The organism is Paraciimarium castrense LEGE 11436, from assembly GCF_056633055.1.
Genome location: NZ_JBSJOW010000001.1, coordinates 652,772 through 706,909, shown reverse-complemented (window position 1 = coordinate 706,909; position 54,138 = coordinate 652,772). Strand labels below are relative to the sequence as shown.

55 protein-coding genes (2 of these 55 only partly in view) are annotated in these 54,138 nt (G+C 70.0%); 16 read left to right on the top strand and 39 right to left on the bottom strand.

Going from position 1 to position 54,138, the window contains the following annotated elements:
• Positions 1 to 690, top strand: partial view of a tRNA 2-selenouridine(34) synthase MnmH gene (mnmH, locus tag ACWJIO_RS03755; protein ID WP_480311461.1) — the 3' portion only. It extends 393 nt beyond the left edge of the window; only the last 690 of its 1,083 coding nucleotides appear in the window; the start codon falls outside the window, past its left edge; the stop codon is at positions 688 to 690.
• Here the strand turns inward: mnmH and ACWJIO_RS03750 are convergent.
• The 4 genes from ACWJIO_RS03750 to ACWJIO_RS03735 are packed head-to-tail and all read right to left on the bottom strand — an operon-like array spanning position 617 to position 5,212.
• Entirely contained in the window at positions 617 to 2,188 is a 1,572-nt protein-coding gene (locus ACWJIO_RS03750; RefSeq protein WP_480311460.1) for a PhnE/PtxC family ABC transporter permease, read from the bottom strand. The two genes, mnmH and ACWJIO_RS03750, sit on opposite strands and share 74 nt — an antisense overlap.
• On the bottom strand, positions 2,185 to 2,967 hold the full coding sequence (locus ACWJIO_RS03745) for an ATP-binding cassette domain-containing protein (RefSeq protein WP_480311458.1): 783 nt from the start codon (positions 2,965 to 2,967) through the stop codon (positions 2,185 to 2,187). The genes ACWJIO_RS03750 and ACWJIO_RS03745 overlap by 4 nt, the downstream gene beginning before the upstream one ends.
• Positions 2,967 to 3,923 carry a putative selenate ABC transporter substrate-binding protein gene (locus ACWJIO_RS03740; RefSeq protein WP_480311457.1) on the bottom strand — a complete coding sequence of 319 codons (957 nt, stop codon included), beginning with the start codon at positions 3,921 to 3,923 and terminating at the stop codon, positions 2,967 to 2,969. The genes ACWJIO_RS03745 and ACWJIO_RS03740 overlap by 1 nt, the downstream gene beginning before the upstream one ends.
• Before the next feature lie 56 nt (positions 3,924 to 3,979).
• The gene (locus ACWJIO_RS03735) at positions 3,980 to 5,212 is read right to left on the bottom strand and encodes a pyridoxal phosphate-dependent aminotransferase (RefSeq protein WP_480311456.1); all 1,233 of its coding nucleotides are present in this window, start codon (positions 5,210 to 5,212) and stop codon (positions 3,980 to 3,982) included.
• Positions 5,213 to 5,415: 203 nt separating this feature from the next.
• Between ACWJIO_RS03735 and ACWJIO_RS03730 the strand changes: the two genes are divergently transcribed.
• The 4 genes from ACWJIO_RS03730 (at position 5,416) to ACWJIO_RS03715 (ending at position 9,076) form a co-directional block, all read left to right on the top strand.
• Entirely contained in the window at positions 5,416 to 6,072 is a 657-nt protein-coding gene (locus ACWJIO_RS03730) for a uracil-DNA glycosylase (protein WP_480311454.1), read from the top strand.
• A gap of 56 nt (positions 6,073 to 6,128) precedes the next feature.
• Entirely contained in the window at positions 6,129 to 7,379 is a 1,251-nt protein-coding gene (gene ispG, locus ACWJIO_RS03725) for a (E)-4-hydroxy-3-methylbut-2-enyl-diphosphate synthase (protein WP_480311452.1), read from the top strand.
• Positions 7,380 to 7,486: 107 nt separating this feature from the next.
• A complete protein-coding gene (locus ACWJIO_RS03720) occupies positions 7,487 to 8,827 on the top strand; it encodes a S41 family peptidase (RefSeq protein WP_480311451.1) in 1,341 nt (446 codons plus the stop codon).
• Between the two features lie 12 nt (positions 8,828 to 8,839).
• A complete protein-coding gene (locus tag ACWJIO_RS03715) occupies positions 8,840 to 9,076 on the top strand; it encodes a DUF6737 family protein (protein ID WP_480311450.1) in 237 nt (78 codons plus the stop codon).
• Positions 9,077 to 9,203: 127 nt separating this feature from the next.
• Here ACWJIO_RS03715 and ACWJIO_RS03710 read toward each other — a convergent pair whose 3' ends face one another.
• Complete coding sequence (locus ACWJIO_RS03710) at positions 9,204 to 9,332, bottom strand: hypothetical protein (protein ID WP_480311449.1); 129 nt, start codon at positions 9,330 to 9,332, stop codon at positions 9,204 to 9,206.
• 129 nt (positions 9,333 to 9,461) lie between these two features.
• A complete protein-coding gene (mfd, locus tag ACWJIO_RS03705) occupies positions 9,462 to 13,031 on the bottom strand; it encodes a transcription-repair coupling factor (RefSeq protein ID WP_480311448.1) in 3,570 nt (1,189 codons plus the stop codon).
• 76 nt (positions 13,032 to 13,107) lie between these two features.
• Here mfd and ACWJIO_RS03700 point away from each other — a divergent pair, with 76 nt between their 5' ends.
• The gene (locus tag ACWJIO_RS03700; protein ID WP_480311446.1) at positions 13,108 to 14,085 is read left to right on the top strand and encodes a hypothetical protein; all 978 of its coding nucleotides are present in this window, start codon (positions 13,108 to 13,110) and stop codon (positions 14,083 to 14,085) included.
• Here the strand turns inward: ACWJIO_RS03700 and ACWJIO_RS03695 are convergent.
• Complete coding sequence (locus ACWJIO_RS03695) at positions 14,056 to 14,847, bottom strand: hypothetical protein (protein WP_480311444.1); 792 nt, start codon at positions 14,845 to 14,847, stop codon at positions 14,056 to 14,058. The genes ACWJIO_RS03700 and ACWJIO_RS03695 overlap by 30 nt on opposite strands.
• Before the next feature lie 54 nt (positions 14,848 to 14,901).
• Between ACWJIO_RS03695 and ACWJIO_RS03690 the strand changes: the two genes are divergently transcribed.
• From ACWJIO_RS03690 to ACWJIO_RS03675, 4 genes are all read left to right on the top strand, one after another.
• Positions 14,902 to 15,711, top strand: coding sequence for a TerC family protein (locus ACWJIO_RS03690; protein WP_480311534.1), 810 nt, complete (start codon positions 14,902 to 14,904; stop codon positions 15,709 to 15,711).
• A 3-nt stretch (positions 15,712 to 15,714) separates the two neighbouring features.
• The gene (locus ACWJIO_RS03685) at positions 15,715 to 16,065 is read left to right on the top strand and encodes a DUF6464 family protein (protein WP_480311443.1); all 351 of its coding nucleotides are present in this window, start codon (positions 15,715 to 15,717) and stop codon (positions 16,063 to 16,065) included.
• A gap of 319 nt (positions 16,066 to 16,384) precedes the next feature.
• Positions 16,385 to 17,671 (top strand): DEAD/DEAH box helicase, encoded by a 1,287-nt coding sequence (locus ACWJIO_RS03680; protein ID WP_480311442.1) that lies wholly within the window; start codon positions 16,385 to 16,387, stop codon positions 17,669 to 17,671.
• Between the two features lie 100 nt (positions 17,672 to 17,771).
• Complete coding sequence (locus ACWJIO_RS03675; RefSeq protein ID WP_480311441.1) at positions 17,772 to 17,951, top strand: hypothetical protein; 180 nt, start codon at positions 17,772 to 17,774, stop codon at positions 17,949 to 17,951.
• An 83-nt stretch (positions 17,952 to 18,034) separates the two neighbouring features.
• Here the strand turns inward: ACWJIO_RS03675 and ACWJIO_RS03670 are convergent, their stop codons facing one another.
• The 12 genes from ACWJIO_RS03670 to ACWJIO_RS03615 all read right to left on the bottom strand — a co-directional run bounded on the left by ACWJIO_RS03670 (position 18,035) and on the right by ACWJIO_RS03615 (position 29,187).
• The gene (locus ACWJIO_RS03670; RefSeq protein WP_480311440.1) at positions 18,035 to 18,346 is read right to left on the bottom strand and encodes a hypothetical protein; all 312 of its coding nucleotides are present in this window, start codon (positions 18,344 to 18,346) and stop codon (positions 18,035 to 18,037) included.
• A 121-nt stretch (positions 18,347 to 18,467) separates the two neighbouring features.
• On the bottom strand, positions 18,468 to 19,538 hold the full coding sequence (gene fmt / locus ACWJIO_RS03665) for a methionyl-tRNA formyltransferase (protein ID WP_480311438.1): 1,071 nt from the start codon (positions 19,536 to 19,538) through the stop codon (positions 18,468 to 18,470).
• A gap of 17 nt (positions 19,539 to 19,555) precedes the next feature.
• Entirely contained in the window at positions 19,556 to 20,917 is a 1,362-nt protein-coding gene (locus ACWJIO_RS03660; RefSeq protein WP_480311436.1) for a TldD/PmbA family protein, read from the bottom strand.
• A 2-nt stretch (positions 20,918 to 20,919) separates the two neighbouring features.
• Complete coding sequence (locus tag ACWJIO_RS03655; RefSeq protein ID WP_480311435.1) at positions 20,920 to 22,362, bottom strand: TldD/PmbA family protein; 1,443 nt, start codon at positions 22,360 to 22,362, stop codon at positions 20,920 to 20,922.
• Between the two features lie 81 nt (positions 22,363 to 22,443).
• Positions 22,444 to 23,547, bottom strand: coding sequence for a magnesium-protoporphyrin IX monomethyl ester (oxidative) cyclase (gene acsF, locus ACWJIO_RS03650; protein WP_480311433.1), 1,104 nt, complete (start codon positions 23,545 to 23,547; stop codon positions 22,444 to 22,446).
• Positions 23,548 to 23,642: 95 nt separating this feature from the next.
• On the bottom strand, positions 23,643 to 24,101 hold the full coding sequence (locus tag ACWJIO_RS03645; protein ID WP_480311532.1) for a DUF2996 domain-containing protein: 459 nt from the start codon (positions 24,099 to 24,101) through the stop codon (positions 23,643 to 23,645).
• A gap of 124 nt (positions 24,102 to 24,225) precedes the next feature.
• Positions 24,226 to 24,810: a hypothetical protein gene (locus ACWJIO_RS03640; protein ID WP_480311432.1), complete on the bottom strand. Its 585-nt coding sequence runs from the start codon at positions 24,808 to 24,810 to the stop codon at positions 24,226 to 24,228.
• A 3-nt stretch (positions 24,811 to 24,813) separates the two neighbouring features.
• On the bottom strand, positions 24,814 to 25,470 hold the full coding sequence (locus ACWJIO_RS03635; protein ID WP_480311431.1) for a flavin prenyltransferase UbiX: 657 nt from the start codon (positions 25,468 to 25,470) through the stop codon (positions 24,814 to 24,816).
• A 3-nt stretch (positions 25,471 to 25,473) separates the two neighbouring features.
• Entirely contained in the window at positions 25,474 to 27,852 is a 2,379-nt protein-coding gene (locus ACWJIO_RS03630; RefSeq protein WP_480311430.1) for an RNB domain-containing ribonuclease, read from the bottom strand.
• A gap of 190 nt (positions 27,853 to 28,042) precedes the next feature.
• Entirely contained in the window at positions 28,043 to 28,414 is a 372-nt protein-coding gene (locus tag ACWJIO_RS03625; protein ID WP_480311428.1) for a TMEM165/GDT1 family protein, read from the bottom strand.
• 6 nt (positions 28,415 to 28,420) lie between these two features.
• Complete coding sequence (locus ACWJIO_RS03620) at positions 28,421 to 28,783, bottom strand: TMEM165/GDT1 family protein (protein WP_480311427.1); 363 nt, start codon at positions 28,781 to 28,783, stop codon at positions 28,421 to 28,423.
• On the bottom strand, positions 28,780 to 29,187 hold the full coding sequence (locus ACWJIO_RS03615; protein ID WP_480311425.1) for a YkgJ family cysteine cluster protein: 408 nt from the start codon (positions 29,185 to 29,187) through the stop codon (positions 28,780 to 28,782). The genes ACWJIO_RS03620 and ACWJIO_RS03615 overlap by 4 nt, the downstream gene beginning before the upstream one ends.
• Before the next feature lie 138 nt (positions 29,188 to 29,325).
• Between ACWJIO_RS03615 and psb30 the strand changes: the two genes are divergently transcribed.
• Positions 29,326 to 29,433: a photosystem II reaction center protein Ycf12/Psb30 gene (gene psb30, locus ACWJIO_RS03610; protein ID WP_006041509.1), complete on the top strand. Its 108-nt coding sequence runs from the start codon at positions 29,326 to 29,328 to the stop codon at positions 29,431 to 29,433.
• Here psb30 and ACWJIO_RS03605 read toward each other — a convergent pair.
• Both ACWJIO_RS03605 and recJ read right to left on the bottom strand, forming a co-directional pair.
• Positions 29,412 to 30,749, bottom strand: coding sequence for a chloride channel protein (locus ACWJIO_RS03605; RefSeq protein ID WP_480311423.1), 1,338 nt, complete (start codon positions 30,747 to 30,749; stop codon positions 29,412 to 29,414). The genes psb30 and ACWJIO_RS03605 overlap by 22 nt on opposite strands.
• The gene (gene recJ, locus ACWJIO_RS03600; RefSeq protein ID WP_480311422.1) at positions 30,749 to 32,662 is read right to left on the bottom strand and encodes a single-stranded-DNA-specific exonuclease RecJ; all 1,914 of its coding nucleotides are present in this window, start codon (positions 32,660 to 32,662) and stop codon (positions 30,749 to 30,751) included. Before recJ ends, ACWJIO_RS03605 begins: the two co-directional genes overlap by 1 nt.
• A 52-nt stretch (positions 32,663 to 32,714) precedes the next feature.
• On the opposite strand from recJ, the gene ACWJIO_RS03595 reads away from it, so the two are divergent.
• From ACWJIO_RS03595 to ACWJIO_RS03585, 3 genes are read left to right on the top strand one after another with little or no spacing between them, the layout of a single operon-like run.
• Positions 32,715 to 33,452, top strand: a complete 738-nt coding sequence (locus tag ACWJIO_RS03595) for an HAD-IA family hydrolase (protein WP_480311421.1) — start codon at positions 32,715 to 32,717, stop codon at positions 33,450 to 33,452.
• A gap of 11 nt (positions 33,453 to 33,463) precedes the next feature.
• Positions 33,464 to 33,796, top strand: coding sequence for a DUF565 domain-containing protein (locus ACWJIO_RS03590; protein WP_480311419.1), 333 nt, complete (start codon positions 33,464 to 33,466; stop codon positions 33,794 to 33,796).
• Positions 33,796 to 34,773 carry a hypothetical protein gene (locus ACWJIO_RS03585; RefSeq protein WP_480311418.1) on the top strand — a complete coding sequence of 326 codons (978 nt, stop codon included), beginning with the start codon at positions 33,796 to 33,798 and terminating at the stop codon, positions 34,771 to 34,773. Before ACWJIO_RS03590 ends, ACWJIO_RS03585 begins: the two co-directional genes overlap by 1 nt.
• On the opposite strand, the gene rpmF is transcribed toward ACWJIO_RS03585, so the two are convergent.
• Positions 34,737 to 34,913 (bottom strand): 50S ribosomal protein L32, encoded by a 177-nt coding sequence (gene rpmF / locus ACWJIO_RS03580; RefSeq protein WP_186699359.1) that lies wholly within the window; start codon positions 34,911 to 34,913, stop codon positions 34,737 to 34,739. The two genes, ACWJIO_RS03585 and rpmF, sit on opposite strands and share 37 nt — an antisense overlap.
• 216 nt (positions 34,914 to 35,129) lie before the next feature.
• Between rpmF and ftsH the strand changes: the two genes are divergently transcribed.
• Positions 35,130 to 36,905: an ATP-dependent zinc metalloprotease FtsH gene (gene ftsH / locus ACWJIO_RS03575; RefSeq protein WP_480311416.1), complete on the top strand. Its 1,776-nt coding sequence runs from the start codon at positions 35,130 to 35,132 to the stop codon at positions 36,903 to 36,905.
• On the opposite strand, the gene ACWJIO_RS03570 is transcribed toward ftsH, so the two are convergent.
• From ACWJIO_RS03570 to thrC, 3 genes are all read right to left on the bottom strand, one after another.
• Complete coding sequence (locus ACWJIO_RS03570; RefSeq protein ID WP_480311415.1) at positions 36,849 to 37,832, bottom strand: cupin domain-containing protein; 984 nt, start codon at positions 37,830 to 37,832, stop codon at positions 36,849 to 36,851. The genes ftsH and ACWJIO_RS03570 overlap by 57 nt on opposite strands.
• 127 nt (positions 37,833 to 37,959) lie before the next feature.
• Positions 37,960 to 38,235 (bottom strand): MoaD/ThiS family protein, encoded by a 276-nt coding sequence (locus ACWJIO_RS03565; RefSeq protein ID WP_480311413.1) that lies wholly within the window; start codon positions 38,233 to 38,235, stop codon positions 37,960 to 37,962.
• Between the two features lie 100 nt (positions 38,236 to 38,335).
• A complete protein-coding gene (gene thrC, locus ACWJIO_RS03560) occupies positions 38,336 to 39,601 on the bottom strand; it encodes a threonine synthase (protein WP_480311531.1) in 1,266 nt (421 codons plus the stop codon).
• Between the two features lie 154 nt (positions 39,602 to 39,755).
• Here thrC and ACWJIO_RS03555 point away from each other — a divergent pair, with 154 nt between their 5' ends.
• Positions 39,756 to 42,584, top strand: a complete 2,829-nt coding sequence (locus ACWJIO_RS03555; RefSeq protein WP_480311412.1) for a UPF0182 family protein — start codon at positions 39,756 to 39,758, stop codon at positions 42,582 to 42,584.
• 24 nt (positions 42,585 to 42,608) lie between these two features.
• On the opposite strand, the gene ACWJIO_RS03550 is transcribed toward ACWJIO_RS03555, so the two are convergent.
• The 14 genes from ACWJIO_RS03550 to ruvX all read right to left on the bottom strand — a co-directional run.
• Positions 42,609 to 43,259 (bottom strand): alpha-ketoglutarate-dependent dioxygenase AlkB family protein, encoded by a 651-nt coding sequence (locus ACWJIO_RS03550; protein WP_480311410.1) that lies wholly within the window; start codon positions 43,257 to 43,259, stop codon positions 42,609 to 42,611.
• A 110-nt stretch (positions 43,260 to 43,369) separates the two neighbouring features.
• Positions 43,370 to 44,443 (bottom strand): class II fructose-bisphosphate aldolase, encoded by a 1,074-nt coding sequence (gene fba, locus ACWJIO_RS03545; RefSeq protein ID WP_480311409.1) that lies wholly within the window; start codon positions 44,441 to 44,443, stop codon positions 43,370 to 43,372.
• A 350-nt stretch (positions 44,444 to 44,793) separates the two neighbouring features.
• The gene (locus tag ACWJIO_RS03540; protein WP_480311408.1) at positions 44,794 to 45,885 is read right to left on the bottom strand and encodes a Gfo/Idh/MocA family protein; all 1,092 of its coding nucleotides are present in this window, start codon (positions 45,883 to 45,885) and stop codon (positions 44,794 to 44,796) included.
• A 19-nt stretch (positions 45,886 to 45,904) separates the two neighbouring features.
• Complete coding sequence (locus tag ACWJIO_RS03535) at positions 45,905 to 46,342, bottom strand: hypothetical protein (protein ID WP_480311407.1); 438 nt, start codon at positions 46,340 to 46,342, stop codon at positions 45,905 to 45,907.
• Entirely contained in the window at positions 46,339 to 47,226 is an 888-nt protein-coding gene (gene accD, locus ACWJIO_RS03530; protein ID WP_480311406.1) for an acetyl-CoA carboxylase, carboxyltransferase subunit beta, read from the bottom strand. Before accD ends, ACWJIO_RS03535 begins: the two co-directional genes overlap by 4 nt.
• A 53-nt stretch (positions 47,227 to 47,279) precedes the next feature.
• Entirely contained in the window at positions 47,280 to 48,155 is an 876-nt protein-coding gene (locus ACWJIO_RS03525) for a prepilin peptidase (RefSeq protein ID WP_480311404.1), read from the bottom strand.
• An 11-nt stretch (positions 48,156 to 48,166) separates the two neighbouring features.
• Positions 48,167 to 48,418: a hypothetical protein gene (locus tag ACWJIO_RS03520; RefSeq protein ID WP_480311403.1), complete on the bottom strand. Its 252-nt coding sequence runs from the start codon at positions 48,416 to 48,418 to the stop codon at positions 48,167 to 48,169.
• A 146-nt stretch (positions 48,419 to 48,564) separates the two neighbouring features.
• Positions 48,565 to 49,467, bottom strand: coding sequence for a phosphoribulokinase (locus ACWJIO_RS03515; protein WP_193815027.1), 903 nt, complete (start codon positions 49,465 to 49,467; stop codon positions 48,565 to 48,567).
• Positions 49,468 to 49,577: 110 nt separating this feature from the next.
• Positions 49,578 to 50,663, bottom strand: coding sequence for a 3-isopropylmalate dehydrogenase (gene leuB, locus ACWJIO_RS03510; protein WP_480311401.1), 1,086 nt, complete (start codon positions 50,661 to 50,663; stop codon positions 49,578 to 49,580).
• A gap of 53 nt (positions 50,664 to 50,716) precedes the next feature.
• Complete coding sequence (lpxD, locus tag ACWJIO_RS03505) at positions 50,717 to 51,808, bottom strand: UDP-3-O-(3-hydroxymyristoyl)glucosamine N-acyltransferase (protein WP_480311400.1); 1,092 nt, start codon at positions 51,806 to 51,808, stop codon at positions 50,717 to 50,719.
• Positions 51,809 to 51,819: 11 nt separating this feature from the next.
• Positions 51,820 to 52,947 (bottom strand): glutamate 5-kinase, encoded by a 1,128-nt coding sequence (gene proB / locus ACWJIO_RS03500; protein ID WP_480311398.1) that lies wholly within the window; start codon positions 52,945 to 52,947, stop codon positions 51,820 to 51,822.
• A complete protein-coding gene (locus ACWJIO_RS03495; protein ID WP_480311397.1) occupies positions 52,944 to 53,495 on the bottom strand; it encodes a YqeG family HAD IIIA-type phosphatase in 552 nt (183 codons plus the stop codon). Before ACWJIO_RS03495 ends, proB begins: the two co-directional genes overlap by 4 nt.
• Positions 53,495 to 54,037 (bottom strand): DUF3727 domain-containing protein, encoded by a 543-nt coding sequence (locus ACWJIO_RS03490; RefSeq protein ID WP_480311396.1) that lies wholly within the window; start codon positions 54,035 to 54,037, stop codon positions 53,495 to 53,497. Before ACWJIO_RS03490 ends, ACWJIO_RS03495 begins: the two co-directional genes overlap by 1 nt.
• 41 nt (positions 54,038 to 54,078) lie before the next feature.
• Positions 54,079 to 54,138, bottom strand: the 3' portion of a protein-coding gene (gene ruvX / locus ACWJIO_RS03485) for a Holliday junction resolvase RuvX (RefSeq protein WP_480311395.1). Its footprint extends 531 nt past the window's final position; only the last 60 of its 591 coding nucleotides appear in the window; its start codon lies beyond the right edge, outside the window; it ends in the stop codon at positions 54,079 to 54,081.

Sequence of the window (54,138 nt, the reverse complement as noted above, 5' to 3'; positions counted from 1 at the left end):
CGGCCCTGGACCCTGCGCCTGCTGGGCGGACGCACGGGCACGGGCAAGACCGACCTGCTGCTGGACCTGGCCCAGCGCGGCGTGGCGGTGGTGGACCTGGAAGGACTGGCCCACCATCGCGGCAGCAGCTTCGGCGGCCTGGGCCTGCCACCCCAGCCCAGCAGCGAGCACTACGAAAACCGGCTGGCCACGGCGCTGGCCGGCCTCGACGGGGCAGCGGAGATCTGGCTGGAGGCCGAGAGTGCCCAGGTGGGCCGCTGCCGCATCCCGATCGGTCTCTGGCGCCAGATGGAGCAGGCGCCGGTGCTGGAGGTGCTGCGGCCCCTGGAGGAGCGGGTGGAACAGCTGGTGCGGATCTACGGCGGCCAGGATCCTGAGGCGCTGGCGGAGGCCACCCGCCGCATCAGCCGCCGGCTGGGGCCCCAGCGCACGGCTGTGGCGCTGGCGGCGATCGCTGCCGGCGACTGGCCCCTGGCCTGCCGCCAGATGCTCGACTACTACGACCGCTGCTACGACCACGACCTGGGCCGCCATGGGGGGCGCGAGTCCGTGGCCCTGGAGGGGCTGCACGGGGCCCAGGCGGCCGAACTGCTGCTGGAGCGGGGACTGGTGCGGCTCAGCCGGCCGCTGGCCGGGGCGCCAGCAGGCGCTGCCGGGCCCGATCGCTGCCTTCCTCCCCCAGCAGGGTGAGCAGGGCGTAGACCAGCACCAGGGCCAGCAGCTGGTCGTAGGCGAAGGAACTGAGGGCCTCCATCAGCTGGCTGCCGAGGCCCGTGGCGCCCACCAGCCCCACCACCACCGATTCCCTCAGGATCACATCGGCGCGGTAGGCGCCGTAGGCGAGGTAGGGGCGGGCCAGGCCACTGAAGCGGCCGTAGAGCAGGGCCTGGCGCGGCCCCGCTCCGGCACAGCGCAGGGCCTGCTGGGCTGCGGCGGGGCTGGATTCGGCGCTCTCCAGCAGCAGGCGGCCTAGCACGCCCAGGTTGTGAAAGCCCAGGGCCAGCGCTCCGGTGACCACTCCGGGTTCCAGCACGAACAGCAGCAGCAGGGCCGTCAGCGGCGGGGGCCACAGGCGGCCGAGGGCCCAGAGCCCCCGCAGGGCCGCCTGGGCCCAGGGCCAGGGTTCCGCCAGCAGCAGCAGCAGGGGCGCCACGCCCACCGCCAGGGCGGCGGCCAGAAGGGTGAGGCTGAGGGTATTGGCCACCAGCCTGGCCCAGGGCAGGGCCGCCACGGCAGGCCAGTCGGCGGGCCCCATGGGGGGCCAGCTCTGCCACTGCAGCAGGCTGGCCGGGTCCAGCTGCAGGGCCCAGGCCAGCCCAAGCAGCAGCGGCAGCAGCAGCCCGATGGCCAGCAGCAGTTCGCGGCCCCGCCAACCCACGCCACTGCGGCCAAGGCTGAGGCGCTCCGGCATTGCCCAGCGACGGCGCAGCCATCCCAGCAGGGCTTCCAGGGCCAGCATGGCGGCCAGCAGCAGCCACAGCCCGGTCCAGAGCTCGTGGAAGGCGAGCGACTGCAGGGTGAGCCGCAGCTCCGTGCCAAGACCCCCCAGCCCGAACACCCCCAGCAGGGTGGCGCTGCGCAGGGCGCATTCCAGCCGATAACCGCCGTAGCTGATCAGCTGGGGCAGCAGCGGTGGCCCCAGGGCGGTGAGCAGGGCCGCCGGCGCCGCCGCCCCGCTGGAGCGCAGGGCCTCGAGGCCCGTGGTGGGCAGGTTGTCGATCTGATCGCTCACCACCCGGGCCACCAGGGCGCCGAAGGGCAGGGCGATCGCCGCGATCGCCACCACCGGCTGCAGTCCCAGCAGCTGCAGCAGGGCCAGGCCCCAGAGCAGCTCGTGGATCGAGCGGGGCAGGGCCAGCAACCGCCGGATCAGCCCGGCTGGGAGGGGCGTTCCCAGGCAGGTGAGCCACACGCGCCGGGAGCTGGCGATGCCCAGGCTGAGGCCGAGCACCATGCTGAGGGCCCAGCCCAGCAGGGCGATGGCGAGGGTCATCCCGAGCCCCTCCAGCACCGAGCGCAGCACCACGGGATCGAGTGAGGGCTGGAGGGCTCCCAGCAGGAACTGGCCGATCAGGCTCCAGCCCCCGCCATGGCTGATGCCCGGCAGCGCGATCAGCAGCGGCACCGCCGCGAGGGCGGGCAGCAGCAGCCACAGCGGTGGTGCCGGCCGCAGGGCCACACTCCTCATCGCTCCGTGGGCGCCGGGTCGCGCCGCGTTTCTGTGGGCGCTTCGGCGTAGAGGGCCTGCAGCCGGGAGCTGGTGAGCTCGCCCACCGGCAGGTCGAAGGCCAGCTGGCCATGACGCAGCCCCAGCACGCGGTCGAAGCCAGCCACCAGGTCCGGGCGGTGCAGGCTCAGCAACAGGGCGCGGGGCTGGCGGCCCTGCTCCAGCAGCAGGCGGAGCAGGTCTTCCGCCAGCCGCGGATCAAGGCTGGCCAGGGGCTCATCGGCCAGCAGCAGCACCGGCTCCTGGCGCAGCAGGCGGGCCAGGGCCACCCGCTGCCGCTGCCCGCCCGAGAGCCGGGCCACGGGCTGCTCCAGCAGGGCCGGATCGAGATCGAGGCGGGCCATCAGGGCGCTGCAGGCGGCGCTCTCCAGCGGCAGCAGCAGGTTGAGCAACGCCCGCGGCCAGCCCCAGACGGCCAGGCGGCCGGCATTGAGGTTCTGCTGCACGCTGAGCTCCTCGATCAGGCGCAGGTCCTGCCAGAGGGTGCCGATGCGGGCCTGCTGCAGGCGGCGGGCGCGTCTGGAGCGGGCCAGGGGCCGGCCCTGCCAGCGCACCTCACCGGCCCTGGGCTGCAGCAGGCCATTGGCCACGCTGAGCAGGGTGCTCTTGCCGGCGCCGCTCGGGCCCAGCAGGGCCACGCGCTCGCCAGGCCGCAGCCGCAGCGTCACCGCCTCCAGGCGGGGACGGCCGCGGCCAGGCACGGTCACGTCCTGCAGCTCCAGCACCGAGCACGGATCCATCAGCGGATCTTGCCCACCTGACGTCCCACGGCCTCGATCGCCTCGTACTGCGCGTTGGTGGCGGGTACGAACGTTTCGGCACCGAACAACTCGAGGATCTGGGCCTGGCGGGGATCCTTGGGGTTGAGGCCGGTGAAGGCCTGCTCCAGCCGTTCGGTGAAGCCCTCGCCGTAGTCCTTGTCGAGGCCGGGCTGCACCACCCAGGTGTAGTTGGCGTAGCCGGGGGTGCGCCACAGCTCCACCACCTTTGTGGTGTCCACCTTGCCCTCCTCGATCCGGCTGCGCCACACCTGCTCGTTCACCACGCCGGCGTCGTAGGTGCCGCTCTGCACCAGGGCGATCAGGGCGTCGTGGCTGCCGCTGAAGCCAGGGTTGCCGCCGGCGAAGTCGCCCAGCTGCACGCCCGCCTGGTTGAGGAAGTACTGGGGCATCAGCCGGCCGGAGGTGGAACTCTCCGAGCCGAAGGTGAAGCGCTTGCCCTTGAGTTGCTGCAGGTCGCTCTGGGCGCTGAAGGGCTTGAGGCCGCTGCTGGGGTTGGCGATGAACACGCTGTGGAAGGAGCGGTCAATGTCGCGCTGGGCCAGAGCCCGGGCGCCGGGTTTCTGCAGCCGGGCCTGGACGCCGGTGAGGCCGCCGAACCACACCAGATCCAGGTCGCCGGTGCGGAAGGCACTCACGGCGGCGGTGTAGTCGGTGACGGGCACGAACTGCACGGGAACCTTGAGCTGCTCGCTGAGCTCTTCGGCCACCAGGCTGTAGAGGCGGTTGAGTTTCTCGGGGTTCTGATCGGGGATGGCGCCGATGCGCAGCACCCGTTTCTCGTTGGGCCTGGCAGCCTCGCTGCTGCTGCCGTTCGGGGCTGTGGCGCCGTTGGGGCGGGGGGTGCAGGCCGTTGGCAGCAGGCCGATCAGGAGGAGGCCGGCAAGCGCAACGGCCCAGCGTTCTCGGGTGGTCAAGGGTCCAGGACAGGCAACGACCCGATGATCCTGCCCTCCCGTCTTCAGACCCGTCGTCAGAGCGCCGCGAAGAAGCGCTCCAGGCGTTGCAGGCCATCCTCGATCGCCGCCGGGGAGGCGGCGCAGGAGAGGCGGATGCAGCGATCGTCGCCGAAGGCCACGCCGGGCACGACCGCCAGCCCCACCCTGTCGAGCAGGCGGTCGCAGAGGGTCATGGAGTCGAGCCCGCAGGCGCTCACATCCGGGAAGGCGTAGAAGGCGCCCTGGGGCTCGGGCAGGGTGACTCCGGGGAGGCGGCGCAGGCCCTCGCTGAGCAGGCTGCGCCGGCGGTTGAACTCAGCCGCCATGGCCTGCACACAGTCGCGCGGGCCTTGCAGGGCGGCCAGGGCGCCGAACTGGGCGAAGCTGCAGACGTTGCTGGTGGACTGGCTCTGCAGGGCCGAGGCGGCTTTGATCACCGGTTCGGCGCCGGCCAGCCAGCCGACCCGCCAGCCGGTCATGGCCCAGCCCTTGGCAAAGCCGTTGACGATGAAGATCCGATCGGCCAGGTCGGGGGCCACGGCGGCCAGGCTGTGGTGGACCAGGCCGGGAGCGAGCAGGTATTCGTAGATCTCATCGCAGACCACGGCCACGCGGGGATGGCGCCGCAGCACCGTGGCCAGCTGCTCCAGTTCGCCGCGGCTGATCACGATGCCGGTGGGATTACCGGGGCTGTTCAGCACCAGCAGCCTGGTGGCTGGGCTGATCGCCTGCTCCAGCTGCTGGGGGTCGAGCCGGAAACCAGCGGCGGCTTCACAGGGCAGCACGGTGACGCGGGCTCCGGCCAGGCGGGCCATCTCGGGGTAGCTGAGCCAGTAGGGGGCCGGCAGCAGCACCTCATCGCCGGGGTCGAGCAGCACCTGGAACAGGTTGAACAGGGCCTGCTTGCCGCCGTTGGTGACCAGCACCTGGCCACTGCCGGTGGGCACCCCGTTCTCCTGGCTGAGCTTGCTGGCGATGGCCTCGCGCAGGGAGAGCTCCCCCGCGGCGGGGCCGTAGCGGGTGTGGCCCGCTTCGAGGGCCTGGGCCGCCGCCTGGCGGATGAAGGCGGGGGTGTCGAAGTCCGGTTCGCCGGCACTGAGGCTGCAGATGTCCTGGCCGTCGGTCTTCAACTGCCTCGCCTTGGCGGCGATGGCGAGGGTGAGGGAGGGCTGCAGGGCCCTGGCCCGCTGGGAGAGCTGGAGGGCTTCCGTCCGGGGCTGAATCGGCGGCGCCGTGGAATCGAGGGAGGGGTGGAGCGGAGCGGCCATCGTCAGGGCCGTCGTCGGGGCCACAGAGGCCAACATCCCAGGGTTCGGCATCGGCGTTGGGCCGGCATTTGGTGAGCTCGGCTACATCAAGAGGCCATCCTGCAACACCCTTCCCCCGCCGAGAGGTTCGAGCTGGCACGAAACCGCCTGTTTTGTCCAGCACTGTCACAGGATGGCCACGCCCATTGCCTGTCTTGCTGCCCATGACCGGAGAGGCCCAGCAGCCGGATCTCTTCAGCCCGAGCTCCCCCAGCGCAGCTGAAGCCAGCCAGCTGGGGCTGGAGGAGGTGGCGGCGGCCTGCGGCGCCTGCCGCCGCTGCGGCCTGGCGGCGGGCCGTCAGCAGGTGGTGGTGAGCCGAGGCAATCCCGCCGCCCGTCTGATGGTGGTGGGCGAGGGTCCCGGCGCCCAGGAAGACGCCAGCGGTCAGCCGTTCGTGGGACGGGCCGGGCAGTTGCTCGATCAGATGCTCAGCAGCGTGGGCATCGATTCCAACCGCGACGCCTACATCGGCAACGTGGTGAAGTGCCGCCCTCCCGAGAACCGCAAACCGAGCGGGGCGGAGATGGCCGCCTGTCTGCCGTGGCTGGAGCGCCAGATCGCCCTGGTGGATCCCGGCGTGATCCTGCTGGCCGGCGCCACGGCCATGGAGGGGGTGCTGGGGGTGAAGGGAGGCATCACGCGACTGCGCGGCCAGTGGCGCCAGGGCCGCGATGGGGTGCTTCAGGGCCGCTGGCTGATGCCGATCTTTCACCCCTCCTATCTGCTGCGCAATCCCTCGCGGCAGCAGGGCAGCCCCAAGTGGCTCACCTGGCAGGACCTCCAGGACGTGCGCCGCCGCCTCGACCAGCTGGCGGGCTGACCCGCCGGTTGAGGCCTCTCCTGTGACAGGCTTTGGCCAACCTCCGGCCCTCCGCCATGACCGGTACTCTGGCTCGCCCCGACGCCGCCGCCCAGCCAGCGGGCCTCCCGGCCGACTGGGCCAGCAACCCCCGTTACGACACCCTGATCCGGCGCCGCAAGACCCGCAGCGTGCGGGTGGGCGATGTGTGGGTGGGCAGCGAGCACCCGGTGGTGGTGCAGTCGATGATCAACGAGGACACCCTCGACATCGAGGGCGCCACGGCCGGCATCCGCCGCCTGCACGAGGCGGGCTGCGAGATCGTGCGGCTCACGGTGCCGAGCCTGGGCCATGCCCGGGCCGTGGGGGAGATCCGCAAGCGCCTGGAAGACAGCTACCGGCCGGTGCCGCTGGTGGCCGATGTGCACCACAACGGCATGAAGATCGCCCTGGAGGTGGCCCAGCACGTCGACAAGGTGCGCATCAACCCGGGGCTGTATGTGTTCGACAAGCCCGATCCCAACCGCACCGAATTCACTCCCGAGGAGGTGGCGGCGATCGGCCAGCGCATCCAGGCCACGCTTGAGCCGTTGGTGAGCCTGCTCAAGGAGCAGGACAAGGGCCTGCGCATCGGCGTCAATCACGGCTCCCTGGCCGAGCGGATGCTGTTCACCTACGGCGACACGCCTCTCGGCATGGTGGAGAGCGCCATGGAGTTCATCCACATCTGCGATCGCCTCGACTTCCACAACATCGTGGTGTCGATGAAGGCGTCGCGGGCTCCGGTGATGCTGGCCGCTTACCGGATGATGGCCGACCGCATGGACGCCGAAGGCTTCCACTACCCCCTGCACCTGGGCGTCACCGAGGCCGGTGATGGCGACTACGGCCGCATCAAGAGCACCGCCGGCATCGCCACCCTGCTGGCCGAAGGTCTGGGCGACACGATCCGGGTGTCGCTCACCGAGGCGCCGGAGAAGGAGATCCCTGTCTGCTATTCGATCCTGCAGGCCCTGGGCCTGAGGAAAACGATGGTGGAGTACGTGGCCTGCCCCAGCTGCGGCCGCACCCTGTTCAACCTGGAGGAGGTGCTGCACGTGGTGCGCAACGCCACCGCCCACCTCACCGGCCTCGACATCGCCGTGATGGGCTGCATCGTCAACGGCCCCGGCGAGATGGCCGACGCCGACTACGGCTACGTGGGCAAGACGCCGGGCACCATCTCCCTCTACCGCGGCCGCGACGAGATCCGCCGGGTGCCGGAGGCCGAGGGGGTGGAGGCCCTGATCGCCCTGATCAAGGAGGACGGCCGCTGGGTGGATCCCTGAAGGCCGCCATCAGGGTTCCCTTTCCAGACCGGTCACCCCTCCATGGGCGAACCGCTATGCGGCGCTAGCTTGAACCTACGTTTCCCTGGCCTTCCAGGTCTGATCCGATGGGTCGCAGCCGCACCAGTCTGATCGTGCTGGTGGGAGTCAGTGCCTGCGCTGCCACCGCCGTGATGGCGCGTGAGGCAGTCACCTCGCCAGGTGGGGTGGGCCGCATCTCCGACAGTCCCAAGGAGGTGATCGACCAGACCTGGCAGATCGTCTTCCGCGACTATCTGGATGTCAACGGCAAGTACACACCGCAGCAGTGGCGCGATCTGCGCAGCACTGTGCTGGCCAAGAGCTACGGCACCCCCAAGGACGCCTACGACGCGATTCGAGGCATGCTCGCCACCCTCGATGACCCCTACACCCGCTTCCTGGATCCGCGGGAGTTCAAGGAGATGCAGATCGACACCTCCGGGGAACTCTCCGGGGTGGGCATCCAGCTGAGCCTCGACAAGGACACCAAGGAACTGGTGGTGGTGGCCCCGATCGAGGGGTCGCCCGCCTCCAGGGCCGGGGTGATGCCCAAGGATGTGATCACCGCCATCGATGGGACCAGCACCAAGGGGATGAGCACCGAGGACGCGGTGAAGCTGATCCGCGGCCAGGCCGGCACCACCGTGACCCTCACCCTGCGGCGTAATGCCCAGGTGCTGAGTGTGCCCCTTGAGCGCGACCGGATCGAGCTGCACGCGGTGGACAGCCAGATCAATGTCACCCCCGATGGGGTGAAGGTGGGCTACATCCGTCTGAAGCAGTTCAACGCCAACGCCACCAAGGACATGCGGGCGGCCCTGCGGAAAATGGAGGGCGAGGACGTGCAGGGCTATGTGCTGGACCTGCGCAGCAACCCGGGTGGCCTGCTCGGGGCCAGCGTGGAGATTGCGCGTCAGTGGCTCAACGAGGGCACGATCGTGTCCACCAAGACCCGCAACGGCATCACCGACATCCAGCGGGCCACCGGCCGGGCCCTCACCGACAAGCCCCTGGTGGTGCTGGTGAACGAGGGTTCGGCCAGCGCCAGCGAGATTCTCTCGGGAGCCCTGCAGGACAACAACCGCGCCGTGCTGGTGGGTCAGAAGACCTTCGGCAAGGGGCTGGTGCAGTCGGTGCGGGGGCTTTCCGATGGCTCCGGCATGACCGTGACCATCGCCAAGTACCTCACCCCCGAGGGCCGCGACATCCACAAGTACGGCATCGATCCGGATGTGCAGGCCAAGATGACCGAGCAGGAGGCCCAGCGCCTCAAGCTCGAAGACCTCGGCACCAACAAGGACACCCAGTACCGCGTGGCCGAAACCACCCTGCGCAAGAAGCTGCAGGCCGCCAACACCCTGGGCCGCTCGTACAAGCCAGGCAGCGCCAATGTGCCGGCGGCCCTCGAGGCTTCCACGAAGCCCTGAGGATGTTGACGGGTGTCTGAATCTGAACCGACCGACCGACCGGCTGAGAGCCTCTGGTCTTCAAAGCCTTGGTGGTGTCAACCCTGGAGCATCGTGCTCAGCGGGGTTGTTGTGGTCATCTTCAGCTGGTTGTGGCTTGGCCTTTGGTGGGTCACCACACCCTTGGGCGTTGGTGTTGCCGTCTGGTGGTGGCTGTTTCTGGTGGTGGTCCCTTCAGCCTATGCGCAGGAAGTTGAGCGCCTGAGTTGACTTGATCTGAAAAAAATCTCTGGTGGCTAGTTGAGCCCCAGAGATCTATTTCAATGATCCGATCTACTCTGAAGATGTGCTGAGCGAACTGAGCCAACCAACCCATTGCGGCCTTCGGCCGCCTGGTTCAGGCGACCGGCTGCATCAACCCGCCACCGGGGCTGGAGTCGTCATCGTCGTTGTTTTCGTTGGAGCCGCTGAACAGGGCGTAGAGGCCCAGGGCCAGCAGGCTCACCACGCCTGAGACGAGGGTCATGCCGCTCTGAGCACCCAGCGCGCCTGCCGAACCGACGATCTCACCCATGGATCCCTGCCATTTCGCGCAGTGTAACGAAGTTTTGCGGAGATGAGGGGGGTTGGGGAGCGGTTGGCCTGCAGTCCAGGCTCACACCGCCAGCACCGCCTCGTTCCGGGCGGCGGCCTGTTCTGCCCGCTGGGTTTCGTTGAGGCCATCGGCGCCGGGGATCTGGGCTTCCATCTGCTTCAGCCAGCCCATCAGCTCCTCCAGCTGCCGTTCCATCGGCAGCACCCCCAGCCCCCGGGCCAGCACCTTGGCGGTGCTGCCGCTGCCGCCCTGGTACACCAGCCGGCCATGCAGGTGCTGGGGCAGGCCCTGGCGCAGCAGCCGGAAGGCGGGCTCCTCCATGGAGGTTTCCAGGGCGATGTTGGGTTTTTCGGGTTTGATGCGCGAGAAGCCGCAGCGTTTGGCCAGCAGCTTCAGCTCCATCAGCTGCAGCAGGGCGCTCACCGGCGCGGGAATGGCGCCGTAGCGGTCCACCCAGCCGGCGGCCAGTTCCACCAGGGCCTGCTTGCTGCCGCAGCTGGCGGCGGCGCGGTAGGCGGCGATCTTCTCGTCGTTTTCGCTGATCCAGTCGCCGGGGATGAAGGCGGTGATCGGCAGGTCGATCTGGGTGTCGTCCACGGCGGGGATGTCCTGGCCCTGGATCTCCGCCAGGCTCTCCTGCAGCATCTCCATGTAGAGGTCGAAGCCGATCAGCTCCATCTGGCCGCTCTGCTCCACCCCCAGCAGGTTGCCCACACCGCGGATCTCCATGTCGCGCATGGCCAGCTGATAGCCGCTGCCCAGCTGGGCGAACTCCTGGATCGCCCGCAGCCGTTTGCGCGCCGCTTCGCTCAGGGAGGCATCGCCGGGATAGAACAGCCACGCATGGGCCTGGATGCCGCTGCGGCCCACCCGGCCGCGCAGCTGATAGAGCTGGGCCAGGCCGAACTTGTGGGCGTCCTCGATCAGGATCGTGTTCACCCGGGGAATGTCGAGGCCGCTCTCCACGATCGTGGTGCAGAGCATCAGATCGGCCTCGCCGGCGTTGAAGGCCACCATGGCGCTCTCCAGTTCCCCCTCGGCCATCTGGCCGTGGGCCACCAGCAGCCTCAGGCCCGGGAGCATCTGCCGCAGCCCCTCGGCCACCTCCTCAATGCCCTCCACCCGCGGCACCACATAGAAGATCTGGCCGCCGCGGTCGAGCTCCTGGCGGATGGCACTGCGCACCGCCTCCTCATCGAGGCCGGCCAGGTGGGTCTTGATCGGCCGCCGCAGGGGCGGCGGCGTGGTGATCAGGCTCATCTCGCGCACCCCCGACAGGCTCATGTAGAGGGTGCGCGGAATCGGCGTGGCGCTGAGGGTGAGCACGTCCACGTCCTTGCGCAGCGCCTTGATCTTTTCCTTCTGGTTCACCCCGAAACGCTGCTCCTCATCCACCACCAGCAGCCCCAGCTGCTTGAAGCTGGTGCTCTTGCCCAGCAGCTGGTGGGTGCCCACCACCACATCCACCGTGCCGGCGGCCAGACCCTCCTGGATCACCTTGCGCTCGGCGCTGGTGCGGAAGCGATTCAGCAGGCTCACCTTCATCGGGTAAGGCGCGAAGCGCTCGCTCAGGGAGCGCCAGTGCTGCTGGGCCAGCACGGTGGTGGGGGCGAGCATGGCCACCTGGCGGCCGGCGGTGACGGCCTTGAAGATCGCCCGGATCGCCACCTCCGTCTTGCCGAAGCCCACATCGCCGCACACCAGCCGGTCCATCGGCTCGGGCTTCTCCATGTCGCGCTTCACATCGGCGATCGCCTTCACCTGATCGGGGGTGGGGTCGTAGGGGAAGGAGTCCTCCAGTTCGCCCTGCCAGGGGCCGTCCTCGGGGAAGGCGAAACCCTGGGCCTTGAGCCGGGCGGCGTAGAGCTTCACCAGATCGAGCGCCACCTTGCGCACGGCCTTGCGGGCCCGCTCCTTGGCCTTGGTCCAGGCGGTGCCGCCCATGCGGTTGAGCTGGGGCGGGCTCTCGCTGGTGGCGCGGTAGCGGCCCAGGCTGCCCAGCTGGTCGGCGGCCACCCGCAGCAGCCCATCGGCGTACTGCACGGCGAGGTAGTCGCGCTCCTCACCGCCGATCGCCAGCTTCTCCAGCCGCAGAAAGCGGCCGATGCCGTGGTTGCGGTGCACCACGAAGTCGCCGGGTTGCATCTTGCCGGGGTCCACCGTGCGGCTGGCCGCCTTGCGGCGACGGCGCACGTAGCCGCTGGCGGCCAGGGCGTGCTGGCCGAAGAACTCCCGGTCGCTGATCAGCACCAGCTTCCAGGCGGGCAGCTGCAGGCCCTCCAGTTCGGCGGTGCCGCGGAGTTTGAGCGCCACCGGCGTGTTCTGCTCGATCAGGCGCTCGATCGCCGGCTGATCGCCTGGGTTGGGCACGAAGCGGGTGATGCAGTCGTGCTCCTCCAGCAGGGCCACCGCCCGCGAGGGCTGGGCCGAGAGCAGCCACACCCGGGCACGGTCCTGCTGGAACCCCTTGATCAGCGACGCCAGCTTGCCGAAGGCATTGGGGTGGGCCGGCACCGAGCGGGAAGCCAGATCGAAGCTGTTGGCGTGCCCATCGCTCTCGTGCAGCTCGGCCAGATCGAAGCCGGCGAAGGCCTGGGCCTGCGCCAGGGCCTGCTCAGGCGGGCGGTGCAGCACGGCCGGCAGGGGCCCGCCCAGCTCCAGCTCCAGCTCGGCGTGGTGCTCCTCGGCGTGCTCGAACCACTGCTGGCCATGGGCCAGGCACCGGCGCCGTTCGTCCACGGCGATCAGGGTGCCTTCCGGCAGGTAGTCGAGCAGGGAGGCGGGCTGCTGCCAGGCCAGGCCCAGCAACCGCCGCAGCCCCGGCGGGGTGCCGCCCTCCAGCAGCTGCTCCAGGGCCTCAGGCGCCAGCAGCTGATCCAGCTCAGCCGGCATCGACTGCCGCAGGGCCTCGGCGATCAGCGGCGTGTAGCCGGTGGGGGTGAGGCGCGCCACCTCGGTGGTGTCGAGCGACCTCTGGCTGGCGGGATCGAACTCCCTGAGCTTGTCCAGTTCCTCGCCGAAGAACTCCAGCCGCACCGGCAGCTCGGCGCTCACCGGGAACACATCCACGATGTCGCCGCGGCGGCTCCAGGTGCCCTCCTGCTCGATCGTGGGCACCCGCTCGTAGCCGAGCTGGGCCAGGGTGGCGGCGAGCTGCTCCAGGGGGATGGTCTGGCCCCTGCGCAGGCTGATGCAGCGGGCCTCGAGGGCGGCTGGGGGGGGAAGGTGGGGCTGCAGGGCCCGCTCAGTCGCCACGATCGCCAGGCGGCGCCGATCGGCTGCGCTCGACTCCCGATCGAGCAGCTCGCTGAGCACCTGCAGCTGGCCCCAGGTGATCTCGCTGGTGGGATCGAAGCCCTCGTAGGGGCTGCCCTCGCTGGTGGGGTAGAGCTGGCTGCTGCGCCAGCCCATCAGCTCCAGCAGGGCCGCCCAGCGACCGGCCTCCTCCAGGGTGGGCACCACCACCAGCAGCGGTGCCTCGGCCACGCCGGCCAGGGCACTGCTGATCAGCGCCCGGGCGGCCCGGCCCGCTCCACTCAGCCGCAGCCGGGCGCTGCGCCTGCTGCGCTCCAGCAGCTCGCCGGTGAGTGGCGCCTGCTGCAACTGGCGCACCAGGGCGGAGAGGGGCATGGTGATGCGCTGAAAGAGGCAGCCACCGATCTTGCCAAGCGGCACTCCGCGGCGGCGGAGACGACAGAATGTCCCCGTGGCGCCCTTCCTCTGCCCTTCCTGCCATCCCAGCCCCCTGACCGCGCGGCGCCAGGCCGATGGCGTCTGGGTCTGCGGCCGCTGCGGCGATCCCCTGCGGCCGCGGCCGGCGAGGGGGGCGAGCGCCACGGCCAGGGTGGCGCCTGTGGCGCTGGTGGCCGGCCTGCTGCTCTCCCTTGGGGTGGGGATGGCGCTTCTGCCGAATCGCTGGCGGCTGCGGGAGTCGGCTGCCGTGCCCACCACCAAGCTGACGGCGGCGCCCCAGCCTGTGGAGGACCCCCAGCGGCCTGAGCCACCGCTGCAGCCGTTGTGGGATGGTCTGGCCCTGGAGCCCCAGCCTGGCCGCCTCGAGAACATCGACCAGGAGGTGTTGCTGCAGCAGCTGAGAGCCGCCGATGCCGCCTGGATCCCCAGGGCAGAGCGTTTCCCCGACGGCAGTACCCGCTACCACTACCAGCGCCGGGCCGGCGAGCCCCAGCTCTCCCTGGCTGAGATCCGCGACAAGATGGTCAATCCCCCCAGCTTCGATGCCGAGCAGACCGCTATCCGTGATCTGATCGAGGTGCTGATCCAGGCGGGCGTGCGCATTGAGCTGGCGCCGCCCCTCAAATCCGGGGCGGCGGCAGAATGGGACCCCCAGCTCCGTACCGTGCGAGTCAAGCCACGGGTCGTGACCAGCGGCAGCACCGAATTCGCCCAGGTGCTCAACCACGAAGCCATCCACGTGGCCCAGAGCTGCAGCAATGGCGGCGTACGGGCGATGCCCGGTCTGCTGGGCCTGAGCCGCGACCTCCCGCCCCATCTCGACGCGGTGCTCGGCGATGCGGTGTACCTGAGCGCGTCGCCGCAGATGAAGGAGCTGGAGAAGGAGGCCTATGCCAACCAGAAACGGCTGGATCTAGGGCCACGGCTGGTGCGGCAGCACTGCCGGCTGGCCGGCACGCCTTCAGGGGGCAGCCTGGCTGGCGGCAGCTGAGGGCGTGGCGGCCTGCAGCTTCTCCTCCAACTGCCTGTTGAACTCCAGCAACTGGATGTCGTTGAGGTGCTGGCGGCTGCTCAGGCCGAAGAGCTGATCGAGGCAGTTGCGGCCCTGCTGGGCGTCCCAGCCCAGCTGGCCCAGCAACAGGTCGCACTGGGCCAGCAGGTCGCGGCGCCGCAGGGGCACTGGGGCGCTGGCGGGCTCACTGCCGGCCGGGAGCGCGGTGAGGGCCTGCAGGTAGCTCTGCAGGTCGGCGTAGGTGGTGAGCCTGCTGCGGCTCGGATGGCCGAAGGCCCGCTCCAGGTAGAGGCCCTCCTGCTCGCGCTGCCAGGTCAGCCGGCCCAGCTGAAGATCGATCTGGGCGAGCTCGCTGCTCCAGTCCTCGGGGTCAGGCTCCGGTTCCTGGGGCCGGCCGGCCGCTCCAGCGGCGGGGGCTGGAGCTGGTGCCGGCACCGGAGCGGCGGCTGCAGGTGGATTGGCTCGAGAGGGCGTTGCTGCAGCCTGCGCAGCCGCAGGAGCTGCTGGTGGAAGCGGACTAGGGGCAGAAATTGGTCCAGCCTTGGCGATGGGCACCGCCACAGCCCCGGGGATGGCGGGAGCCAACTGCTTCGCCAGGCGGGCGCGGGCCCTGTCCTCGGCCTCCTCGGCCGTCCCGGCTTCCCCCAGGGCACTGCCCAGGGTTTCCCCCTGCCGATAGGCCGTGACCTCCACCACCCGGTGTCCGGGTTCGGCATGCACAAGGCGGACCTGGAGCTGCATCGGAGGTTCGGCTCAGGGACGGGTCTTCCTAGAGTGGACCCCTTGCAGGGTCTGATGGAAGCCGAGTCGATTCAATCCCTGACCCCCCTGCTGGAGGAGGTCGACCGCTGGCATGAAATTCTGCTCGTCCTGCCTCTGCTGGTGGCGCTGGAGGCGGTGCTGTCCGCCGACAACGCCATTGCCCTTGCGGCCATCTCCCGCCGCCTGCATGACCGTTCCCGCCAGGAGACGGCCCTCAATCTGGGTCTGTTGCTGGCCCTGGTGTTTCGGGTGGGTCTGATCCTGGCCGCCCGCTGGGTGCTGGATTTCTGGCCCCTCCAGCTGGCGGCGTCGAGCTACCTGCTCTGGCTGTGTGGCCGCCATCTGGCCGGCCTGGCCGCCGCCGCCCCGCTGGGCCAGAGCCCGGCGGCGGCGGCGGCCCCTGGCGCCGGACCCCTGGCCCCCGCCCCCCCAGGCCCTGGAGCCCTCACCGCCAGCATGGCCAGCGTGGTGGCCACCCTGGCGGTGACGGACCTGGCCTTTTCGGTGGACAGTGTGGCCGCCGCCGTGGCGGTGACCGATCGCCTCCCCCTGGTAATCGCCGGCGGCGTGATCGGGGTGATTGCCCTGCGGCTCACCGCCGAGCTGTTCATCCGCTGGCTGGAGGTGTTCCGCCATCTGGAAACCGCCGGCTACCTGGCGGTGGGCCTGGTGGGTCTGAGGCTGCTGCTGCGCCTCGTCAGTCCTCAGCTGGAGCTGCCGGAGTGGGCCTTGCTGTCCCTGGTGGCCGCTCTGTTCGTATGGGGCTTCTCCGCACGCCGGAGCCCGGCGCCTGAGCCCGCTGAAGAGATGCCGGTGGTAGAGCCCGCGGCTCCTCTGAGCTGAACCATGCAGGTCGAGGTGCGACTGATCGGCAGCGATCGACTGCTCGACATCATTGAAGTGGAGCATCAGGGGCAGATTCCGCAACCGGGCCGTTGGCTGAACGTCGGCGATCAGACCGTTCTGGTGCTGCAGCGCCGCCACCGCTACCGCCTCAGCAATGGCCGCTACGGGCTCGGCAGCGTGGCCCTGCAGGTGAAGCTGGAGGCCCAGCCCCCCGACGCCAGGCTCTGGGGCCACGGCTGGGTGATCGGCGATCCCCACTGTCGCTTCAATGCCCGCAGCCCCCTGCTCCGCTGCGCGGTGCTGCCGGAGGGGCCCTGCGACCGATGCGGACACTACGAGCCCCTGGCCTGAGGCCGCCCGCACTGAGGGGGCGGCATCGCCCGTAGGGTGAAGGTCTACAAGCGTTCCACCGGCCCCCATCACCCGCTCACCCCGCCCCGCCGCCCCGAGCCCCCGCAGGGGGCAACCGCCCGCCGCAACCACCCCAGGCGGGCGCAGCGCAGCTGCCTCGCGAGCAGAGGTCATCTCTGCAGCCCAAGCCGCCTCCGCCCAAACCGCTGCCGCTCCAATCCCGGCTCTCACAGACGCCGCTCCTGCGCGCTCCAGCGGCGAGATCAGCCAGGCGGCAGGCTTCGGGGATCTGGGGCTCGGACTGCCGATTCTCAAGGCGGTGGCCGAGAAGGGCTACACCACCCCCTCCCCCATCCAGCTGCAGTGCATCCCCGCCGTGCTGGCCGGCCATGACGTGATGGCGGCCGCCCAGACGGGCACCGGCAAGACGGCGGGCTTCACCCTGCCGATGCTGGAGCGCCTGCGTCACGGTCCCCATGCCCGCGGCACCGTGGTGAGGGCACTGGTGCTGACCCCCACCCGGGAACTGGCCGCCCAGGTGGCCGAGAATGTGGCGGCCTACGGCCGCTACCTCGACCTGCGCAGTGACGTGGTGTTCGGCGGCGTCAAGGTCAACCCCCAGATCAACCGCCTGCGGGCCGGGGCCGACATCCTCGTGGCCACGCCCGGCAGGCTGCTCGATCTGCAGCAGCAGCGTGCGCTTCGCCTCGATCGGGTGGAAGTGCTGGTGCTGGATGAGGCCGACCGCATGCTCGACATGGGCTTCATCCGCGACATCCAGAAGCTGATCGCCCTGATGCCGCCGAAGCGTCAGAACCTGCTGTTCTCGGCCACCTTCAGCGCTTCGATCCGCAAGCTGGCCCAGGGTCTGCTGCACCAGCCGGTGCAGCTCCAGGCCACTCCGGAAAACCAGGCGGCCCCCACCGTGGAGCACCTGCTCCACCCCTGCGACATGGCCCGCAAGCCGGAGTTGCTCACCCATCTGATCGCCAGCAACAACTGGCAGCAAGTGCTGGTGTTCTCCCGCACCAAGCACGGCGCCAACCGCATGGCCGACCGTCTCAGCCAGGCCGGCATGGCCGCCGCCGCGATCCATGGCAACAAGAGTCAGGGGGCGCGCACCCGTGCCCTGGCCGGTTTCAAGAGTGGTTCGGTGCGGGTGCTGGTGGCCACCGATCTGGCGGCCCGGGGGATCGACATCCACCAGCTGCCCCACGTGGTGAATCTGGATCTGCCCAACCAGGCCGAGGACTACGTGCACCGGATCGGTCGCACGGGCCGGGCGGGTCACCCCGGCCAGGCGATTTCGCTGGTGGCCTCAGAAGAGCGGGAACTGCTCGCGGCGATTGAGGGCCTGCTCGGCTCCCGGCTGCCCAGCGAGCCCGTGGCCGGCTTTGAGCCCACCGTGCTGAATGCGCCGCCCCTGGACCTCAGTGGAGGCCGTGGCGGAGGGCGTGGTGCTGGAGGTGGCCGTGCTGGCGGTGGCGGGGGCCGGGGCGGCTCCCGCCCCGCTGGGGCACGCCCCACAGCGGCCCGTGAAGCTGGCGGCGGTTCCCGTGGCCGGGGCGGTGGTCGTGGTGGGGCCGGAGGACGTTCCGGCCGCTGACTGGCGGCTGCCCAGGCCGTTTGCGGGTCTGAAAACGGCAACAATGGACACAACCGCCCTGGCCTCTCTCGGCTCGGATGGCACCGCACCGAACGACCCCATGCCTTACGAGCCCGGTTCCACCGAATGCCGCGTGCTGATCGACTGCAAGAGCCAGATCGAGTCGATGCTGCTGGCCCTGGATCGCATCGAGAACAGCGCCCACATCCGTGACCAGCTGCGGTCGGTTCACAACCAGCTGGAGGGTCTGCACGGCCTCTATCGGCGCAGCAACAGCTAGCTCGCCAAAGCCCTGAGCCCTTCGTCCAGGCCCTGAGCCGTTCGTCCAGGCCCTGAGCCGTTCGTCCAGGACTGAAGGATCGGTTAGTTGTGAGGGCTCTTGAGGTCCGCCGGGTGCTCGATCTCCTGGCAGAGGCTGTAGGCACAGGCCAGGGTGGCCACGCGCTTCAGGCCGCCTGGCAGGTCCCGGTGGCGCACCAGGTATCCCCTGGCCAGGTCGCGAAAGATCTGGCAGTCGGGGCTGGCCTCGGCCACATAGGTGAGGGCGCCCAGGCTGATCCCAGCCCCGCCGGCCGCGATGGCCTGATTCAGGGGAGACAGCACGGTTGCAGCCCCATCACCCTGGCCAGCGGGGATGCTCTCGGCGTGGGACTGGGAAGGGAAACCGATGCCCATGGCACCTGCCTCAAGACCTGACCCCCATGCTCTAACGCCCCAGGAGTGCCGCCTGCTGTGTGCGAACCCTAACCACACAGAACGTATTGAGACCGGCCAGGCGACGGCTGGGGGGCAGGTCTCAGGCCGACGTCGCCGCGGCCGCAGGCTCCCCCACAACAGCCCCCAGGACCTCTCCCTGCCTGGGGTTGAGTTGCTGGATCAGGGCCTGAGCGGAGCAAGCTCGCTTGCCCTCCAGCTGGCCCTCGCGCACCAGCACGGGGCAGCCCCCACTGGCCACCACCAACCCCAGGCCGGGCTCGATGGCCAGCACGGTTCCAGGCGGCGGCGAGGTCGTGGCTGGCCTATCAGCACCTTGCCAACGGCCACACAGGGCCGCCGCTTCGGCACTCAGCTGCCCTGCCAGGCGTTCCACCAGCGGTTCAGTTGCGAGCAGTTTCAGCCTTTGACCCCGCCAGAGGCTGTGGGCGCCGGGATAAAGGCCCATGACGCGGCGGTGGATGGCCAGGGCTGAGTCGGTCCAGGCGATGCGGTAGTCGTCTTTGGTGAGCAAGCGGGCGTAGGTCATCCCCGCAGCGCTCTGGGGGTGGAGGCCCAGCCGCCGCCAGCGCTCGGCCTCAGGGCCCTCGCCGGCGGCGGCAATGCGGGGCAGGGCCTCCACCAGCAGCTCGGCGGTGAGCTGGGAGAGCCGCTCGGCCAGCTGCCTGGCGTTCTCCAGCAGACCGATGGGCAGGCGCCGCTCCAGCAGCACAGGGCCCGTGTCGAGGCCGGCCTCCATCGCCATGATGCCCACGCCCGTTTCGGCATCGCCCTCCAGCAGGCTCCACTGGATCGGCCCGGCGCCCCGCCAGCGCGGCAGCAGCGAACCATGGCCGTTCCAGCAGCCAAGGGGGGGCTGGGCGAGCACCTCTGGCGGCAAGATCTGGCCGAAGGCCACCACCACGGAGAGATCGGCGGCGAGGGCCGCCAGCTGGGCCTGGACCTCCGGGTCGCGACGGATCCGCTGTGGCGTGATCACCGGTAGCCCCAGCTCCAGGGCCCTCTGCTTGACCGGAGAGGGAACCAGCTGCTGGCCGCGACCGCGGCGGCGATCGGGCTGGCTCACCACACCCACCACGCTGTGGCCGGCGGCCACCAGGGCCTCAAGGCTGGGTACGGCGTAGGCGGGCGTGCCCCAGAACAGCAGTCGCATCGCGGGGGCCCCGGGGATCAGGCTTCGCCGGTCACCGAGAGACCCTCCACCCACACCAGGGGACAGAGACCATCGGGGGTCTGCTTGACCTCGTCCTCGAATCCCACCACGGCCTGGAGCAGCTCGCGGATGTCGCCGGCCACGGTGGCGGCCTCGATCGAGCGCCGTTCGCCGCCCTGGAGCAGCCAGCCGTCGAAGGGCAGGGAGAAGGATCCCTGGCTGGCCTTCACGCCGGCATGGAGGGCCGAGAGGGAATCGATCCACACCAGCGGCGTGTCGGCCGCGTAGCGATCGAGCCCTTGGGCACCGCCGCCGCTGCCTGGGGTGGCGCCGATCTCGAACCAGTCGGGTCCTACCGACACCTTGGCGCCCATGCCGGCATGGCCGGTGGGTTGGGCGCCGAAGGCCCGGGCCGTGGCTTCCGAGTGCAGGAAGTTCTGCAGCACGCCGCCCTCAAGCAGCGTGAGCCGCCGGGTCGGGGTGCCCTCGCCATCGAAGGCGGAGCCGCCGATGTTTCCCGGGTGGAGGCCGTTGTCGTGGATCGAGAGGAAGGGCACCGCCAGGGTCTGGCCGAGCGAGTCGCGGTTGCTGAGGCTGACGCCATCCAGCACGGCGCGGGCGTTGAACAGGCTGCTGAAGGCGCCGATCAGATCCAGAAAGGCCTCTGGGCTGAACACGCAGGTGTAGCGCCCGGTGGCGATCGGCCCGTAGTCCAGATGGCTGATGGTGCGTTCGGCGGCCTCCTGCACACAGCCGTCAATGTCCAGCTCGCCGGCGCCATAGGCCAGCCGCATGGCTCCGGCGCTGCGGGGTTTGCGGCCGGCCTCCTCGGCCCGGGCGTAGAGGTAGAGGCTGGCGGTGGTGAGCTGCTGCTGGCGGCAGGCGCCGTCGCTGTTGAGGTAGAGGCGCTCACTGCTGCGCTGGGCCAGGCCGTTGTAGGGGACGGTGGCGATGGCGGGATGACACTCCAGCAGTTGGTGCTCGGCCTGCTTCAGCGTGCCGAGCAGCTCCAGGATCGGCTTGGGATCGTGCCTGGGCTGCTCCAGCGTGGCCAGGGGGGCGCTGGCCAGGGGAGAGAAGGCGGGCGTGTCGGCGGCGTTGCCGAAGGCGCTGGCGGCCTGGGCGCCGGCCAGCGCCTTGTCGAGGCCGCCGTCGGAGAGGTCGGAGGTGCTGGTGACCCCTACCAGGCCATCGCCGTTCCAGACGCGGATGGTGATGGCGCTGCGCTGGGCACCCTTCATCTGCTTGGCCTCCCCCCGGTCCACCTGCACCGAGGTGTCGGTGCTGCAGGAGGCCCCGAGATCCCACTGGCTGATGCCGTGGCGCTGGGCCAGCTGGGCAAGACGCTGCTGGAGTGCCGTGGCGTTGAGCGTGGTCATGGTCAGCGGCCCCCCACGGTGATCGAGTCCACCTTGATGTGGGGCTGGCCCACCGTCACGAAGATGCTGCCGCTCACCGAGCCGCAGAAGCCGGCGGCCAGGTCGAGGTCGTTGGCGCACATCGAGATGCGGGGCATCACCTCCTTGGCCTCGCCGATCAGGGTGGCTCCCTTGACCGGACGGGTCAGGGCCCCGGCCTCAATCAGATAGCCCTCCTCCACCGCGAAGTTGAACTGGCCCGTGGGGCCCACGCTGCCGCCGCCCATCGACTTGCAGTACAGGCCCTTGTCGACGGAACTGATCAGCTCCTCGGGGCTGTGGGGGCCGGGGGCGATGTAGGTGTTGCGCATGCGGCTGGCGGCGGCGAAGCTGTGGCTCTGGCGACGGCCGCTGCCGGTGCGCTGGTGGCCGGTGCGCAACTCGCCGGCCCGGTCGCTGATGAAGCGCTGCAGCACGCCGTTTTCGATCAGCACCGTGCGCTGGGCCTCCATGCCCTCGTCATCGATGCAGAGCGAGCCGAAGGCGCCGTCGCTGAGGCCCTCATCGATGGCCGTCACGGCGCTGTGGGCGATGGGCTCGCCGATGCTCTGGGCGAAGGGGGTGGTGCCCCGCTCCACCTGGGTGGTTTCCAGCAGATGGCCGCAGGCCTCGTGGAAGATCACGCCGCCGAAGCGGTTGGCCAGCACGGCGGGCATCTGGCCCGCCTGCACGTAGTCGGCGTAGAGCATGGTGGCGGCGCTGCTGCACACGTCCACGGCGCTGGCCTCGGCATCCCAGTGGCGCAGGTCGTCCGGCCGGCCGGAGGTGCCGTAGCGGCGGCCGAGGCCGGCGCGATGGTCGCCGTCGGCGGCGAGCACATTCAGGCCCACCGACTGGTGCAGCCGGATGTCGCGGGCAAAGGTGCCGTCGCTGGCGGCCACCAGGATCTCCTGCCAGTCGCGGGCGTACTGGCTGCGGCGGGCCTGCAGGTGGCGTCCGTGCTGCTCCAGCCTGGCCGTGGCCTCCAGCAGTTTGTCGCTGCTCTCCTGCAGAACAGGGCAGCGCTGCAGCCAGTCGTGTTTGGTCTGGGCGAAATCTCTCAGGGCCGGCAGGCCCGCGAAGCCTGCCCCCAGGGTGCTGCTGCCGTGGGCAGGAGCTTCCAGCCCCAGCATGCCCAGGGCCTGGTCCAGAGCCTGCAGCAGACCCCGTTCGGAGAGGTCGTTGGTGCTCACGAAACCATCCCGCAGGCCCAGAAACACCCGCAACCCGGCCCCCATACCGAAGGAGGGGCTCACGCTGGTGATGGTGTCCTGCTCGGCCAGCAGGCCCAGGTGGTCGGTGCGCTCCAGGAACACCTCCACCAGGTCGGCCCCGGCGGCCCGACCGGTGGCCAGCAGCAACTCCAGCCGCTCTTGCCAACTCTGGTCGAACAGCTCAAGGGTCGGCGCTGCGGCGGAGAGAACCACGGGGAACGTTCGGGTGGGCGTGGAACACGGTTGTAGCAAAAACCCCTGGGCCGCAGGGCCTGGACCAGGGGTGGGCCGTGCTCAGCGCACCGCAGGCTGGAAGGCTTCGCTGCGGATGGGTTTCATCAGGAACAGCTTGGCCATCTCGGCGCCGTTGGCGATCCAGTAGGGCAGCTTGCGCAGGGCCTTGAGGGGCGCCGGTGCAGTGCTCTGATCGGCCTTGGTGAGGGCGGCGTTGTTGTCGACAAGGCGCTCCAGCCGCACCCAGAAGCGGGGATTGCGTACATCGAGCACCACCGGGAACACCCGCGCGGAGGTCTCGTTGGTCTTGTCGATCACGTACTTGTCATAGGCGCGGGCATCGAGCCCAAGGGCTTCGTAAAACTCCTTGCGGGCCACGTCGCGCACGTACATGGTGGCGAACACGGCCAGCAGGAAGAAGCGGCACCAGAGCCGAGCCTGCAGACCACGCACCGTGTCGGGCTGGGCCTTCATCAGGGCATCGAAGAAATCGCCGTGACGGTTCTCGTCCTGGCACCAGTTTTCGAAGAAGTTGAAGATCGGGAAGATCTTGCTTTCAGGATTCTCCTGCAGGTGACGGTAAATGGCGATGTAGCGCCAGTAGCCGATCTTCTCGCTGAGGTAGGTGGCGTAGAAGATGAACTTCGGCTTGAAGAAGGTGTAGGCCTTGTTGGCCGTGAGGAATCCGAGGTCGAGCTGGAGGCCGAAGTCGCTCATGGACTTGTTGAGGAAGCCAGCATGGCGGGCTTCATCGCGGGCCATGTGGGCAAAGCATTCCGCCAGCAGGGGGTTCTTCTGCTTGATGCGGCGGCTCAGTTCCTTGTAGAGCAGAAAGCCGGAAAACTCCGAGGTGCAGCTTTGCTCCAGGAACTCAACGAACACCTTGCGGGTTTCGGGGTCAAGCTTCTCAGCCGCGCCATCGAACTCGGCATTGCGCACGAAGTGGTGACGGTTGTAGTCCTTGCGGAACTCCTCGCAGATGGCCTCAAGTTCCACCTCGTTCGGCCGCAGATCCATGGCCGCCATGGCCTCGAAGTCCGTGGTGTAGAAGCGGGGCGTGAGGATCGTGTCCTTGGCCGGATCCTTGATGGCCGGGGCATCCGGGGTGCCGATGGCGGCGCCTGGCGTGGCGCTCGGGTCGGCTACGGCGGTGGGAGGCACCATTCGATGGGCTGCGCAGGGCTTGGCGGCATCGTAGGTGGCCCCGGGATGGGGGCGGCGGGGTTGTAACGCCGATCGGGCAAGCCCGTCGGGTCGGTTCAGTTGGGCCCCAGCCACTTCTGCCCGTTGAGGCGTGACACCACGCGTGACACCAGCAGGGGCAGGGTGACCTTTTTCTCGTCCATCAGAAACGGCTCCACCTGGGATGGTTCGGCCCCGGACTCGGCCACGATCACGGTCTTCGCAGCCGTGAGGCTCTCACTGGTGAAGCAGAGCCAGAAGCGGCGCTGGCCTGGAAGGCTGCCCACCACCATGGAGCAGTCCATGCCGATCACCGGCATCGGCCCCTGCTGGAAGGAGAGCTGGGGCGCCGCCCCCCCGTAGGCCTGGATCTCCTTCTCCAGGGCTGGGATCAGCAGGTTCGGTACGAACGAGCCGAAGGGCTGGTCTTCGGGAGCAGGGGGCTTGGCGGCCGCCTTGGGGGCAGGTTTGGGTTTCGCCGGGGCTGGTTCGGCAGCCGCCGCGACACCCGTCTCGGGGTTGCTGGCCTTATCCACCGACTCACTCGCCGACTCAGGCACCGACTCACGCCTCAATAGTGAAGGTCTGAACTGTAGGGCGATTTCGACGCCATTCAGGCCGCCCTGCCGGCGTGTGCCTGCCGACACTCTTCTGTGTCAATCACCAGTCGTTCTGGAGTGGGCTGCCCCAGTCATCCCCTGACCCGGAGCCTGGTTGCGCGGGCCTGTGGCCCGCTGCAGTAGCTGGCGTTGCCACGACCGCCGCCTCCGTGGAGAAGGCTGAGGCGCCGGCCGTGGCGCGGCGAATCACCCGGAAGGGCACAGCCACGGTGGGAGCAGCTTCGCCGGCGGCCCTGGTGGGGCCCGCTGTTGGGCTGTCCCGGGTCGGCGGCGGTGCAGGGTCTGGGGTGCTCCGTGGGGCGCCTCTGCGGGGGTCACCTGCCGCGTCGGCCTCAGGCCAGGGGCTGCCGCCGCGACCCATTCCCCGTTCCAGAGGCTGCCGCACTTGCCGTTGCAGGGGGCGGCGGGGGGCGGCGGCCAGGGCCAGGCCGGTGCCGAGGGCACTGAGGCCGGCCCCGGCGCTGGCCGCCACGATCACCCACACCCCGATCGGCAGGGTCGGCGAGGTCCAGATCAGCAGGCGCAGGGCCACCGCAGGCCTGGGGTTGAAGGCGCCGATCAGCAGGGCGGCCAGCAGCGGGGCGAGCAGAGGAAGCAGCAGCAGCTGGCGCAGCAGGGGGGTCAAGGCTCAGACCTGGGAAGGGATCCCGCCGGGCCGTGGTTCCAGCGGCGTCAATCCCCGCACCGGGCCCTGCCAGCGCTGCAGATCACCCAGGTCGAAGCCCAGCACGTCGAACACCCGGATCACCAGGAAATCCACCATGTCCTCAATTGTTCTGGGCTGCTGGTACCAGGCCGGCACGGGCGGGGCGATCCTGGCGCCGGCCTCGGCGAGGGCGGTGAGGTTGCGCAGATGCACGAGGTTCCAGGGGGTCTCGCGGGGGCAGATCACCAGGGGCCGCCCCTCCTTGAGATGCACATCGGCCGCCCTCTCCACGAGATCGAGGGCGACCCCGGAGGCGATCCGGCCCACGGTGCCCATCGAGGCCGGCAGGATCACCATGCCCTTGGTGCGGTAACTGCCGCTGGCGATGCCCGCGGCCTGGTCGTTCCAGCGATGGCAGCGCAGGCTGCCGCTGAGGCAGCCGGTCTGCTGGCGCCAGAACTGCTCCTGGGCCTCTGGTTCACTCGGCACCCGCAGGCCCAGTTCCGCCTGCCATACCCCGATCGCGCCGCGGCTGGTGACCATCTCCACCCTTTCGCCGGCCTGGAGCAGCAACTGCAGGGCTCGTTGGGCCAGGGGCTGGGCGGAGGCCCCGGAGACGGCCAGCACGACGGGATCCATGGATCAGGCCTCGCTCAGCACAGCGACCGGGGTGAAGGGGTCGATCTCGGGATCTGCGACCGCCCCGGCATCAAGTCCGTCGGGGTCGATGGTCTGGAGCCTGCCCTGGTCGCTGTCCCCCTCGCAGGGGACGTCGTCTTCCGTTACCGGAACGGCGAGATCGATCTGGTGGCGCAGGGCATCCACTTTCTGGATCTCCACCTCAACGGCGTCGCCCAGCAAGTAGGTGCGGCGGTTCTTGCGCCCCACCAGCCGGTTCTGGCGGGAGCGGTATTCGTACCAGTCATCCTTGAGGGAACTCACGTGCACCAGGCCCTCCACCTGGGAGGGGGGCACTTCCACGAAGAAGCCGTAGCTCTGCACGCCGCTGATCACCCCTGGCAACACCTGGCCCACGAGGGGCTCGGCCTGGCGCGCCTGGGCCATGGCCAGCAGATCCGCCTCGAATTCCACAAGGAAACGCCGATGGCCGTTGAGGCGCTGCACCAGCCCCTGGTCCTGCGCCTGCTGAAAGGGAGCCAGGGCACTGTTGGGCAGCAGGGCCCAGTCGATGGCTCCGTGGCAGGCATCGGAGGCCAGGTCCACGCCGATCTTGTGGCGCACGCTGGGACGGTCCTTGCCTTCGCTGAGCAGAAGGGCCAGCAGATGCTGGTTCCAGATGTCGGCGTAGTGCAAGGTGGGGCAGCACCAGGGGGCCAGGGCCGCCGGCCTGCCATCGCGCTCCTCTTCAGGCAGCCCGGCCACGGCATGGGCCCCGGGCTGTTCTGAGAGGCTCACCGGCTTGAGCACGCTCCGCAGCTGTTGCTGCAGAGGACGGCAGCGGTCGGTGGTGGCGAAAGCGGCCGCGAGTTCGGCCCCGCTGGCGTGGCCCTCCTCACCGAGTTCGAGGGGAATGTCCAGGGCCAGGGCTGCCCGGGCCACGTCGTTGAGATCACTGGCCTCAGGAGGCGGATTCAGGGCATAGATGGCGGGCAGGTTCAGGGTGCTGAGGTGGTTGCCCAGGGCCATCTCGGCCACCAGGAAGGCCTCCCGCAGGATCGCTGAGGGGTGGTGGGCCGGCAGTTCCACGAACCAGCCCTGGCCGCCGCCTTCCGGTGGAGGGACGGCCAGGTCGGCCAGGCTCTCGATCAGGGGCATGGACAGCTTGAGATCGATGGAGCCCTGGGCGAGCCGGCGCTGGCGGAGCTGCGTGGTGAGCCCCACCAAGGCTTCCAGCTGGCTCAAGTGGTCTTTGATCGGTTTCAGGGCGGCCGGGGTGGTGCGGCCCTTGGGCTTGCGCTCCGCCAGCGCCTCCAGCGCCTCGGCTCCTACCGAGGCGACGGGTTTCACCAGGCTCCTGCAGAAGCGGTAGTGCTCCAGCACGCCCTCCGGGCTTATCTCCAGAGCCACTGAGAGTGCCGCCTGGCTGTCGCCCAGCTTCCAGGCGGTGGCCTTGATCAGGGCCGGGCTGAGCAGGGGGAACCACTGGCGGCCGGCGCAGAGGGCGTCGGCCTGCTCCCTCAGCCAGACGTCGAGGCTGCCGTTGGCGCTGAGCCGCTCCGCCACGGCTGGGGTGTGGATCCACAGAGTCCAGCCTCCCTGCCGTTCTTCCAGGGCCACGGCGGCCAGCTCAGGGGCGCTGCGCCCCTGCCAGCCATTGATCAGCAGGCAGGGCTGGGCGCTGAGATCGGTGCGCTCCTTGGCGGCAAGGCTTTTCAGCGCCGTGCGGGGCGCCGTGGAGCGGTTGTTGAGCCGGTGCTTGGTGAGCAGCAGGTCGAGGTCGGCGGCTTCGCCCCCCCGGATCGGCAGGCGGCGGGCCACATGGCCCTGGGGGGAGAACTGGGCCACGGGGTAGCGATCAATCGCCACCTCCACCACGGAGTTCTGCTCGGGATCGAGATAGCTGGAATCGGCAGCCGGCAGCGTGACGGTGGTCAGCAGGCGGTCGTCGAGGGGGAGGGCCACCAGCCGCTCGTTCTGCTCCTCCACCTGGGCCAGCATCGAGGTGGTCTGACGGGACAGGATGCAGCGCACGCCCCCCTCCGGGGAGCGGCGCCTGCCCCCCTCCCGGGTCACCTGCACCAGCACCCGGTCGCCGTTCCAGGCGTGGTTGAGCTCGTGGTCGCGGATGTAGATGTCCTCACCGCCGTCCTCCCGCAGCGCAAAACAGAACCCCTTGCTGGAGCAGCGCAGCCGGGCGGGAATCAGCTCGGGCGTGTCGCAGCGCTGCAGCCCCTCCTCGGCCTGCTGCAGCACCCCCAGCTTCACCAGGGCGTCCACGCCGATCTGGAGCATGGCTTTGTCGGTGGAGCTGCTCAGGCCAAGGGCCTTCTCCACTTTGGTGATCGGCAGCGGCTCTCCGGCGGGGAGCTGGTCGAGCAGGTCGGCGACCGAGAACTTCATCAATTCAGCAGCTGGGTGGCGGGGTCCGCCGGGGGTCAGCCCAGGGGGCCGGCGGCGGCGTGGGGAGGTGGTGAACAGGGCTCGGAGCGATGCCCACGTCCACCGACTTCCGTTCGGTCAGCGCCGACTCTAGGCAGCCGGGTGGGCGGGGGCACAGCGCTGCCGGTTGGTCGCCCCCCTGAAGCGCCCCTCAGGGACCCGCCTCCTGCTCGCTTGGCGGCCCCTCGGCCTCAGCCGCCAAGGCTGGATCTGAGCTGCCCTGGGAGTTGGTCGGGGAGGACTCCTCGGCCCCTCCAGCCATCAGCAGCAGGCGAATGCCCAGCACCAGAAAACCCACCGAGGCCGCGAGCTGCAGGGTGTCGGTGGGGATCACGGCCGAGAGCGAGCCGCCGGCCCCGGCCCCCAGCAGGCTGGCCAGCACCAGGGCGCAGGAGCTGCCGGCGAACACCGCCCCTGGCCGCGGCGAGGTGCCGCTGATCGTCACGATCGCGAGCTGGGTCTTGTCGCCGAGTTCGGCGAGAAACACGGTGACAAACGTGGAGGCCAGCAGGGCAAGGTCCATGACGCTTCAGGAGAGGGGGGGCAGGCTCGGAGCGGGCGCCACCAGGTGGAGCACCGCCTGACGCCCCAGCCACAGCCCCAGGGCCACCATCAGCCCGCCGGCCAGCCGCTCCAGTTGCTGGGCAGGCATCACCCGGGCCAGCCAGCGGCCCAGCAACACCCCCACCAGGCTGGAGCAGATCAGAGCCAGGGAGGCGCCCAGGAACACCTGCAGCGGGCGGCCCGACTGGGCCGAGAGCAACAGGGCGGCCAGCTGGGTCTTGTCGCCCAGCTCGGCCAGGAACACAGTGGTGAAGGTGGTGATGAAGGCCACCCCCCAGCTGCTCCGTTCGGCCGCGGAATGAGCGCTGCTCTGGCTGTCGCTGCTCATGGCCGCCGGCGGATCGCCCGCTGAAATCGACGCATCACCTTGTCACGCCCGCCGTACTCCGAGCGGATCTGTTCCAGGCAACAGGCGATGGCCAGGGGGCCCGGTTCCGGCTGGGCCGTGCTGTCAGCAGCTGAGCAGGCGTCAGGGGCCGCCATCAGCTCACCAAAGAGGGGCACCAGGGCACTCACATGGCAGAAATCAGGCCGGTCCGCGTAGATGCGGCAACGACGCCCGCCCGTGTCGTAGTGGATGCACCAGCCATCGGCGCCCACCATGGCCAGATAGCGGGTCTGCTGCTCGGGGCTGAGGGCGGCGATGGCCTCGGGCCTAAGGGAGGGATCGAGCCGGCAACAGGCGCCGCAGCCCTGGATGCACTGCCAGTGCTGCTGCTGCCGTGATGCCATGGCTTGCCTGGATGGGCATCGCCAACGGAGTAGCCCCTCTGGAACCTATGACAACCCGTCACAGACCCCTGGGGTGCCAATAGGCCCCAGAGCAGGCCGACTAACATCGCCCACATTCATCCACCAGCGCCGGCCGCCATGGGCATCGACTTTCACCTGATTGCCAACTTCGGCGCCCTGGCTCTGATCACTCTGGCCGGCCCCGCCGTCATCTTCATCCTCTTCTACCGCCGCGGCGCGCTCTGAACGGCCTGCTTGTTCTCGCCGTCCAGGTCGGCGAGGGCGTGGTAGATCGGCCTGGACTCCAGCCTGCGGCCCGCATAGGCCCCCACCACGGCGCTGAGCAGGATGCCGAACAGCAGTTGCTGGTCGCCGGCCAGCCGCAGTGAAAACAGCACCGTCATCATCGGCAGCTGGGTTGCACCGGCCAGGCCTGCGGCCATGCCGAGGGCCACACCCACCTGGGCACTGGATCCCAGGATGGCCAGCACACCGCTGCCGAACACGGCGCCGATGGTGAGGGCGGGATCGATCAGGCCGCCGGGCACTCCGGCGCCCAGGGCCAGCAGCGGGGCCACCAGCCGTGAGGCCAGCACCAGGATCCAGCCCACCAGACCGAGGGGTGAGCCCGGAACCGGCAGCGGTCCGCGCTCCACCAGCAGCTGGCCCATCAGGGCCTCGCCATCGCCGCCGCTCCAGCCGCCACTACCGAGGGCCAGCAGGGCCAACCCGGCCCCGAGCGCCAGGCCCCATCGCCAGGGCTGGCTGCGCACCCGCGGCTGCAGCCAGCCACTGCTGAACAGCAGCAGGCGCGCGAACAGGCCGCCGAGGAGGCCGCCTCCCACCCCGATCGGCACGGCCAGGGCCAGCTGCTGCCACTCCGGCATGGCGATGCCCAGCAGCCCCAGGGGGAAGAGCGGGATGCCGCTGAGATTGCTGACCAGGGCCGCTGCCGAGCAGGCCACCAGGGCTGGCCACACCAGGGAGCTGCTGTAGCGGCCGGTGAGCTCCTCCATCACGAACAGGGTGCCCATCAACGGGCTGTTGAAGCCCCCGGCCAGGCCGGCGCCAGCCCCGATGGCCATCAGGTCGCGGCTCGGTACCCCCTTGAACAGGCGCGGAAAGCGCCGCTGCAGAAACTCGGCCACGGCGGCACCGAGGTGCACCACGGGGCCCTCGCGCCCCAGGGGCATCAGCGCCAGGCTGGCGGCTGTCCAGAGCCCGATGCGAGCCACGGTGGGGCTGGCTCCCAGCAGCTGCTCGGCCCGCTCGGGGTGCTCCAGGCTGCGCAGGGTCTGGGGGATGCCCGAGCCCGCGCCATGGGCCAGGCGCCGAGCCTGCAGGGCCAGCAGCACGGGCATCACCAGCAGGGGCGCCGCCGCGATGGCGATGGAGAGGGGCGTCCAGCCTGAGCCGGTGAAGGCCGGCAGCTGCTTCTGCAGAAAGGCCTGGGCCGTGTCCACCAGATTCAGGGGCAGGCAGGTCAGCCCCACGGCCACCCCCACCAGGATCAACCGGGCCAGGCTGCCCAGGTCGTGGCGGTGCAGGGGCAGGCGGGACATCAGGCGGCGAGACCGAGGGCCAGGGCCGCATCCTGCAGCAGGGCTCGGAGATAGGGGTGTTCGGGCGTGGCGCTGCTGTGCAGTTCCTCCCCGGCGGCGTTGCGCACCACCAGGCCGTCACCCTGGCGGCGGCACCAGTAGGTGCGCTGGCAGCGCTGCAGGCGCACCTCCCCCTGGCTCTCGGGGTCGTCGCAGCCCCTCAGGCCCACCAGTTCCAGTTGGAGCCGCTCCTGGCCCTGCCAGCGATCCAGCCGCAGCCGGTAGGCCACATCCACCCAGGCGGGCAGGTCGGCCGATCCCTGCCAGCGCCAGCCCATGGCGCGCAGGCTGCGGTCGCCCTGGCGCAGCTCCAGCTGCAGGTGGCCGCCCCGCAGCAGCTTCTGCTGGCTGACGCGGCAGGCCGAGCTCCAGTACACCGGCTGGGGATGGCCGATGCCGAAGGGCTCCAGCCGTTGCTGCTGGTGCAGGAAGTCGCGGTCGATCTGCTCCAGGCGCAGCAGCACCTCCGGCTCCACCGGATGGCCGCCGCCCTGGACCTCCAGCCAGGCGCCGGCCAGGCCGTTGAGCCGCTCCTGCAGGGCTGCCACGTGCTCGGCGCGCACCGTGAAGCCGCCTGCGGCGGGGTGGCCGCCATGGCGCTCGAGCAGGTCGGCGCAGTGGGTGAGGGCCTGGTCCACCGCAAAGCCCCGCGGGGCCCGCACCGAGGCCCGCAGTTTGCCGCCACCCTCGCCGGCCAGCAGGGCCGCCGGCAGGCCGAGCCGCTCCACCAGCCGGGCGGCCACGATGCCGATCACGCCGTGGTGCCAGTGGCCCTGGGCCAGCAGCACAAAGGGGCTGCGCTGGGGGCCGTCGGCCTCCAGCAGGGCCAGGGCTTCGGCTTCGATCGCCTCGCAGAGTTCACGCCTCTGGCGGTTGAGCGCCTCGCACTGCCGCGCCAGTTCCAGGGCCTGCTGCCCGTCCTCGGTGGTGAGCAGTTCCACCACCAGGGCGGGGTCGCCCAGGCGACCGACGGCATTGATGCGCGGGGCGATCTGGAAGCCCACGGCCTGGGCATCGAGGGGCGCCTCCTCCACCCCGGCCAGCCGCTGCAGGGCCTGCAGCCCCGCCAGGGGCGAGCGGCGCAGGTGCGGCAGGCCATCCAGCAGCCAGCGGCGGTTCACGCCGTTGAGGGGCGCCATGTCGGCGATGGTGCCGATGCAGAACAGGTCGCGGGCCATCTGCAGGGCATCGGGGCGCCGCAGCGCCTCACACAGGGCCGCCGCCAGGACGTAGGCCAGCCCCACCCCCGCCAGGCCCCGGAACGGGGAGTCCTCCGGAGTGCGCTGGGGGTGCAGCAGCGCCAGATAGGGCGGCACTTCGGCCGGGATCGTGTGGTGGTCGGTCACGATCACCTCCACCCCCAACTCCCGGGCCCGCAGCAAGGCCGCCGCCGCCGCGATGCCGTTGTCCACGGTCACCAGCAGCGTCACCCCCTGGCCCGCCAGCCGCCCCACCATGGCGGGATTGAGGCCGTAGCCCTCCTCCAGGCGGCTGGGGATGGCGGCCAGCGGCTGGGCTCCGAGTCGCTTGAACACCCCGAGCAGCAGGGCGGTGCTGGTCATGCCGTCGGCGTCGTAGTCGCCGCAGATCGCCACCGCCTCGCCCTGGCGGCAGGCCTGCTGCAACCGTTCCAAGGCCTTGGCCAGATCCGGAAAGTGCTCGAGTGCTGGTGGTGCGGCGGGAGGCTCCAGCAGGGCCGCGATGGCCGCGCTCGTTCGGTGGCCGCGGCGGGCCAGCAGCGCCAGCAGCGGCGCTGGCAGGGGCGCCATCCCTGGCGGATTGAGCTGGGCCAGGGTCTGGGGATCGGCCAGCTCCCCCAGGGGGGTGGGCAGGTGCCAGCGTTGCTCGTCGAGCGGGGGCAGCAACGGGGCCATCGGCGTGGTTGGGAGCCATTCTGGTGGGCACCCGGCGCTTCCCCCTGGCTCGATGGCCCTGCGTGCCCTGCTCTGGGATGTGGACGGCACCCTGGCCGAAACCGAGCGCGACGGCCACCGCGTGGCCTTCAACCGGGCCTTCGCGGAGGCCGGGCTGCCGCTGCACTGGCAGGAGCACGACTACGGCCGCTGGCTCGAGATCAGCGGTGGCCACGAGCGGCTGCGGGCCGCCCTCACGGAGCTGGAGGGCGAGCCCCCTCTGCCGGAGCGGGTGCGGGCTCTGCAGGCCTGCAAGCAGCGCCACTACCGCAGCCTCCTGGCCGCCGGTGGCCTGGGCCTGCGCCCCGGTGTGGCGGATCTGGTGGCGGAGGCCCGGGCCGCCGGCCTGGTGCAGGCCATCGTGACCACCAGCGGCCGCCAGGCCCTGCAGGGCCTGGAGCGGCAGTTGCTGGGACCCCTGGGTCCGGCCTTCAGCCTGCGCCTCTGCGGTGAGGACGTGGCGCGCAAGAAGCCCGATCCCGAGGCCTATCAACGGGCCGTGACGGCCCTGGGCTGGCCGGCCGCCGAACTGCTGGCCATCGAGGATTCCCCCCAGGGACTGGCGGCGGCGGCGGCGGCAGGGGTGCCCTGCCTGCTCACCCTCAGCCACTACAGCCGCCCCCTGCCCCTGGAGCGCTTCGCGGCGGCCCGGGCCGTGGTGGATGGTCTCGGCGGCGACCCCGTGGTGCAGCGCGGGCCGCCTTGCCAGGCTGGGCGGATCACGCTCTCCTATCTGCAGAGCCTGCTCTGAGATCCCACCCCTTGCAGCCGACCCGTTTCAACCGGTTCAGTGTGGGCCTGGCCCAGGGACTGCTCAGCAGCCTGCGCGGCAACTGGCGTCACCGCAGCGTGGTGCTGCTGGCCCTGTTGCTCGGCTTCTATGCCGGTGGCAACCTCACCAGCTACCTGCTGCTGTTCTTCCCCGGCGGGCGGCCGATGGCCGTGCTGACGCTGGTGCTGCTGCTGGAGCTGGTGGTGCGCTTGCGGGGCCGGCTGGTGCAGGAGCGTCCCGGGCTGGGCTGGGTGGTGCTGGACAACCTGCGCATCGGCCTGGTGTATGCCGTGGTGCTGGAGGCCTTCAAGCTCGGCACCTGATGGATCCCTGGCTGCAACGGCACTGCGGCATCGCCGATCTGGAGGCGTGGCGCCGGCTCTGGCCCGCCGAGGCTCTGGCGGCCCTGCCGATCCAGGCCAGCCTGGCCGACGCCTTCGCCCTGCCCCTGCTGGCTCGGCTAAGGCTGCGGGTGGGCCAGGGGGCCCGGCCGATCCTGGCCCTCAACGGCCCGGTGGGGGCCGGCAAGACCAGCCTGGGGCGGGCCCTGCTGCAGCTGGCGCCCCGCTTCGGGCTGCGGCTGGGGGTGGCCTCGATCGACGACTACTACCTGCCCTGGCCGCAGCGCCAGCGGGCCATGGCCGGCAATCCCTTCGGCGTCAGCCGGGTGCCGCCAGGCAGCCACGACCTTCCCCTGCTGGCCGAGAGCCTGGAGGGCTGGGCGGCGGGGGAGCCCTGGCGACTGCCCCGCTTCGACAAGCGCCTGCGCGGCGGTGAGGGTGACCGCGCCGGCATGGACAGCGTGGCCTGCGAGGCCGTGCTGCTGGAGGGCTGGCTGCTGGGTTGCAAGCCGCTCGGCGCCGCCGTGCTGGAGCGAGCTCAGCTGGAACCAGGCTCTGACGGAGCACCGGCACTCACGGCTGCGGAGCAGGCCTGGCTGCCCCACTGGGATCAGGCCCTGGAGGCCTACCAGCCCCTCTGGCGGCGCTTTGAGGAGCTGTGGCTGCTGCGGCCGCTGCACTGGAGCCTGCCCAGACGCTGGCGCCTGCAGGCCGAAGCCCGCCAACGGAGGAGCCGCCGCGATCCGGGGGAGGGCTGGCTGAACGGTGAGGCCCTGAATCGTCTGGTGCGCGCCAGCCTCTGCAGCCTGCCCCCCGGCCTCTATCAGGAACCGCTCGCCTCACAGCCCGGCACGGTTGCAGCCCTGCTCGATGGCCGGCGCCGTTGTCTTCGGTGCACGGCCGCAGCTGAACCCGGCGGGGTTCAGTCCTCGGACTCTTCTTCGCTGTCCATCGGGTAGACGAAGCCCTGGGCGCGGCCGCTCAGCACGGCCTTGCCGATCGAGAGGGCCTTGCCGGCAGCGGTGGCCGCCTTGGCTTTCCAGTGGGCGTGGCGCTGGTTGCGCTTGCCCTTCGATGTTTTCTTCTTGGGGACAGCCATCCCAGATCTCTCACTACCAAACAAGGATCCTCCGCTGCCGTCTTGCCTTTCGTCAAATCGCTAAAGTCGTGTGAAAGCCGGACCCCCGTGAGCAAGAGCCCGACTCCGGCTGCTGCAGGCGCTTCTGATCCCGAGACCACCGCCGCGCCAAAGCCAGGCTCCTCCTCTGCTGCGACCCCCGTTCCAGAGGCTGACCTGGCGCCGGCCCAGACCGCAGTGCCCTCCTACAGCGGCCTGCTGGCCGACCTGCGCGAGGGCAGGGTGCAGGAGCTGGTGCTCTCGCCCCGACGCCGCGATGTGTCAGTGACCTTCAAGGACGGCAGGGAAGCGCGGGTGCCTGTGTTCAGCAACGACCAGCTGCTGCTGAACACCGCCGCAGCAGCCAATGTGCCCCTCACCGTGCGCGATGACCGCGCTGAGATGGCCACGGCCTCCTTCCTCTCCAACGGCTTGCTGGTGGTCTTGCTGGTGGGGGCCCTGGTGCTGATGCTGCGCCGCGGCTCCAAGGTGGCCAACCGGGCCATGGGGTTCGGGGCCAGCAAGCCCAGAGTCCAGCCCGAGAACACCGTGCAGGTGCGCTTTGAGGACGTGGCCGGGATCACCGAGGCCAAGGAGGAGCTGCAGGAAGTGGTGACCTTCCTCAAGGCACCGGAGCGCTACACCGCCATCGGCGCCCGCATCCCCAAGGGGGTGCTGCTGATCGGGCCACCGGGCACCGGCAAGACCCTGCTGGCTCGCGCCATCGCCGGCGAGGCGGGGGTGCCCTTCTTCTCGATGGCGGCCTCGGAGTTCGTGGAGATGTTCGTGGGGGTGGGGGCCAGCCGGGTGCGGGACCTGTTCCGCAAGGCCAAGGCCAAGGCGCCCTGCATCATCTTCATTGACGAGATCGACGCGGTGGGCCGCCAGCGGGGCGCCGGTATCGGCGGCGGCAACGACGAGCGAGAGCAGACCCTCAACCAGCTGCTCACCGAAATGGACGGTTTCGAGGAGAACTCAGGCGTGATTCTGGTGGCCGCCACCAACCGGGCCGATGTGCTCGACCGGGCCCTGATGCGCCCCGGCCGCTTTGATCGGCGCGTCACCGTGGATCTGCCCGACCGCCGCGGGCGGGAGGAGATTCTCGCCGTGCATGCCCGCACCCGCCCCCTGGCCGAGGGGGTGTCCCTGGCCAGCTGGGCCAGCCGCACGCCGGGTTTCTCCGGTGCCGATCTCTCCAACCTGCTCAACGAGGCGGCGATTCTCACGGCCCGGCGCCGGCTGAGTGCCATCGATGACCAGGCCCTCAGCGATGCCCTGGAGCGCATCACCATGGGCCTGGCGGTGGCCCCGCTGCAGGATTCCGCCAAGAAGCGCCTGATCGCCTACCACGAAGTGGGCCATGCCCTGCTCACCAGCGTGGTGCCCCATGCCGACAGGCTGGACAAGGTGACCCTGTTGCCCAGGGCCGGCGGCGTCGGCGGTTTTGCCCGCACGATGCCGGATGAGGAGGTGCTCGATTCCGGGCTGATCAGCAAGGCTTACCTCCAGGCCCGCATGGTGGTGGCCATGGGCGGCCGGGCCGCCGAGCTGGTGGTGTTCGGGCCCAGCGAGGTGACCCAGGGCGCCGTCGGTGACCTGGAACTGGTGGCCCGCATCGGCCGCGAGATGGTGACCCTCTACGGATTCTCCAGCCTGGGACCCCAGGCCCTCGAGGGCAGCGGGGCCGAGGTGTTCCTGGGGCGCGACTGGCTGCGCTCGGAACCGCCCTACTCCCAGGACACCAGCACCCGCATCGATGAGCAGGTGCGCGAGCTGGCCCGCCGGGCCCTGGCGCAGGCTGTGGCAGAGCTGAGACCCCGCCGTGCCCTGATGGACACGCTGGTGAACAGGCTGATCGCCGAGGAGACCATCGACGGCGACAGCTTCCGCAGCCTGCTGGAGGCCGATGCCCAGGCCTCAGCCGGCCAGGCCACCGCTGAAGCGGATGTCGAGGCTGCGCAGGTAGGTGTGTAGGCCGGCGTCCTGGATCGGCAGCAGCCGCGCCATGCGCCCGCTCTCGTTGGTGTGGGCGTGCCAGTGGCCCGGCGGCGTCACGAAGGCGGCACCGGGCTCCCAGATCGAGCGGCTGGGATTGCGGATCGTGCCGTCCTCGTTGAGCTCGGTGCCCACCAGGGTGTAGCAGCCCGGATCGCAGTCGATCACCAGATCCAGGGCCACCGACTGGTGCCGGTGGGGCCGCTGTGCCGTGGCCGCCGGCACCACGCCGAGCATGGCCCAGAGGGTGTGGGTGGCGGTGCGGCTGGTGGGGCAGTCGGCGTTGGCCAGCAGCAGGCTGAGGCGGTTGCTGCGGGCCGAGCTGGGATCGGCGAGCAGGGCCTGCAGATCCCGCTCCAGCATCGCGGCCGGGAAGTGGGTGGCCTCAAAGCGCGGCGTGGTGGGCTCGGCGCCGAGGAAGCGCAGCAGGGGAGCGTCGTGCACCCAGTAGAGAACGCTGTCGCAGCTGGCCTGCAGCAGGGGGGCATCGCCGCTGGGCAGGGTGATCACATCCCCCTGCTGCCAGCTGAGGCTGCGGCCGCCCCAGTGCAGCTCACCCTCGCCGTGCAGCACGTAGAAGAGGGCGCTGGTGGCGGCGGCGGCGGCCTTGAGGCCCTCGCCCGCCAGGATGCGCAGGAAGTTGGCCGAGAGGGCGGGGCTGGTGGCCGGACCGCTGCAGCCCAGGGTGGCGCTGATGTCCAGGGGAATCACGCCGGTGGGGCCTGAGCGGTGCACCTCCGGCCCCCAGTGATGGTCGGGGATGGGCTCGGTGAGGCCGCGGCGGATCGGATTGGCGGCTTGGCGGTAGTCGAAGGTCTGGGCTTTCTCCTGCCAGCGGCAGGCGTCTGGGGTGCTGGCCGCGGGGGCCGTGGAAGAGCTCAGGGGCTGCAGGGGAACCTGGGTCATGGGATGGGCCGGGTAGGCGCTCCGCCGGCTTCGCGGGGAAGGGCGGAAACGTTGCGTTCAGTGACGTTATTCAGGAGCAATCCCGACTGCCTGGCTGCCACCACGGCTACGGGCCGGGCGCTTCGGCTCAGCCGCCGGCCACGGCCGGCACGATCGACACCTCGTCGCCGTCCTTGAGGGCGGTGGTCTGGTTCTCGAGGAAGCGGATGTCCTCGCTGTTCACGTAGATGTTGAGGAAGCGGCGCAGCTTGCCGTTTTCATCGCAGAGACGGGCCTTGAGGCCTGGGAAGCGGCCCTCGAGGGCCTCGATCAGGCCGTCAACGCTGGAGGCCTCCAGCTCCACGCTGGCCTCCTCGCCGGTGAATTTCTGCAGGGGGGTGGGGATCAGAACCTGGATGCCCATGGGGGGAAGCGGGGGGACGGGAGGAGGTAAATGACCTGGCTGAAGCACAGCGAGGCGTGGGGCCGGAACCTTCGGGTTGCCCTGCTCGGGGCGGGAACCTTCAAGCTGCGTGGCTGGCCTGGGCCTGCTGCCAGGCCGCCTTGAAGGTGTCGAGCTGGGCTTCGATGGTGTAGGGCTCGCCGATCACGTCGGCCACGGCCTCGGTGGTCTTGAGGCCGTTGCCGGTGATGTAGGCCACGGTGGTTTCATCGGGATTGATCTTGCCCTGCTCCGCCAGCTTCCTGAGCACGGCGATGGTGGTGCCACCGGCGGTTTCGGTGAACACGCCCTCGGTTTCGGCCAGCAGCTTGATGCCCTCGATGATCTCGGCGTCGCTCACGGCGGCGATGGTGCCCTGGGTGCGGTTGGCGATGTCGATGGCGTAGGGGCCATCGGCCGGATTGCCGATGGCGATCGACTTGGCGATGGTGTTCGGTTTCACCGGCGTGATGAAGTCCCGTCCGGCGGCGAAGGCCTGGGCGATGGGGCTGCAGCCCTCGGCCTGGGCGCCGCTGAAGCGCACCGCTTTTTCGTCCACCAGGCCCACCTTGATGAACTCATCAAAGCCCTTGCGGATCTTGGTGAACAGGGAGCCCGAGGCCAGGGGCGCCACGATGTGATCGGGGAGCTGCCAGCCGAGCTGCTCGATCACCTCGTAGCCGAGGGTCTTGGAGCCCTCCGAGTAGTAGGGGCGCAGGTTGATGTTCACGAAGCCCCAGCCGAAGGTGTTGGCCACCTCGGAGCAGAGGCGGTTCACCTGGTCGTAGTTGCCGTGCACCGCCATCAGGGTGGGGTTGTAGATCAGGGTGCCGAGCACCTTGCCCAGCTCCAGATCACTGGGGATGAACACACAGCACTCGAGGCCGGCGTGGGCGGCGATGGCGGCTGTGGAGTTGGCCAGATTGCCGGTGGAGGCGCAGCTCACCGTCTTGAAGCCCAGCTCCTTGGCGCGGGTGAGGGCCACGGACACCACCCGATCCTTGAAGGAGAGCGTCGGCATGTTGACGCCGTCGTTCTTGATGTAGAGGCTCTTGAGGCCGAGCCGCCTGGCCAGGTTGTTGGCCTTGAGCAGCGGCGTGAAGCCCGTGCCCACGTCGATCGGGTCGCCCTCGATCGGCAGGAAGTCGCGGTAGCGCCAGATCGAGGCGGGGCCGGCCTCGATCGTGGCCCGGCTCACTTTGTTGCGGATCGCCTCGTAGTCGTACACCACCTCAAGGGGCCCGAAGCAGACGTCTTCACAGACGTGGCGGGCGCCGGCTTCATAGGCGTGGCCGCATTCCTTGCAGCGCAGACCGGTGAAGGTGGAGCGGGAGAGGGTGGCCGTCACAGCGATCGCCCGTTGTTGATGTGGCACCCTAACAGCGCCTTCCAGGGGCTCGTTTTAATGCCGACTTTCAGGATCGGGATTGATTCAAGGGCCTAGACCTTGCGGCTGCCTCGTCGGGGCTTGTCGCTTTGAGCAGGCTGCCTAGCCTCAGCCCGTGACCCGTTCCGACCGCCCAGCACCCCGCGGCCGCCTCCCGTGGCGGATCGGCCTGCCGTTGCTGCTGCTGGCCGCCGGCCTCGCTGCGGTGCTGGCCTCCCGGCTCTGGGTGGAGTGGAGCTGGTTCTCCCAGTTCTCGCTCGACTCGGTGCTGCTGCGCCGCTGGGGCCTGCAGCTGCTCGGCCTCGCTCTGGGCCTGGGCCTCACGGCCCTGCTGCAGGGCTGGCTGCTGTGGTTCTGGCGTCTGCCTGGCGCCCCCAGGGGGCGTCTGCCCCTGCCGACGCTCCCCTACGGCCTGCTGCTGCTTGTGCTTCTGGCGGGCGGTCTGGTTCCCCTGGCCCTGGTCTGGGGCCTGGCGGCCCGGCTGGCCTTTCAGCCCTTCGACCCGCAGCGCCTGCACGGTCTGATCGGCCTGGCGGGGCTCAGCCCCGGCCCGATGCTGCTGGTGGCGGTGGTGGCCGCTGTGCTGCTGGGCTTCCGGCCCGAGGCGGGCGCACGGCTGCTGCACGCCGCCCTGGGACTCGGGCTGGCCCTGGTGCTGGGGCGGGGCTGGGGCCTCTGGAGCCTTGCGGTGGTGGCTGAGCCCAGCGGCATCCGGGAGCCGCTGCTGGGCGCCGACGTGAGCTTCGTGCTGCTGCGCTTCCCCGCCCTGGCCCTGGCGCTCACCCTGGCCCTGGCCCTGGTGCTGGCCAGCCTCTGCCTGGCGCTCTGGGGCCTGCTGGCGCGGGGCTCCCAGCTCAGCGATGGCCGCTTTGCGGGTTTCAGCCCGCCCCAGCTGCTGGCCCTGCGGGCGCCCCTGGCCCTGCTGGCGCTGCTGATCGCCCTGGCCTTCTGGCTGGGCCGCCACCAGCTGCTGCTCAGCACCACCGGCAGCGTGCCGGGGGCTGGCTGGCTGGATGTGCACCTGGCCCTGCCCCTGCGCACCGCCGCCGCCGTCGTGGCTCTGCTGCTGGCGGTGGTGCTGTTGGTGCCGCTGGCCCGGGAAGGGCGGCGGGCTCCGCTGGCCCTGGGCCTGGCGCTGCTGCTGCCCCTGCTGCCCCTGGCCGATGGACTGCTCAGCCCCCTGCTCCAGAACCTGCTGGTGAACCCCCAGGAGCTGGAGCGGGAGCTGCCTTACTTGGCCCGCTCGATCGGGGCCACCCGCCGGGCCTTCCAGCTCGATGGCATGACGATCGTGGATCGGGTGCCCAACGCCCGGCTCAGCCGCCAGGACCTCACGGCCGGCGAGGCCACCCTCAGCAACGTGCGCCTCTGGGACAGCGAACCGCTGCTGGCCACCAACCGCCAGCTGCAGCAGCTGCGGGTGTACTACCGCTTCTCAGAGCCGGTGGTGGATCGCTACCGGCTGCGCTCCCAGGGGGGGCTGGGACGCCAGCAGGTGTTCATGGCGGCCCGGGAACTCGACCAGGGAGCCCTGCCCAGCACCGCCCGCACCTGGCTGAACCGCCACCTGGTGTTCACCCACGGCAACGGCTTCACGCTCTCGCCGGTGAACACCAGTGGCCCCGAGGGCCTGCCCGACTTCTTCATCTCAGATCTTGGCCCCTCCACCAAGGTGGAGGGCAACAGCCAGCTGGGCATCACCAAGGCCGAGGTGCAGCAGGTGGTGCCCACCCAGGACCCCTTCCTCTACTTCGGTGCCCTGCCCTCCCCCTATGCACTGGCTCCGACGGCGGTGCAGGAGTTCAACTATCCCCAGGGGGACGAGAACTTCTACATCCACTACAGCGGCGGTGCCGGGGTGCCCCTGGCCAAGCGCTGGCAGCGGCTGGCGGCGGCGATCTATCTGAGTGAGCCCAAGCTGCTGGTGGGTGGTGAGCTCACCGACGACACCCGCCTGCTGCTGCACCGCGAGGTGCGGGACCGGCTGCGCACGGCGGCTCCGTTCGTGCGCTTTGAGGCCGACCCCTACCTGGTGTCGGTTCAGGTGGATGGCTCACCACCGTTCAGCGCCGATCAGCACCAGTACTGGATTGTGGATGGCTTCACCACCAGTGCCTTCTACCCCTATAGCGCCGCCGTGCCGGGCCGGCCTGAACTGCGCTACGCCCGCAACGCGGTGAAGGCGGTGGTGGATGCCTTCACCGGCCAGATGGTGCTCTACGTGGCGGAGCCCGCCGACCCGCTGATCCGCAGCTGGCAGAAGCTGTTTCCGGAGCTGTTCCAGCCGATCACGGCGATGCCCGCGGCGATCCGGGAGCACATCATGTATCCCCGCTGGCAGTTCGAGGTGCAGACCACCCAGCTGCTCCGCTACCACGTGACCGATCCACGCATCTTCTACAGCGGCGACGACGTGTGGCAGGTGCCCAAGGAGCTCTACGGCGAGGAACAGGTGCGGGTGGAGCCCTTCCACGCCAGTGCCCAGCTGCCGGGGGAGAAGGAGCCGGAGTTTCTGCTGCTGCAGCCCCTCACCCCCCTGGCCCGCCCCAACCTGGTGGGCTGGCTGGCGGCCCGGAGTGATGCCCCCCACTACGGCGAACTCACCCTGCTGCGCTTCCCCAGCCAGCTGCCCATCTACGGACCGGAGCAGGTGCAGGCCCTGATCAACCAGAACCCGCGCATCAGCCAGCAGTTCGGCCTCTGGGACCGGGCCGGTTCCAAGGTGATCCAGGGCAACCTGCTGGTGGTGCCGATCGGCGAGGGTCTGCTCTACGTGGAGCCGGTGTACCTGCAGGCCCGGGCCGGCGGCCTGCCCACCCTCACCAGGGTGGTGGTGAGCGACAGCTCCCGGATTGCGATGGAGGCCAGCCTCAGCGAAGCCCTCGAGGCCTTGCTCGATCCCGGTCGCTCCACGGCGGCCACGGACGTGCAGCCTGCGGTTTGAGCCGCGGCCATGGCCCTGGCGCGTTCAGCAGGCAGAAGGTGCCGCTGAACGAATCAGACGGAAGGTGAGGTTGATGCGCTCCCGCGTCAGGCACCGGCGCTGGGGCACCTGGTGCAGCCACTTCTCCTGGGTGGGGGGATCCATGAGCAGCAGATCTCCATGGCCAAGCTCGTAGGCCAGGGGCTTGCCTGTGAAGCGGCCAGGGGCCTTGGGCTTGAGGCGAAAGCTGCGGGGAGCCCCGAAGCTCAGGGACGCGATCGGCGCCCGGGGATCGAGCTCCGGCTCGTCATCGGCATGCCAGCCCATCGCGTCGCGACCATCGCGGTAGCGGTTCAGCAGCAGGGAGTTGAAGCGGCAGCCCGCCTCGGTCTGTACCCGCTGCCGCAGCTGCTGCAGCAGTGGCGACCAGGGCTCGATCGGGTTGGCAACACCGCTGTACGTGTAGGAACAGCCGGGATCTCCCACCCAGCAGGTGAGGCGGGGCAGGGGGTGGTTGCGGCTGAAGAGGGTGATGGATTCCTGCTTCCAGGGCACCTCACGCTGGAGGCTTCCCATCCAGCCGTCTGCCTCGCCTCCGGCCCAGCAGGGCCAGAAGCGCAGGGTCAGGCCTGGTAACTCCTGCAGTTGTGGAGTAGCTCCAGGGGAGGGGTCAAAGAAGTCCAGCTGGGCGGTCATCGCGGCTCGCTCCAAGCCGGGATCATCGGCGACGAAGCACACAAAAAAGGGGGCCTGCGCCCCCTCCATAGTTTGGACCCGCCTTGGCGGGTCCTGGGTGACGGCAGTGATCAGGCGGGCACGGCCACCTTGGGCTCCAGTTCGCCCTTGGCGTAGAGAGCGGCGTAGTAGTTGATGTCGCGCTGCTTGATCTTGCTGGCGTTGCCGGCGCACCAGAACTGCTGGTAGCGGTCGAGGCAGACCTGCTTCATGTAGGCCCGGGCGGGCTTGTTGAAGTGGCGGGGATCGAAGTTGGAGGGATCCTTGGCGGCCGCTTCCCGAACCGCAGCGGTGAAGGCCAGGCGGTTGTCGGTGTCGATGTTGATCTTGCGCACACCGTTGCGGATGCCTTCCTGGATCTCCTCCACGGGCACGCCGTAGGTCTCGGGGATGGCGCCGCCGTATTTGTTGATCATGTCGAGCCACTCCTGGGGAACCGAGGAGGAGCCATGCATCACCAGGTGGGTGTTGGGCAGAGCCTTGTGGATCTCAGCGATGCGGCTGATGGCCAGCACCTCGCCCGTGGGCTTGCGGGTGAACTTGTAGGCACCGTGGCTGGTGCCGATGGCGATCGCCAGGGCGTCCACCTTGGTCTTGGCCACGAAGTCGGCGGCTTCGGCGGGATCGGTGAGCAGCTGCTCCTTGGAGAGGGCACCCTCGAAGCCGTGGCCGTCCTCGGCCTCGCCCTTACCGGTTTCGAGGGAGCCGAGGCAGCCCAGCTCGCCCTCCACGCTCACGCCGATGGCGTGGGCCACGTCCACCACCTCTTTGGTGACGCGCACGTTGTACTCATAGGAGGCGGGCGTCTTGGCGTCGGCTTCCAGGGAACCATCCATCATCACCGAGGTGAAGCCGTTGGCCGCGGCGCCAAAGCAGGTGGCGGGGCTGTTGCCGTGGTCCTGGTGCATCACCACCGGGATGTCCGGATAGGTTTCGGTGGCGGCCAGGATCAGGTGGCGCAGAAAAGCCTCACCGGCATAGGAGCGGGCACCCCGGGACGCCTGCAGGATCACGGGGCTGTCGGTTTCATAGGCCGCCTCCATGATCGATTGCACCTGCTCCAGGTTGTTCACGTTGAACGCAGGAATGCCGTAACCGTTCTCGGCGGCGTGATCAAGCAGCAGCCGAAGCGGAACCAACGCCATGGGAAACCTCGCGATAGGAGACGGAACTGGGGCGGAGTCTAGGTGATGCCCCCCGCGGCTTTGGCTCCTGGCGTGGTATGCCGGGCGACTCAGTCGATCAGCTGCTGGCGGCGCAGGGCCTGCAGGCTGAACTCGCTCTGCTTGGCGGCGCGGCGGGCGGCCTCGGCCTGACGGGCCAGCTGACGGGCGGTGGTGATGGACATGGACGGAGCTCCCGATCGAGCGGATCGCGGTGGGTGGAGCGCTGCTGCCCGTGGGAGGCAGGACCGGGCGAACCCCGGGTCAACGCCCTTAAAGCGTAGCGGTTGCTACCGAATGTTGGCGCTTGCTGGGGTCGGTGCCCGTGGCGCTCAGTGGCCCCGGCGGGCCTCATCGCAGCAGCGCTGGCTGCTCGCGGCCTCGGCCAGCCCTGGCACCATCGGTCGCCCCTCCCGCACCGCCTGGCTCCACCAGCCATGCAGGCGGGCCACCGGCGCGATGCGGCCGTCCTCCCAGCTGCGCGGAAAGGCCAGGGCTGGATCGGGCTCGAGCCGGCGCAGGGGCTCCCCGGCCTGGGAGCACCAGAGCTGGAAGCCGTGCACGTAGTCAGCCTGGTTGTCGGAGCCCAGCACGGCCGTGCCCTGGCGGCCGTAGAGCTCCAGCCAGCAGCCGCGGCCGCGGCGGGCCACCGAGGAAAGGGCCACCTGGGCGGGCACGATCCGGCCATCGGCCGCCTCCAGCTCCAGCTGCACCAGGGCAACGTCTTCGGCGTCCACGGCGGCCAGCCGGCCGCTGCCATCGGGCAGGGGGCGTTCGCCGATGGCGGTGCTGAGCTGGCCGTGCACCCGCCGGCCCGGACCCACCAACCACTGCAGCATGTCGAAGGCATGGGTGCCGAGGGCCCCCAGCACCCCTCCGCCGGCCTCGGCCTGGGAATACCAGCTCCACGGCCTGGAGGCATCGGCCCGGCTGCCCATCAGCCAGTCGAGCTTCACCAGCACCAGATCGCCCAGCTCACCGCTGCGCAGCAGGGCGTCCAGCTGCTGGAACTGGGGCACGGCCCGGTATTCAAAATCCACCGCCACCGTGAGCCGCCGGGCCAGGGCCAGCCGCTGCAGCTCCTCCACCTGGCTGGCGTCGAGGGCCACCGGCTTTTCGAGCATCAGGTGCTTTCCAGCCTCCAGCGCCTGCTGGGCCAGGGCAAAGCGGGGTCCTGGCGGCGTGGCGATCACCACCGCCTCCACCCTGGGATTGGCCAGCAGGGCGGCAAAGTCGCTGTGGCCGGGCAGCTCCTGCTCGCCGCAGACGCGGTCCAGCCGCTCCTGGCGGGGGTGCCAGAGGGCCACCGGTTCAGTGCCGGCACAGGCCCGCAGGGCCGGCAGGTGCACGCTCGCGCCGAAGCCGAGGCCGGCCACGGCCACGCCCAGGGGGCGCTGGGAGAGGGTGGCGGGGCTCACGGCCATCGGAGCAGGGAGAAGGGATTCAGGCAGCCTGCAGCAGCACCGCACCGGCCTGGCAGCTCTCGGCGATCACCGAGCTGATCAGGTCGTCGCCGGCGGCGGGCTGCCACTCGGAGCCGAACTGGGGCAGGCCATTGATTGAGGTGTCCCGGTAGAGCTTCTGGCCGCAGTCCACCTCCATCACATAGAGATCTCCCATGCGGGGCTGGTCAGAGTCGCTGGCGGCCTGAAAACGGCTCAGCACCGAAAGGTTGCCGCCACGGCTGCGGCGCAGGCTGCCGGCATCCCACCACTGGCGCCCCTCGTCCGTTGCTGGCACCTCGTGCCAGTCCACCGATCCGGCAGCGGCCGGTGCCACGTCCAGCCCCCGTCCCAGCTCCAGGCCCGGCAACGGTGCCAGCAGCAGCAGGGCCAGCACCAGGCCAGCGAACAGCGACCACAACGACTGGCGCGGGCTCATGGGGTGGCTCCTGCCGTCACCTGTTCGCGGCAGCCATGCAGGCGCAGCAGCTCCGCCAGGGTGGCCCGGAAGTCGGGACGCGCGACGATCGCATCCACGAAGCCATGGTCCTGGAGGTATTCGGCGGTCTGGAAGTCGTCAGGCAGCTTTTCGCGCAGGGTCTGCTCGATCACCCGCCGCCCGGCAAAGCCGATCAGGGCCTTGGGCTCCGCCAGGATCAGGTCTCCCAGCATGGCGAAGCTGGCCGTCACCCCTCCGGTGGTGGGATGGGTGAGCAGGGGGATGTAGAGCAGTTCAGCGGCCCGGTGGCGCTGCAGGGCGCCGGACACCTTGGCCATCTGCATCAGGCTGAGCATGCCCTCCTGCATGCGCGCCCCGCCGGAGGCGCACACGATCAGCAGCGGGTAGCGCCGGGCTGTGGCCGTTTCGATCAGACGGGTGAGTTTTTCCCCCACCACCGAGCCCATCGATCCGCCCATGAAGCGGAAGTCCATCACGCCGAGGGCGAGCGGCAGGTCGTTGCTGCGGCACAGACCGGTGACCACGGCATCGCGCAGGCCGGTGTTCTGCTGGCAGTCGCGCAGCCGGTCGGTGTAGCTGCGCCGGTCCTTGAAGGCCAGGGGGTCGGTGGGGGCCACGTCGGCATCGAGCTGCTCGAAGCTGCCCGGATCGGCAATCAGGCGGATCCGCTCCTCGCTGTCGATGCGGTGGTGGTGGCCGCAGCCCTTGCAGACACTGGCATTGGCGATCAGGTCCTTGCGGTACACCACCAGGCCACAGTCCGGGCACTTGCTCCAGAGGCCATCGCCCTCCTCCGGCTCCTGGGTGACGCGCACCACCGGCGGTGGCTTGCGGCGATCGGCGAACCAGTCGAACAGGGACATCGGCGCAGGGCGAGACGCATCGGGCTGGAAGAACCATTTAAGGCGCTTGTCGTTCAGCCACTGCCCACCAGACCCCAGCGTCCCAGCAGCGCGATCCAGAAGTCGTTGCCCAGCAGCCACACTCCGGCACCGCCGCTGGCCAGAAAGGGGCCGAAGGGCATCGGGTCGTGGCGGCCCAGCCGGCCGCTCAGCCGGCCGGCCAACCCCACCAGGGCGCCGCCGCCAACGGCAAGCGCCACGGTGAGCCCGAGGCCCCCCAGCCCAAGCCAGGCGCCGAGCAGGGCCGCGAGCTTGGCATCGCCCAGGCCCAGGGCCGGTTGGCCGATCAGTCGTTCTCCGATGGCGCTCATCGCCTCGAAACCCAGCAGCCCCAGCCCGGCGGCCAGCAGATGGTTCAGCACCAGGGCCCGCCCCACCACCCCGCCCTGGGCCAGGCCGAGCAGGGCCGTGCTGGCCAGGCCCAGCAGCAGCCCGAGGCGGCAGAGCGGTTCGGGCAGCCAGAGCCGATCCAGGTCGATCAGGGTGAGAGGAATCAGCCAGCTGAGCAGCAACCAGCCGGCCAGCACCCTTCCCCAGGCCAGGGGTTCAGGCCCCATGGCGCTGGGCACGGCCAGCACGGCCGCCACCCAGAGCCCGGCGGTGAGCAGCTCCACCAGGGGATAGCGAACGGGGATCCGGCTGTGGCAGTGGCGGCAACGGCCGCCCAGCCCACACCAGCTCAGCAGCGGGATGTTCTCGAACCAGGCCAGGCGGGTGCCGCAGCGGGGGCAGTGACTCGGGGGGCTCAGCAGGGATTCTTCCCGGGGCAGGCGCCACACCACCACATTCAGAAAGCTGCCGACGCAGGCCCCCAGCAGACAGGCTCCCCACAGCCAGAGCCCAGCCGGCGAGGGGACCGATGCCGTGAGGTTGGACAGGAGGGGCACCATGGCTTGGGGGTTCAGCTGGGCCGGGCCCAGCGCAGCCGGCTGCCGCCGCTTCGGGTGAGCCGACCACGGATCAGCTCGATCGGAATGAACTGCTCATCCGGCAATAACACCGGCATCTCCAGCACGACGCGGCCCCGGTCAGCCTGGAGAACCACGCCGCAGGGTTCCGGGGCGCCGGGACAACGCTCCATGTAGCTGAACAGAGCCCGTCGGGCCAGTAGCACCACCTGCTGGCTGTTGATGCGATCCAGACGCAGATTCAATCCGGGAGAGGCAGCCGCTCCAGGGATCAGAAAGGAAGGACAGAGTGGTCCGGATGGGGCGTTGCTAATGGTCTCACCGCCTCCAGATTGCTCAGCACAGCATAAGCGCTGTTGCCGTTATGCGGATGCAGCCGTTGCTGGCCAGCTCAGGCTGCGGCCTTTTTCACCTCGATCATGCGGTGGATGATCGGGGTGAGGATCAGCTCCATGGCGAAGCCCATCTTGCCGCCGTTCACCACGATCGAGGTGGGACTGGACATGAAGGAGTCGTGGATCATGTCGAGCAGGTAGGTGAAGTCGATCCCCCACTTCTCCCGGGCACCCTTGCGGAAGTGGATGATCACGAAGCTCTCATCCGGGGTGGGGATGTTGCGGATCTTGAACGGGTTCGAGGTGTCCACCGTGGGGACCCGCTGGAAGTTGATGTCGGTGAGGCTGAATTGGGGGCAGATGTGGTTGATGTAGTCCGGCATGCGGCGCAGGATCGTGTCCACGATCGCCTCGGCCGAATAGCCACGCTCGGCGCTGTCGCGGGAAATCTTCTGGATCCATTCCAGGTTGGTGATCGGCACCACGCCCACCAACAGGTCCACCAGGGCGGCCACGTCGTAGCCATCGCCCACGACGCCGCCGTGCAGCCCCTCATAGAACAGCAGATCGGTGGAGGCGGGAATCGGCTCCCACGGGGTGAACTGACCCGGATCGAGGTTGACGCCCAGGCGCCCGTTGTGCTCGGCGGCCTCTTCCACGGAGTGGAGGTAGTAGCGCTTCTGACCGCCACCGGTTTCGCCATAGCTGCGGAACAGCTCCTCGAGCTTGTCGAAGAGATTGGCCTCCGGACCGAAGTGGGAGAAGTTCTCACCACTCGCCATCGCCGCAGCCATGGCCTCTTTCATCGGCCCGCGCTCATAGCGGTGGTAGCTGTCGCCCTCCACCACGGCCGGGGTGATGCCCTCGCGCTGGAAGATGGTCTCGAAAGCCCGCTTCACAGTGCTGGTGCCCGCGCCGGACGACCCGGTGACAGCAACAACCGGATGACGCTTCGACATGCGCGGGGATCAGTGAAACTCCGGCTGAGTTTGACAGGTCGCCCCCCCAGGCCCAGCCAAGCCCCATGGATCGTTGCCTGGCCTGCAGGCTGGCCCGGTTGGCTGCAGGCTCAGCTCTCCAGGGCGGCCAGCAGCTGGTCGGCCATGGCGGCGCAGCCCAGCTCGGTGCAGCCGGGGGCCATCAGGTCGCCGGTGCGATACCCCTGCTCCAGCACCCGGTCCACGGCGCTCTCCAGGGCGGCGGCAGCGGCCTCCTGCTGCAGACCCACCCGCAGCATCATCGCGGCGCTGAGCACCATCGCCATCGGGTTGGCCTTGTCCTGGCCGGCGATGTCCGGGGCGGAGCCGTGGATCGGCTCAAACAGGCCCGGCCCGTCACTGCCGAGGGAGGCCGAAGGCAGCATGCCGATCGAGCCGCTCAGGATCGCCGCCTCATCGCTGAGGATGTCGCCGAACAGGTTGCCGGTGAGCAGCACGTCGAACTGGCGCGGCTGGCGCACCAGCTGCATGGCGGCGTTGTCCACGTACAGGTGGCTGAGGGCCACCTCCGGGTAGGTGCTGGCGTGGAGGCTCTCCACCCGCTCACGCCACAGCTGCGACACATCCAGCACATTGGCCTTGTCCACGCTGCAGAGCCGGCCGCTGCGCTCCTTGGCCAGCTCGAAGCCCACCTTGGCGATGCGGTCGATCTCGTGGTCGCTGTAGGCCATGGTGTTGAAGGCGCGCACGCCGGCCTCGGTCTCGACCCGCCCCTTGGGGCTGCCGAAGTAGATGCCGCTGGTGAGTTCCCGCACCACGATCAGATCCACCCCCTCCACCACCTCGCGCCGCAGGCTGCTGGCCTCGATCAGGGCGGGCAGGATCTTCACCGGCCGCAGATTGGCGAACAGCCCCAGGCCGGCCCGCAGGCCCAGCAGGCCGGTTTCAGGACGCTGCTGGCGCGGCAGGCTGTCGTACTGGGGCGAGCCGATGGCGGCCATCAGCACGGCATCACTGGCCCGGCAGGCCTCCAGGGTGCTCTCCGGCAAGGGAACGCCGCAGCTGTCGATCGCGGCGCCGCCGATCGGCTGCTCGTCGTAGTCGAGGCTGAAGCCGTGCCGGAGGCTCACCGCGTCGAGCAGCTGGCGGGCGACGGCCAGGATCTCCGGCCCGATGCCGTCGCCGGCGAGCAGGGTGATCCGGTGGCGGGAGGTCATCAGGGGAGGCAATCGAGCCTGGAGCGTGAGGCTACGCGTCGGCCTCGACGGCCTCAGCGCTCCCCCCCGGACTGCTCCTGCGCGCCCAGACGCTTCTCCAGCTGCCGCAGCTGGCGGCTGAGTTCGGGCAGCTTGCTGAAGGCCGCCGAACAGCGCAGCCACAGCCGGTTGGGAATGGCGGGGTAGCCGCTCACCACCTCGCCGGGGGCCACGCTGCCGTGGATCCCAGACTTCGAGGAGGCGATCGCCCCATCCCCCATCACCGCCCGGTTGGCCAGCCCCACCTGGCCGGCCAGGATCACGCCGTGGCCCAGCCGGGCCCCACCAGCGATCCCCACCTGGGCGGCCAGGGCACAGCCCCGGCCCGTGGTCACGCCATGGCCGATGTGCACCAGGTTGTCGATCTTGGTGCCGGCGCCGATGCGGGTCTCCCCCACCGTGGGGCGGTCGATGGTGCTGCCGCAGCCCACCTCCACGCCGTCTTCCAGCACCACCCGGCCGGTCTGGGGCATCTTGCGCCAGCCGGCGGCGGTGGGCACGAAGCCGAAGCCCTCGCTGCCGATCACGGCGTTGGCGTGCACCACGCAGCCCCGGCCCAGGCGCGTGCCGGCATGGAGCACCGCACCGGCATGCAGCGTGCAGCCCTCGGCCAGCTCCACGTCGTCGTAGAGCACCACGGAAGGGTGCAGGCAGCAGTGGGCCCCGATCGCGGCCCTGGCCCCCACCACCACGTTCGCGCCGATGTGGCTGCCGAGCCCCAGCTGCGCTGATGGGTCCACCACGGCGCTGGGGGCCACGCCCGCCGGTAGGGGGGCGGCTGGAAACAGCGCCTCCAGCGCCTCGGCGAAGCCCAGCCGCGGGTCGGGCAGGGCCACCCAGGCCAGGCCGCGGGCGCTGGCCAGCTCCTGCAGAGCCTGGGCCTCCTCGCCCCGCGCGGGCAGGAGCACGGCGGCGGCGTTGCAGCCCTCCAGGGCTGCGCTGAGCGCGTGGCCCGGTTCGAGGAAGCAGATCTGGGCGGCACCGGCCTGGTCGAGGGCGGCGGCCCCCTCGATGCCGGGGTCGCCTGCCAGGTGGTGGGCCACGGCCCCTGCACCACCGGCGGCCTGCACATCGCTCAGGAGGCCGAGCAGGTCGCTGAAGCGCATGGCCGCTGGAACTACGAGCTGGGCCGGATCGTAGAGCGATCGCGGTGACCGACCGCGGCCTCACCCACCAGGGCCATGTGGTCACGGTGCACCACCTCCACCCCGGCCTGGCCGACCAGCTGGCGCAGCTCGGCGCTGCCCCGGGTGGCGAGGCCCCGGCCCAGCTCACGGCCGTCGTTGCTGAGCAGACGCACGGCCTCCCGGGGCAGAAAGTCGCCCTCCACGGCCAGCACGCCCACCGCCAGCAGGGAGGCCCCATGGCTGATCAGGGCCTGCTCGGCCCCCACGTCGAGCCGCACACTGCCCTGGGGCAGCAGGGCATGGGCCAGCCAGCGCTTGCGGTCGGGCACAGGGGTGGCGGCGGGCTGGAACAGGGTGCCGACCCGCTCGCCGGCCATCAAGGCATCGAGCACGGCGGGATCACGGCCATCGGCCAGGTGCACGCGGATGCCGCTGGAGGTGGCGATGCGGGCGGCCGCGAGCTTGGTGGTCATGCCGCCCGTGCCCCACTGGCCACCGCCGCTGGCTCCCTGGCTGAGGCGCTCCAGCTCCGCCAGGCTGCCCACCTCGTTGATCGGTTCGGCGCTGGCGTCCTGGCGGGGATCGCCCGAGTAGAGACGGTCCACGTCGGTGAGCAGGATCAGCTCGTCGGCGCCAACGGCCACGGCCACCAGGGCCGAGAGGGTGTCGTTGTCGCCGAAACGCAGTTCATCGGTGGCCAGGGTGTCGTTCTCGTTCACCACGGGCACCACCCCCCAGGCGAACAGCTGGGCCAGGGTGCGGCAGGCGTTCTGATAGCGCCGCCGCGAGGCCAGATCCCCCCGGGTGAGCAGCACCTGGGCCGCCTTGAGGCCGCGCACGGCGAAGGCGTCCTGGTAGAGGCCCATCAGCCGCCCCTGGCCGATGGCGGCGGCGGCCTGCAGGGCCTCCACCTCCGTGGGGCGGCGGGCCAGGCCAAGGATGGAGCAGCCCAGCCCCACCGCACCGCTGGTGACCAGGGCCACACTGTCGCCCTGGCGGCGGGCCCGGTTGAGGCTGGCTGCCAGGTCGGCGATCACCGCGGCGGTGGGTCGTTCGGCCGAACCGCGCAGCAGGCTGGTGCCCACCTTCACCACCCGGCGCAGGGGGGTGGTGCTCATCGGCCCCGGCCACTGCCCATCCCACTGCCCAGCCCGCTGCCCAGCCCGCTGCCCAGCCAGTGGGCCATGCGCAGCTCCAGCCGCTGCAGGCCATCGCGACGGCAGGGCTGCCCCTGGGGATCGATCGGTTTGACCAGCACCGTGAACAGCCCCAGCCGGTTGCCGGCGATCACGTCGGTGAACAGCCGATCGCCGATCAGGGCCACCTGGTGATGGGGCAGGGCGAACTGGTTGAGCACCTTGCGCAGGGCGCCGCGGCGGGGTTTGCCGGCCGAGGTGGTGAAGGGCAGGTCCAGCTGCCGGGCCACGGCGCCGATGCGTTGCCGCGACGGGTTGTTGCTGAACAGGTGGATCGGCAGCTGCTCGCGGGCCGCCTGCAGCCAGCGCAGGGCGCTCTCCGGCAGGATCGTGGCCGTGCCCCTGGGCAGCAGGGTGCGGTCCACATCGAGCACCAGGGCGCGGATACCCTGATCCAGCAGGTCCTGCAGCGGCAGTTCCGCCAGGGTGCGATCGATCAGCCAGTTCGGCCGCAGCAGCTGACGCAGCATCACGCCAGCCCCTCCCGCTCCTCCAGCTCGGCCTCGATGCGGGGCTGCACCCGATCGAATTCCTCGCCTTCCACCACCAGGGCGCCGTTGCCCTCCATGCGGGCCACCACGAAGAAGGGATCGAGCGGGATGTAGAGGCCATACTCCTGCTCGTCGGCCATGAAGGTCACCAGCAGCTCGTAGGTCTCTGTCTCGTCATCCTCTTCGTCTTCCTCGAGCTCGTCGGGATCGGGTTCATCGAGTTCGCCGCTCACGGTGAGGGTCACCGCCGAGCGCACCAGGGTGAGGTCATGCTCCTGGAGCACCACATCGGCCACCGAGAGGATCGGTTCGCTGGCCTCCAGGGTGTCGATCAACTCGGGCAGCTCGTCATCGTCGTTGAGGCGGAACAGGCAGACCGGCGTATCCACCGGCGTCAGCAGGCCGTAGTCGTGGCCATCGAGCGGAATCAGCTGTTCCAGGAAACAGAGCAGCTGGCGGCCCTGCTGATCCCGCACCAGGAGGGTGGGCACATCGGAGCGGATCTCGCCGGAGCCAGTCATGAATGAACCTGCGGTGCTCGCCATCGGAGGAGCTGTGCCCCTCAGGATGGTGCAGCGTGGGGCCCTGCGCCCCTGGCGATGGTCGCCCGCTGCACCGGCGC

What these genes read in the sequence shown, in the direction of transcription:
- ACWJIO_RS03750 (WP_480311460.1), bottom strand. Translation starts at nt 2,188, where the DNA reads ATGAGGAGTGTGGCCCTGCGGCCGGCACCACCGCTGTGGCTGCTGCTG.
- ACWJIO_RS03745 (WP_480311458.1), bottom strand. Translation starts at nt 2,967, where the DNA reads ATGGATCCGTGCTCGGTGCTGGAGCTGCAGGACGTGACCGTGCCTGGC.
- ACWJIO_RS03735 (WP_480311456.1), bottom strand. Translation starts at nt 5,212, where the DNA reads ATGGCCGCTCCGCTCCACCCCTCCCTCGATTCCACGGCGCCGCCGATT.
- ACWJIO_RS03730 (WP_480311454.1), top strand. Translation starts at nt 5,416, where the DNA reads ATGACCGGAGAGGCCCAGCAGCCGGATCTCTTCAGCCCGAGCTCCCCC.
- ispG (WP_480311452.1), top strand. Translation starts at nt 6,129, where the DNA reads ATGACCGGTACTCTGGCTCGCCCCGACGCCGCCGCCCAGCCAGCGGGC.
- ACWJIO_RS03720 (WP_480311451.1), top strand. Translation starts at nt 7,487, where the DNA reads ATGGGTCGCAGCCGCACCAGTCTGATCGTGCTGGTGGGAGTCAGTGCC.
- ACWJIO_RS03710 (WP_480311449.1), bottom strand. Translation starts at nt 9,332, where the DNA reads ATGACCCTCGTCTCAGGCGTGGTGAGCCTGCTGGCCCTGGGCCTCTAC.
- mfd (WP_480311448.1), bottom strand. Translation starts at nt 13,031, where the DNA reads ATGCCCCTCTCCGCCCTGGTGCGCCAGTTGCAGCAGGCGCCACTCACC.
- ACWJIO_RS03695 (WP_480311444.1), bottom strand. Translation starts at nt 14,847, where the DNA reads ATGCAGCTCCAGGTCCGCCTTGTGCATGCCGAACCCGGACACCGGGTG.
- ACWJIO_RS03690 (WP_480311534.1), top strand. Translation starts at nt 14,902, where the DNA reads ATGGAAGCCGAGTCGATTCAATCCCTGACCCCCCTGCTGGAGGAGGTC.
- ACWJIO_RS03685 (WP_480311443.1), top strand. Translation starts at nt 15,715, where the DNA reads ATGCAGGTCGAGGTGCGACTGATCGGCAGCGATCGACTGCTCGACATC.
- ACWJIO_RS03675 (WP_480311441.1), top strand. Translation starts at nt 17,772, where the DNA reads ATGCCTTACGAGCCCGGTTCCACCGAATGCCGCGTGCTGATCGACTGC.
- ACWJIO_RS03670 (WP_480311440.1), bottom strand. Translation starts at nt 18,346, where the DNA reads ATGGGCATCGGTTTCCCTTCCCAGTCCCACGCCGAGAGCATCCCCGCT.
- fmt (WP_480311438.1), bottom strand. Translation starts at nt 19,538, where the DNA reads ATGCGACTGCTGTTCTGGGGCACGCCCGCCTACGCCGTACCCAGCCTT.
- ACWJIO_RS03660 (WP_480311436.1), bottom strand. Translation starts at nt 20,917, where the DNA reads ATGACCACGCTCAACGCCACGGCACTCCAGCAGCGTCTTGCCCAGCTG.
- acsF (WP_480311433.1), bottom strand. Translation starts at nt 23,547, where the DNA reads ATGGTGCCTCCCACCGCCGTAGCCGACCCGAGCGCCACGCCAGGCGCC.
- ACWJIO_RS03635 (WP_480311431.1), bottom strand. Translation starts at nt 25,470, where the DNA reads ATGGATCCCGTCGTGCTGGCCGTCTCCGGGGCCTCCGCCCAGCCCCTG.
- ACWJIO_RS03630 (WP_480311430.1), bottom strand. Translation starts at nt 27,852, where the DNA reads ATGAAGTTCTCGGTCGCCGACCTGCTCGACCAGCTCCCCGCCGGAGAG.
- ACWJIO_RS03625 (WP_480311428.1), bottom strand. Translation starts at nt 28,414, where the DNA reads ATGGACCTTGCCCTGCTGGCCTCCACGTTTGTCACCGTGTTTCTCGCC.
- ACWJIO_RS03620 (WP_480311427.1), bottom strand. Translation starts at nt 28,783, where the DNA reads ATGAGCAGCGACAGCCAGAGCAGCGCTCATTCCGCGGCCGAACGGAGC.
- ACWJIO_RS03615 (WP_480311425.1), bottom strand. Translation starts at nt 29,187, where the DNA reads ATGGCATCACGGCAGCAGCAGCACTGGCAGTGCATCCAGGGCTGCGGC.
- psb30 (WP_006041509.1), top strand. Translation starts at nt 29,326, where the DNA reads ATGGGCATCGACTTTCACCTGATTGCCAACTTCGGCGCCCTGGCTCTG.
- ACWJIO_RS03605 (WP_480311423.1), bottom strand. Translation starts at nt 30,749, where the DNA reads ATGTCCCGCCTGCCCCTGCACCGCCACGACCTGGGCAGCCTGGCCCGG.
- recJ (WP_480311422.1), bottom strand. Translation starts at nt 32,662, where the DNA reads ATGGCCCCGTTGCTGCCCCCGCTCGACGAGCAACGCTGGCACCTGCCC.
- ACWJIO_RS03595 (WP_480311421.1), top strand. Translation starts at nt 32,715, where the DNA reads ATGGCCCTGCGTGCCCTGCTCTGGGATGTGGACGGCACCCTGGCCGAA.
- ACWJIO_RS03585 (WP_480311418.1), top strand. Translation starts at nt 33,796, where the DNA reads ATGGATCCCTGGCTGCAACGGCACTGCGGCATCGCCGATCTGGAGGCG.
- rpmF (WP_186699359.1), bottom strand. Translation starts at nt 34,913, where the DNA reads ATGGCTGTCCCCAAGAAGAAAACATCGAAGGGCAAGCGCAACCAGCGC.
- ACWJIO_RS03570 (WP_480311415.1), bottom strand. Translation starts at nt 37,832, where the DNA reads ATGACCCAGGTTCCCCTGCAGCCCCTGAGCTCTTCCACGGCCCCCGCG.
- ACWJIO_RS03565 (WP_480311413.1), bottom strand. Translation starts at nt 38,235, where the DNA reads ATGGGCATCCAGGTTCTGATCCCCACCCCCCTGCAGAAATTCACCGGC.
- ACWJIO_RS03550 (WP_480311410.1), bottom strand. Translation starts at nt 43,259, where the DNA reads ATGACCGCCCAGCTGGACTTCTTTGACCCCTCCCCTGGAGCTACTCCA.
- fba (WP_480311409.1), bottom strand. Translation starts at nt 44,443, where the DNA reads ATGGCGTTGGTTCCGCTTCGGCTGCTGCTTGATCACGCCGCCGAGAAC.
- ACWJIO_RS03540 (WP_480311408.1), bottom strand. Translation starts at nt 45,885, where the DNA reads ATGGCCGTGAGCCCCGCCACCCTCTCCCAGCGCCCCCTGGGCGTGGCC.
- ACWJIO_RS03535 (WP_480311407.1), bottom strand. Translation starts at nt 46,342, where the DNA reads ATGAGCCCGCGCCAGTCGTTGTGGTCGCTGTTCGCTGGCCTGGTGCTG.
- accD (WP_480311406.1), bottom strand. Translation starts at nt 47,226, where the DNA reads ATGTCCCTGTTCGACTGGTTCGCCGATCGCCGCAAGCCACCGCCGGTG.
- ACWJIO_RS03525 (WP_480311404.1), bottom strand. Translation starts at nt 48,155, where the DNA reads ATGGTGCCCCTCCTGTCCAACCTCACGGCATCGGTCCCCTCGCCGGCT.
- ACWJIO_RS03515 (WP_193815027.1), bottom strand. Translation starts at nt 49,467, where the DNA reads ATGTCGAAGCGTCATCCGGTTGTTGCTGTCACCGGGTCGTCCGGCGCG.
- leuB (WP_480311401.1), bottom strand. Translation starts at nt 50,663, where the DNA reads ATGACCTCCCGCCACCGGATCACCCTGCTCGCCGGCGACGGCATCGGG.
- lpxD (WP_480311400.1), bottom strand. Translation starts at nt 51,808, where the DNA reads ATGCGCTTCAGCGACCTGCTCGGCCTCCTGAGCGATGTGCAGGCCGCC.
- proB (WP_480311398.1), bottom strand. Translation starts at nt 52,947, where the DNA reads ATGAGCACCACCCCCCTGCGCCGGGTGGTGAAGGTGGGCACCAGCCTG.
- ACWJIO_RS03495 (WP_480311397.1), bottom strand. Translation starts at nt 53,495, where the DNA reads ATGCTGCGTCAGCTGCTGCGGCCGAACTGGCTGATCGATCGCACCCTG.
- ACWJIO_RS03490 (WP_480311396.1), bottom strand. Translation starts at nt 54,037, where the DNA reads ATGACTGGCTCCGGCGAGATCCGCTCCGATGTGCCCACCCTCCTGGTG.